This is a genomic window from Shewanella sp. MEBiC00475, from assembly GCF_005234075.1.
GTDB classification, from domain to species: Bacteria; Pseudomonadota; Gammaproteobacteria; order Enterobacterales; family Shewanellaceae; genus Shewanella; species Shewanella polaris.
The window spans coordinates 692,058-749,728 of record NZ_CP039928.1 but is presented as its reverse complement, the minus strand read 5'-3'; the positions used below and the strand labels follow the sequence as shown (position 1 = coordinate 749,728).

Below are 57,671 nucleotides of genomic sequence, written 5' to 3'. Positions count from 1 at the left end.
TAAGTCTACTGCTGGCACGTTAAGCTTATTATTACCTAGTTAAAATTACAGATAATCCATTACGGCAACCATTAGAGGAAAACTGTGAAATTATTCAATTTAATTCCATTGGCAATTTGCCTGTCATTTAGTGCCCATGCGGCTCCGGAACGTGCACTGTCTCTTGATGACATAATGCATTTTGAAACCTTACAACAGCCAGTTATTTCGGATAATGGCAAAGTGATTGCGGTACAGGCTACTCCAGATAGGGGAGATAGTCGTGCATTAATTCGTTTTAGTGATAATCGCAAGCAATATGAAATTATCAATGGCACCGATGTTAACGTCAGTGCTGATGGTAAATTTGTGTTGGCTACAATTGAAGCAACTTTATTTGATCGAGAAACCAAAAAGAAGGACGATTTACCTCATCAAATTGTGTTGCTCAATACCGAAAATGGAAAACAGCAACAATTTGACAAGGTCAATTCAGCTTCATTTAGCGATGACGGTCATTTTTTAGTCGTGAAGTTTGAAGCTAATAAACCAGAGCCTGCTGAGTCTGAGTTGGCAAATACTGAATCAAAAATTCCAGAACCAACTACTTCAGAGCCTATAGCGTTAAAGTCAACAGCTTCAGAAACGAAAAATACTAACAATGCAAAAGCTGATAGTGAGCCCCCAGAGATTGAAAAGGCTGATAAAGGCGCGGATATTCGCTTAATAAACCTAGCTACAGAACAGCAAACTCAGTTGTCTGATGTAACACGATTTGTTTTTGATAAAACAGGTAATTATTTTGTTGCTGCGGTTAATCAAGGCGAGAGTAAGCTGCACCAGGTTGTGTTAATCACGCTGGATAACCAAACACAGCACCAACTTTATACAAGTACAGATGAACATATTGAAGCATTAGCAATTAGTGACGATGGCCAATATGTTGCCGTGACAAAAGGCACTGCGAGTGCTATACGCTATGGTCGTGAGTACAATATGTTACTTATAGATGTGCAGCAGAATAAACAACAACAATTTGCTCAGTCAGAAGGTTGGACATATAACCAATACTCAAGCCTGCAGTTTTCAAAAGATGGTCAGCGTTTATTTGTCGGTCGAGTGCCAAAAGTAGAACAACAAGCTGAACTTGCTGATTACCAAAACCCAAATGATGTCTTTAATCCAGAGATTATTACGGCGAAAAAGCAGTTACGCATTTGGCATGGCGATGACGCCAAAATTAAGCCTCAAGAAGTTAAAGAATATGAGCAAGAATTAAAACGCACTTATTTAGCGGTTTTACACCTAGATTCAAATACGTTAGTCCAATTAGCCGATCAAATGGTGCCAGATGTCACTTACGGTGAACAAACTCGTTTTCTATTGGCTAGTTCAGATGTGCCATATCAAAAAATGATCACCTGGGCAGGTTTCTATCGTGATGTGTATTTGGTTGATGTAAGCAACGGTAATAAAATCCCGGTATTAACTCAGCAACCTAGTGGTGAAATGCCGACGCTATCGCCGCAGGCTAAATATTTAGCTTATTATCAGCAAGGTAATGTTTACCTTTATGATGTTGCTTCCCAGCGTAAGATTAATTTAACCGCGAATATTTCCACCCCCTTTGCTAATGAAGATCATGATTACCCAAGTGAAGCGCCTGGATACGGTTTTGGTCCTTGGTTAGCCGATGGGAGTGCAATAACGGTATATGATAAATACGATGTATGGCAGTTTAATAGTGCATCGAAGCAAGGTTTTATGCTGACTAACGGGGAGGGGCGAAAACAAAAAACTCAATTTAGAATAGTTGGTTTAGTCCAAGATAAGCCGTTACCCGCGGTAGTGAATAATGCTGAAACAGTGTTATTGCAAGGCTATAATCATCTATCAAAAGCAGATGGTTTTTTCAGCGTCAAAATTGGTGTAGCAGACGTGAACAGGTTAACCGAGAGTAACAGCAAATTAACCTTGCTTGCTCGAGCGGATAAAGCTGCGACTGTGGTGTTTTCAAAACAGCGCTATGATTTGTATCCAGACTTGTATATTGCGGATAATACTTCGCCACAGAAAGCTGTACAGCTTACAACCCTAGATAAACAACGTAAGCCATTTAAATGGGGCAATGCGGAATTAGTGCATTGGCGTGATGGTGATGGTATCAAAATGGATGGGGTACTCATTAAGCCCGCGAATTATCAAGCTGGCAAACAGTATCCAACTTTAGTGTATTTTTATCGCTTTATGAGCGATAGATTACATGCATTTCCTGATATGAAACTCAATCATAGGCCTAACTTTGCTTGGTACGCTGACAATGGCTACGCTATTTTTCTGCCAGATATCCGCTTTGAGATCGGTTATCCTGGCATTTCATCAGTAAAAGCATTGACCGCAGGTGTGCAAAAGCTAATAGAGATGGGCGTGAGCGATCCTAACGCAATTGGTATTCAAGGCCATTCTTGGGCAGGCTATCAAAGTGCTTATGCTGTGACACAAACTAATATCTTTAAAGCGGTTGTTACGGGGGCTCCAGTGTCGAATATGACCAGTGCATACAGTGGTATTCGTCATGGCTCGGGTTTAGCAAGGCAGTTTCAATATGAAACAGGCCAAAGCCGCATTGGCGAAAGTTTGTTTAAAGCCCCACAAAAGTATATTGAAAACTCGCCTATATTTTATGTTGATCGTATTCAAACCCCAATGATGATCATGTTTGGTGATAAAGATGATGCTGTACCTTGGGAGCAAGGTGTTGAGTTATATCTTGCGATGCGTCGTGCAGGTAAAGACGTGGTGTTTTTGCAATATGAAGATGAACCGCATCATTTGAAAAAGTACCCTAACAAACTTGATTACAGTATTAAGATGAAACAGTACTTTGACCATTATTTAAAAGGTGCGCCAGCCCCTGATTGGTTACGCCAAGGTGAAGCTTATCGGGAATATAAAAAAGCAGATTAAAGCTGATTGTTATTTTATAAGTACTAGTTTACATTGAATTTTCATGCCCTATACAGATATTGTTAGGGCGTTTTTATGTTGATGAACAGGGTGTGGAAACCGATCTATTGCGGGGCTTGATTGGTTATTGGCACGGCAAAGTATTGTTCTTGTGTGTCTTGTCCCCATGCAATCAGTAGATTATCCCTAAATAATAATGGCGTGCATTCTTCTTTAGTCGTTTCTCCGTCAGATTTCATATGGTGAGTTCGGTAATACATTACTTGGTATTGGCCATCAATGCCGGTTTTGGCTTCGACAAAATCAGCACTGCCTAATAATGTTCGTATCTCATCAAGGTTTTGCCCAAAACTGATTTCACTCATTTTTTGCAAATTAAATGCTTGACGGTCATCCCAAGCCCGGTCTTCTGGCTGGGGTTCATATACAAAAATGACTACGGCAACAAACAGTAAATAAGCTGTGAATATTCCACCGATAATATAAGTCACTTTAGCGTTCATAATTTGGATAATCCGTTATGGTATTGATATCCTATTATTGCATTAGTTTGTTATCGGTTTGGTTCTAAATTGTTTCAAATTAATATTTAGTGGAATATCGCATTGCAACTGCGCCAATTTATAGCTAATTCTTGCCATTTCTTTACCTTCTTCTAATTTAAGTGCTTGCTTGGCACCTAGATTGTCTAAAGAACGATACAAATTGGCTAGTGTTCTAAATTTATTAAGTAAGTCTGCAGCAGACTTTGGCCCTATGCCAGTGATACCGGGGATTTTATTGCCGCTATCACCTGCGAGAGCAATAAAATCAAGCATTTGATATTGCTCTATCCCAAGTTTTTTTTCATATTGTTGAACATCAAAAACCTGTTGGTTAAAGTGATCCCACAAGGTGAGGTTTTTACTCGGTAGTTGGCTAAACCCTTTATCCGTTGAAACTATGATCACCTCACCATCATTGCTGATCATTTTCATTGCGATGGTGGCGATAACATCATCGGCTTCAGATTGGGCATCGAATGAGTTGATGTCGTTTTCTGCCAGTGTGGCTTTAATGTTAACCAGACCATCACTTAATGCCGTTGGCATGGGTTTACGGCCTTTTTTATAATCGTTATACAGTGTTTTACGCCAAGATGTTTCATTGCCATCCCAAACGATAATGCAATGAGTGGGTTGATGCTGCAACAGCATTTTTTTTGATGCCGCTAACGTACGTTCTTGCACGCTGGTAATATCATTTTCATCTGGTAGTACCGCATGAATACGGCGTACAAGGTTGAGTCCATCAATTATAAGTAATTTATTCATCTGTTTTTATTATGTTGTAGCAGGGCACATAAGCGCTTCCTGGCAGTTTCATTCGCTGTTGTTTAACAAAAGCAGTTAATAGCTTATCCATCATCAGCATGAGTTTAGCATCTCCTTTAATTTTAAAGGGACCAAACTCTTGGATCAACTTGATGGTATCGCCTTTTACGTTACCCGCGACAATACCTGAAAACGCTTTACGTAAGTTGGCGGCAAGTTCAGCTTTGTTGTCTTGAAAGTAGAGGTTTAAATTTGCCATCACTTCATGGGTTGGAGCAAAGGGTAATTGAAATTCGGGTTCAATTTTTAATGACCATTGATATTGGTAAGCATCACATTTTTGTTTACGATAAATTTTTACTTGTTCCATACCTTGTTTCATTATTTGTCCGACTTTGACGGGATCGTTAATAATGATTTGATACTTACTTTGTGCTTCTGGGCCTAATGTTGCCCCAATAAATTCATCAATGACAGTAAAATATTCCACACTTTCTGCGGGGCCCGTTAACACCAGTGGAAAACAGGCATGACTATTGTCTTTATTTAATAAGATGCCAAGGAGATAAAGTAATTCTTCTGCTGTGCCAGCCCCTCCTGGGAAAATGACAATACCATGACCTAAACGGATAAACGCCTCTAGACGTTTTTCTATGTCAGGTAAAATGACTAATTCATTAACAATTTGATTTGGGGGTTCTGCGGCAATAATACTGGGTTCGGTTAAGCCAATATAACGGGCATTGTGTACCCGCTGTTTGGAATGCGCAATTGCAGCGCCTTTCATTGGCCCTTCCATTGCACCAGGGCCGCAACCGGTACAAATATCTAATTTACGTAAACCAAGTTGATACCCGACATCGCGAGTGTATTGATATTCAACCGCGTTGATACTGTGTCCTCCCCAGCAGACAATAACATTAGGGTCTTTCATGGGAGAAATGGCTTGGGCATTACGTAAAATATCAAATACAACATTGGTAATGTGAGTCGCATTACTTAAGTCTATGTGCTTTAAATTCTCATACTTGTTGCTGATGTAGATGATATCGCGGAGTACTGCGAATAAATGCTCTTGAATGCCAGCGATAATTTCACCATCAACGAAAGCTTGCGTAGGAGGATTGATCAGCTCTATCTGAATACCTCTTTCGTGTTGTAATATATTAATACTAAATGATTTATAGCGACTAAAGAGTGCTTCAGAACTGTCACTAACAAGACCTGAAGCTAATACCGCAAGTGAACAATTTCGATATAATTGATAAAGATCGCTTTTAGCCCCTTGTTTTAGTCGTTCAACCTCTAATTGTGACAGTTGATCTAGACTACCGCGTGGACTAATTTTTATGCTCATAAGCCATTCCTTTGGACGCGAGTGAGTGATACCTGAGTCCAAAGAAAATGGTCTTGGGATGGACTATATATCAATAACGACTCGGTCTCTGCCATTGTTTTTTGCCTGGTATAATGCTGCATCAGCTCTTTCAAAAGCATCTTCAAGTGATTCATTTTCCATTACTTGTGCAGCACCTATAGATAATGTAACTGTAATTCTCTGATTTTTAAATTTAAATGGAATATTTTTGATTTTCTCTCTCACGCGGTTCAATAATATTGAGATATGATCATTGTTAATGTCTGGCAACAATAATACAAACTCTTCACCACCATAACGAGCCACAAACTCACTATCGCGTAATGAATTTTTTAGAGCCATTGCAATGACTTGTAAAGTCTTATCTCCAGTACTGTGACCAAAATTATCATTAATAATTTTGAAGTGGTCAATGTCTGTTATCGCAATCCATAAAGGTGTTTTATAGCGAATGTGGTTTCGATATGCTTGTTCCATTCGGTCTTCTAACGCAGTACGATTTGCCAATTGAGTCAGTGGGTCAAGCAGGTTGAGCTTTTGATGTTCAAACAATTTTTCTTTGTAATTACTCGCTTCCAGGCTCATAGCGTTGAGCTCTTTACGCATTGACTCAATCGATTTACGCAAGATGGTTTGTTCGCGTTGCTCTAGTGCCTCTTTACGAGAAAGAGCATCTCGAATTGAAGATAATTGCGCCGTTAGCTGAGTTTTTAATTCGTTAAGGTTATCCGCACCTGTCACTAATTCACCTGTACTATTAACCCGTAAATTAATCTCTTGGTTTAATTGCCCTTTAAGCTGTTCATTGCGTTGGCTGTTATTATGGACATTATTGACTACATCATGAACAATAAGCAGGGCGTCATTAAGGGAGAATAAAAAATCTTGTGAAGCCGTTTTCTCGCGTGCAATGTTATCTAGCAGTAAACTGAGTATTGTTTGGTAAGAGTCCAACAAGTGACTTAAACTAATATCACCGAGTAAGACTTCTTTAATGACTAGAATTTGGTCGCGTTGATCTTTTCTAAATTCGATCTCAGAAATTTTAGCTGCTAGTTCTTTGGCTAACAGAATGTGTTGAGGCAAAATTTTATAGTTGTCGGCATCTGAAAATTGGTGTTTTAAAATTTCTTCGTAGAAAAAAATAAGTTTTTCAACTTTGGGGATATATTCCCATACGGTATGAAAAGGTTTATTTAGCTCTTGTTTAAAATAGGTTATTTCTTTTTTTAGTTTGTCTGGTGCAGTATCAATACGCTGGATCTGACGAATGACTCGATTGAGTCCATTACGGCTATCTTCTAGACGAGACATGGTATGACTATATTGAGATTTCAATAACCTTTCAATATCGACTAATTCTGGCAAGGCTTCATCAATTTGCTCAAAGTTGTGCATATGATGGCGTAATTTAGCCAACTTATTATCGAGCTCGATATTTTGCCCCTTACATGCGAGGCTGAGATGTGTAATAAACTGAATTAATACCTTCAATTTTTCATTGCGGTCAGTATTAATTTCTTCGAGTGCAAGCTTTGCTGCATTGAGCTTTTGCTTCATCAACGAAATTTGAGTTATCGTTGTATTTGACTCTTTCATTTTGCAGCGCCTACTCTAATTTGTCAGCTAAAAAGGTATCGATTGTCATCATTAGTATATTAATTCGACACCAATGTTAATGCATATTAATTAACATATCATGTTGTATCATTGTAGTGATGTTATCTCAAAAATGTTGTGCAGCAAATCCAATTAACTTACAAAACAATATAATTAATTAAAATGCGAGTTTATTAAGCAATTAATGTTTTGGCCATTCAAAATCTTGCATGTCAAGATTGCTTTCTGCACGAATTATACCTCGATTAAGTGCTTGAGTAAGGTTTAAAAACAGTGGAGGCATAAAAATAGCCGCTGGGGCAAAATTAAGTGGTCGTAATGAAACATAAGCGGGTTGCTCTGTTATTTTCATTGCAGCGGCAAGTGCATACTGCAATGTTTCGAATTGTAATGTAGCACTAATTTTCACATCAGGATTATCGAGTAATGGTAAACTAATGTGACCAATACTGACGTGCTGACCAGCGGATTGATGTATAAAGTTGGGGATAGTAAATTGGGTCAATTTTAATTGTTCTATGCAGGTTATTACCGCTTTTAAGATTGCATCAGCTTCATATTGTTTATCGAAATAACAGGCAATTAAGCCTGAACGTATGATGAATGCTTCGGTGTCTAATTGTTGGCTAAACTGAGTGATAAACTGCTGCATTAGTGTTACTGATTCAGTAAGCCCAAGTTGAATATCAATATTATTTAATTCATTGATATTAACAAGTGCCAATGTTTTAGGTTCAATATGCCTTATATTGTCTATTCGTTGAATAAAAGCTCTGTATCCTTGGATTTGTGTTATGGGATCAATGGAGTTTAAATATTGACTATTAAGATATAATTCGTTTTTTTGTTGTAGTTTTTTATAAATAAAAATCAATAATATAATTACAATGCTGAAACTAATTATTAACACTAAGATGATAAATTGATTATATTGATTTTTAGTTGTTTGTTTTACGAGTTTTTCTTGTAACAAACCTAATTCAAATTTGAGTTTCTGTTCAGTAAGTTCAGCATAATCATTAGTTGGTTGCGCTTTTTCTTGAGATTTATTGGTCAGTTGAATAATGCTATCAGTGGTTTCTATTGCGGCATTAAGGTCGTTAGTTTTACGGTATGCTATAGATAAATAACTCAGAGCTTCAATTTGTACTTCAATTAAGTTTTTCTTTTTAGCCAATTCAATTGCTTTATTGGCGTGGTCAATGGCTGAAAACCACATGCCTTGATTAGTGTCGATTTGGGCAAATAATAATTCATTATGCACTAAATAATGGTTTACCTTGCGTTCTCTAAAGATATTGTTTGCTTGTTGCAATGCCTTCAATGCCGCTTGGATATTATTTAATTTGAAATACGCTTCACCTAAATTGTGGAAAGTGATCCCCGTGGCTATTTCGTTACCACTACGCTCATTCACTTGTTGTGCATTTAAATAATAATCGACAGCTCTGTTCCATTTATCTTGTCCTGCGTAAATCATTGCAATGACAGTCAATGTGTCAGACAAGTATGCATCCTGACCTAAATCTTGAAGTATTTCTGCAGCATTATGAGCATATTTTAGTGCATCATCCCATTGTTCTAAATCACGGTATGTGCGGGCTAAATTGAGTTGTGTGTGTGCTTTAATACTTGGGTAATCTAGGTTGCTGGCGAGACGAAACGCTTCACTATAATGCTGTAATGATTTTGCTTGATCACCATTCAGATTGTAATAACGGCCTAATTCAGTCTCCGCATCTGATATAAAGTAATCATTGCGAAGTTGATAAGCGATTTCACGGTAACGATTTAAATGAGATAACGCAGGTGTAGGTTGAAGCAACATTGAGTGTAACATGCTCAATTGCTCATGTAGCGAAGATTTGAAAAGGGTACTTTCTAAGCTAACATCTGTGTTAACCATATTTAACGCATTGTTATATTGGACTATCACCTGATTATATTCTTGGTTTTGTCGTCCCTTAATCCGTGCTTTAAGCATTATTACGATGGCTTGCTCAAGGGGGTAGATGCGATGGCATCTAGTTGATTGATGAGTATTTCAGCATCTTGATATTTAGTAGGTGATTTAAGTTTTGCCTCTAAATTCAACCGGGCCAATAGTTCTAAATCTCGATGGAGTTCATCTGGTTGGTAACTTAATTCTTCAGCAGCTTGTGTAAACTCTGCGTTATTTGAAAACTTCAACGGAAACTCGGTGGCCCTAACTAACTTTGTATAAAGTTTTTGTGGGTTCTCTTTGAGCAATATCTCTTGTTGTTCAATGTCTCGTGCAGATACCACTGAACTGAATAGTATTGAGTAACATATGAATAGTATTGAACAACATTTGACTAGAGGAAAACATCGCAGCATAGCAAGAGATACCTTTATCGTTTTAGTTAGCATAAACCACATTGTAGACTTCATTAAGATAAGTCCATTTACTGTGGTTTGATGTCGTCATTTCAGTGTATTGACTGCCACGTTGTAAATTACCACTGTGTTAATGTGCCTAGATCGTTATAATTGTTCAGAATTTAAAACAAAAACTATAGAATCATACCAGAAGGAACCTAGAGTGAAACCTACTTCTCTTGTAATTTTAACCACTACTGCCATTTTTTCGATGAGTTGGGTAATACCTGCACTGGCAGATGTTGATTACCATATCGATATTAATCAACCAGCGCATCATTTAGCTCAAGTGAGTGTTTCATTTCCTCAAACTGACTCAGACAAATTGACCGTTAATTTACCGGTATGGCGAACGGGTCGCTATCAAGTATTACCTGTTGCTGATGGTGTAAGATTGTTTAATGCGACTGACAGTAAAGGACAGTCATTACCGTGGAAACGAACTGCAAGCGGTGAATGGCAAATAGCCTTAACCAAACCGACATCGGTTAAGGTGACTTATCAACTGCATGCCAATGAACTAGGCGACCGTTTGCGTCACATTGATAATAGCCATGCTTATTTAGATGCCAGTGGTGTATTTATGTATAGCCCGGCATTTCGTCAGCAACCCGTAACAATCAAAATGGCTGTGCCTGAAGGTTGGCAAAGTTATTCTGGTATGGATAAAGGCCCTAAGTCACATTCATTTAGTGCCCCAAATTATGATGTGCTAGTTGATTCGCCGATTGAAACAGGGATCAGTGAGCATGTTAGCTTTGAGGCTGATGGCCGCGATTATGACGTGGTATTTTGGGGGAAGGTAATTACGATACCCAAAAAATTGTCGCAGATTTAGCCAAAATAAGTGGCCAAGCATCTGCTATTTGGGATGGTTATCCCTTTAAACGTTATTTGTATATGGTTCATGCTACCAGTGGTGCTCGTGGTGCGACAGAGCATTTGAATTCGACTGTCATTCAAATTCCTCGATTTAATTTCCGTGAACGTGAAGACTATTTACGTTTTATTAGCACCGCATCTCATGAATTTATTCATACTTGGAATGTAAAAGCGTACCGACCACAAGGGTTGGTGCCATATGATTACCAATCAGAAAACTTAACTGATCTGTTGTGGATGGCTGAAGGTTCTACTAGCTATTTTCAAAATCAGTTGTTGCTACGAGCTGAAGTTATCACGGCAAAAGAATTTTTTGATGATTTAAGTAAACGAATAGTGCTCAACCAACACAATCCAGGTCGAGAGGTCCAATCTATTGCAGAAGCCAGTTTAGGCCAATGGAGCAGTACTTGGGGAGATTATGCACTTAATCATAGTGTGAATATTTACTCTGAAGGTTATTTGGCATCAATGGCGCTTGATTTTAGTTTGTTGAATGATACACAGCTTGAACATTCATACCGAGATGTTCATAAGGCGCTTTATCAAGAGTACAAAATCCCAATGGGGTATAACGTTGCCGATGTGCAATCTATTTTGAAGCAACTTTCAGGTAAGGACTATCAATCTTGGTGGCAAGAATTTGTCAATCAACCGTTCAGTCTACCGTTTGATGAGTTATTGGCGCACGCAGGCTTAACCACCACTTATGGTAAATCAGCTAAAACTGTTGTTGATGCTGGAATGACGTTATCAGGTCTGCATGATGATTTAATCCTTGCTACAGTGATTAAAAATGGACCTGCATGGAAAGCAGGGCTAACTGCCGGTGATGAGATTGTGGCTATTAATGGATTGAAGGTAACGGCGGACGGACTGACTAAACGCCTTAACGATTTTATTGTTGGCGATACCATCAAGCTAAGCATATTCAGTGATGATCGTTTAAAAGAGGTGAGTTTACGGCTGACTGAGCAGCCTAAAGGTGACTTAACTATTGCGCCTCTGGATGAGGCAACCGATGCTCAAAAAGCGTTTTATAAAGCGTGGTTAGGCGTTGATTGGCCATTTGATGATAAAGGTGAGTGGATTAGCACTGCTGACTAAATCAACTCGTGTCATTGTGCTCTGAGTACTGAGATGCCAGCATTGAAAAAAATGCCCTGATAACAGGGCATTTTTATGTCAAGTATTACGCTGGAGGAGCAGTTTCGATAAAAAATGGTTCTTTTTCTATTGCGGCTAAAAATAGTTTCAGTTTTGGATAATCGTCGATATTAATTCGCTGGCGAAAAACCGCCCAACTTAAATAACAACCTAAGCGCAATTGCACATCATTAAACGGTCCGTATAGCGGTAGTTCGAATTGCTCAAACTCAGCTAGTGTTGCGTTAATGCGTTGTGCTTGTCTGATGGTGTAATCAAAACGCGCTATATCAACGCCATCACGAGACAAGAAAAACAAGTTAATTGAACTGTCTAACGCCGTATTGACCATGCAAAACTGATCAAGTTCTATCACAGTTTCAAGGAATGGTTTTGATGATTTATGGCGGATGTAGCGCAAGATTGAACTAGAATCCGTTAACGATAACTCCTCATCTCGCAAAAAAGGTACCCGTTTTGTTGGGGATAATTTTGCGCTGCTTGCCTGATCGGTTTCAATAAATTGATAATCTAATGTAGATTCCAATAGGGCTATTCGGCAGTGCCGAACAAAAGGAGATGTGAAGCTACCGTATAGTTTCATAGTATGTCCTTGTTGAATTAGACGCTTTGTTCAAGAGGGCCAAATGCTTGATTTATGGCATTAATAAAGGCGACTAACTCGCTGCCCATTAAAGCAAAGTCGGCATCTAAACGCGCTAATGGATCTTCCGTTCCAACTTCATCATTGCCGGCTCTAAATTCTTCAGAAAATTTAAGACGCTTAATGCTGGCATCGGATTGCATTAAAAAAGCAATCGACTGGCCAAAATGCAATGCTAATTTGTGCACTTGTTTACCTGTTGCAATATGGGCAAGCACTTCATCTTCTTGAAGAACCTGTTGCTTAAAGCGAACGATACCGCCTTCATCCGAGTCTGACTTAAGTTCTGCTTCATCTTGCATTTCAAATGGTGCAGGTGCTTCGCCAGCTTGTAACCATTGAGTTAAAGTCGACTCAATTGGAGTTGCATAACTTAGCGGGATAACCGGTAAGCTGCCTAAAGCTTTACGAAGTAGCGCTAATAACTCTTCTGCTTTAGTCGCACTGGAGCTATCAACCAGAATCATCTCTAGTTCAGGCATAATGAGTGCGTGAGTTTGGCTACGACGAGAAAATGCACGCGGCAGTAAAGTCGTAGTGATTTCGTCTTTAATGGTGTCTTTTTCTTTTTTTGTGACTTTGCGGCTTTCTAACTCTTCAATTTCCGCCACTTTTTCATCTAAAGCTTCTTTGATCACTTGGCCAGGGAGAATTTTTTCTTCTTTAGTGACACAAATCAAATGACGATTTTCTGCGCTATGTACTAATGCTTGGCCTTTTTTACCTAGGGCATTTGAAAAACCAAATTTGCTGATATCTTGGCTTGAACAAGGCGAGAAAGTGAAATCGGCTAAGGCATTTTCTAATGTTTCTGTGTCGGTGGAGAAAGGTTTGTTGAAACGATATAAGGTGAGATTTTTAAACCACATAGAAGGCTCTCATTAATTAAGAAGAAAAAACACAATATGCTAAGTCTACGGTATAGAAGCGAAGTGGTAAACCTCCAAAAAACGCTACTGGTTAAGCAAAATCCAATCACTCAAAGTGGACTAGGTTAAATTATTACATTTGTTTTGATGTGCTTTAAACCATTACGATGGCTTGGTTTATGGTTAATTAATGGGGTTTGAACTGACTTATATAAGCACGTCGTTAAGGGCTAAAATAATTCTGAAACCTTAGCAAGGCTGAATCCCGTCGTTCCGATATCACTAACTATGATAAATTTAGTCTCTGTAGGATTGAATATTGATCATTTATAATGACTTATTTTTTACTCGAAATAAGACTGGGTGAAGTAGGGCAAACCAAAATAGTTTACTTACCAAATAACATATTTGTTAAGTCGTCTTTAACAGGGTTTACTTACTCATTAGTTGCCAGCAACTGTTGTGAAGGCGATAATATTAACGAGGAGATGTGTTGTTATTCGGTAGTTTATTATCCTAATTCGATTTACATTGTACTAACAGTAATGAATTTTTTATGACAAAACAGCATGATTAATGTCAAAGTTAGTCGTTAGATCATAAATCTGTAACAAAAGTGTCTAATAATAGCCTCGTGGCAAATCAACGTAGAAACCCAATATGACAGCTAGGATTTTAATAGTAGAAGATGAATCAGCAATCCGTGAAATGCTGACATTTGTGATGGATCAACATGGTTTTACGACAGCTGCTGCTGAAGATTTTGATTCAGCGATTGAGTTGCTTCAAGAGCCTTACCCAGACTTGATTTTATTGGATTGGATGTTCCCTGGCGGAAGTGGCATTCAATTAGCTAAACGCTTAAAGCAAGATGAATTTACGCGTCAGATCCCAATTATTATGCTCACAGCACGTGGTGAAGAAGAAGATAAAGTTAAAGGCCTAGAAGTTGGTGCTGATGATTATATTACTAAACCCTTTTCGCCTAAAGAGCTGGTGGCCAGAATAAAAGCGGTATTGCGCAGAAGTGCCCCGACTCGCCTAGAAGAAACCATTGATGTGCAAGGTTTACAACTTGATCCTGTGAGTCATCGAGTTACCGTCGGTGAAGCCGTGCTTGATATGGGCCCAACTGAGTTTCGCTTGTTGCATTTCTTTATGACTCATCCTGAGCGGGTATATAGCCGAGAGCAGTTACTCGATAATGTTTGGGGTACCAATGTGTATGTTGAAGACAGAACCGTTGACGTACATATTCGACGCTTACGAAAAGCGGTAGAAGAAGGTGGACATGATAAGTTGATCCAAACTGTTCGTGGTGCCGGTTATCGTTTTTCAACCAGAATGTAATTTTTATTAGCATTTTTAAAGGTTTTGTCATAATAGACATTACCTTTTTGGAAACTGTTTTGCTGTCTAGCCATATCAGTCTATTTAGGCTATCTTGTGGTTCCTCGTTAGCCCTCATTATCAGTTTCGATGCTGAATGTTTGGCAGCGTTATTTCGCATTTAGGTAGCCTATGTTTATCGCGTATTCTGGATATCGTTTATTTTTTCGGTTAGCTTTACTGCTTATTTTATTCATGCTTATTGGTGCCTTATTCGGGCATGTCATTATTGTAATGTTAGTTGGAACAATTGCATTACTCGTGTGGCATTATCGCCAAATTACCCGTTTAAATTTCTGGTTATGGAAAGATAAAAAACTCACTCCACCACAGGGGAGAGGAAGTTGGGAAGGCGTGTTTAATGGGATATATCGTCTGCAGGGAAAAAATCGTCGTCGGGTAGGTCAGTTAGCAATGTTATTAGGGCGTTTTCGCCAAGGTGCAGAAGCTTTGCCTGATGCTGCAGTGGTACTAGATGCCGAGCACAATATCTTGTGGTGCAACAAACTGGCTCAGTTAATTTTAGGGTTTGTTTGGCCTCAGGATAATGGCCAAAGGATCGACAACCTTATTCGCCACCCAGACTTTTCCATCTATCTTAAAAAAGCACAATATCAAGAACCGTTAGAAATTCCATCTCCAGTGTCCGATAAGCGTTTACTTGAAATTCGGGTTATGAGCTATGGCGATCGACAATTATTATTGATTGCGCGTGATATTACCCGTATTCAACAATTAGAAAGTATGCGCAAAGATTTTGTGGCTAACGTTTCCCATGAACTCAAAACCCCGTTAACGGTATTGCAAGGTTATTTGGAAATAATGCAAACCATGGAAGAGGCTGACTCTCCTAATCACAAACCACTCTCTTTAATGCAGCAACAAACAACTCGTATGCAATCTATGGTTGAACAGTTGTTAGCGTTGTCGCGTATTGAAGATGCAGCAGATATCGATTTATCGCAAACAGTCAATATGGCATTGATGATGGATATTCTTAAGGAAGAATCCAAAGCTCTGGCGGGCACAGAGTATACATTAGAGTTTAATTGCGAGCCGGGTCTGAATACCCATGGTAATGAATTACAATTACGCAGTGCTTGTTCTAATTTGATTTCAAATGCTATTCGTTATACCACTCCTGGTGGCACCATTTCGGTGACGTGGCGAAGCGTGGCAACTGGTGCATTGTTTTCGGTGAAAGATACTGGGGTGGGGATCGCGCCACAACACATTAACCGTTTAACAGAACGTTTTTATCGGGTCGATAATGCCCGCTCGAGCAAAACGGGTGGAAGTGGTTTAGGGTTAGCCATCGCAAAACATGCACTCAACCATCACCACAGTGAACTCAACGTAACCAGTGAGTACGGCAAAGGCAGTATCTTTAGCTTTATTATCCCGTCGCATTTGTTAATTCGACAATAAATAACATCAAGATGTTCAACCCTTAAAAACAGCATACGTGCTGTTTTTTATTATAAATTTTCAATTCAAATGACTAATGTTATTGACCTGAACAGTTCAAAACTGCTGGGGACTGTTAATGTATATAGACATAGTTGGGGGTGGCGTTAATCAATGGTTGAAAAGGCATAAGTATCTTCGATTATACCGGTATTACGAATGTCACAATTTAGTATTGTTGCTATAATTTTGAGCAGTTAATATCTCGTTTATAATGTGTTTAGTGATTGTTTATCTACTGGATAAAATAATATCTTGCTAATGTAATGTTGTAAGCTATTGATAGTAAATTGATTGTATTAGTTTTGTAGAAGTAAGACAGTTTTACTACTAGTGTCACACAACTGTCATATCAACGTCATAGACTTGTCATCAATGAGGTCGATACTGACTACGTTTTAAAAACTTAGTACGCTTAATTCTGGAGCATTAAAATGAAACTGAACAAACTTGTCGGCGCAATTACTCTTACAGCCGCTGGCGTATTCTCAGCAGCGTCTATGGCTGCTATTGATCCAACTTTACCAACATACGAAAAAACAAGCGGCGTATCTGGTAACTTGTCTTCTGTTGGTTCTGACACATTAGCAAACATGATGACGTTATGGGCTGAAGAGTTTAAACATATTTATCCTAACGTGAACATCCAAATTCAAGCTGCTGGTTCTTCTACTGCGCCACCAGCCTTAACTGAAGGTACTTCACAGTTCGGTCCAATGAGCCGTAAAATGAAGCCTAACGAAGTTGAAGCGTTTGAAAAGCATTATGGCTACCAGCCAACTGCAGTACGCGTTGCAATTGATGCGTTAGCCGTATTTGTACACAAAGATAACCCTATAACAGGCTTAAGTATTGAGCAAATTGATGCTATTTTTTCTTCTACACATAAGTGTGGTGGTAAAGAAATTAATCGTTGGGGTGATGCCGGTTTAGACGGTAATTGGGCAGCAAAAGATGTTCAACTTTACGGTCGTAACTCAGTGTCTGGTACATACGGTTACTTTAAAGAAAAAGCATTATGTAAAGGTGACTTCCGTCCAAATGTAAACGAGCAACCAGGTTCTGCTTCTGTTGTTCAATCAGTGTCACAGTCTCTAAATGCCATTGGTTATTCTGGTATTGGTTACAAGACTGCTGGTGTTAAAGCGGTCGCTATTTCTAAGAAAGGCGATAAGTTTATCGAAGCAACTGCAGCCAACGCAGCAAGTGGTACTTACCCGCTTTCACGTTACTTGTATGTTTATGTGAACAAGCATCCTAATAAAGAATTATCACCAATGGATCGTGAATTCTTACGCTTTGTATTGTCTAAGCAGGGTCAACAAATTGTTGAGAAAGATGGTTATGTTCCATTACCAACATCTGTGATTACTAAAGATTTAGAAAAAGTAGGTATCAAGCTTTAATTAGCGAACTTTTCGTAAACTTAAAAAGGCCTCTTTGAGGCCTTTTTTGTTTTTCGTTGTTGAAAAAATGATAAAAAAAAGCAACCTAACTAAGAGGTTGCTGCTATTGCTAAGGGCAATGCTGTAGATAGAGGTTACTACTATCAAATAGGAGAATGATGATGAACAAAAAAACACTACTCGCTATCAATAAATAAGTAATGCAAATTCGGTTCATATAATCAGACTGCTCTATGTGAAGTTAGTTCCCTTAAAGAGCAAAAAAATGCTCTTTTTTTATTAAAAATAAAATCAGATACAAGAATTGAGAGCCCTAAAACGGTTTTTATGTTATTTAATCATTAATTATTAATAGCTTATGTTTATTTGTGTGTCTATTAAATATATGCTCCACATTTTTTATGCTAATGAATTTAAAATTTTTCTTCTCTATTGATTAATAAGTTTATGCTAGATGTACATTGCAAACGCAAACGCAAACGCAAACGCAAACTAAGAACTTAATTCACTCAAAAAATGGATTTAATCAGCTTTTTTACAGCATATTATTAATCATGCGAGTGTTATTATCCTTGGCAGATTTAATCTTTTCCTGTCAGATAAGGATTTTTATGACTGCAAACTGGAATGTACAACACGATTACCATTCAAGTGCTAATACTGATGCTTTATGTGTGTATCATCTTGAGCTCGATCTTGTGGTTGATTTTGACTTACAACAACTTAGTGGTAGCGCTCAGCTGCAATTTACTCGGGAAATGCCTGCAACATCTTTAGTGGTAGATTGTCGAGATTTGATCATAGAAGATGTCACTGACAGTCATGCTAATAAACTGTCGTATGATGTGATTGATGTGAATGCCATATTAGGTCAAAAGCTGGTTATTGATGTTGGTAAACAAGTTAATGAGGTGGTCATTCATTATCTTACTTCAACAACAGCTCAAGGGCTTCAATGGCTTACGCCGGAGCAAACCTTAGGCAAAAAATTACCTTATCTGTTTAGCCAATCGCAACCTATTAATGCTCGTAGTTGGATCCCTTTGCAAGATACTCCAAAAGCGCGAATCACTTTTAATGCAACAGTCACTGCTCCACAAGGTTTACGTGCAGTAATGAGTGCAGAAAATACGCCTAAATTACCCCGTAATAGTGTGTTTACCTTTTGTATGAATAAACCCATTCCTACCCATTTATTAGCCATTGCTGTAGGTGAATTAAGTTTCCAAGCTACTGGGCCTCGAAGTGGAATTTATACTGAACCAGGTATGCTTGCTGCGGCAGCCAAAGAATTTGAAGATACCGAATCAATGATCCAAATGGCGGAGTCGATACTTGGACCTTATGCTTGGGGACGTTATGACATGATTGTATTGCCACCGAGCTTCCCTTTTGGTGGCATGGAAAATCCTATGCTAGCATTTATGACTCCCACGTTAATTGCTGGAGATAAGAGCCTAGTTTCAACGGTTGCTCATGAACTAGCACATTCATGGACTGGCAATTTAGTCAGTAATGCGACCTGGCGAGATTTATGGCTTAATGAAGGGTTTACCACTTATTTTACCAATCGAATTGTAGAAGCCGTTTATGGTAAAGAGCAGGCCGAGCTAGAATGGGTTATTGAGTTCGGACGGCTGCAAGAAGAGCTCGCTACGATGCCTTTAGCTAACCAAACTCTACCTGCTAATGTGCAAGATCGTGATCCTAACCTGGCGTTTAATCGGTTTACCTACGATAAAGCATCGATGTTTGTACATGAACTTGAAAGCCGATTAGGTCGGGCTGCATTCGATCGATTTCTTTTCCAGTATGTTGAGTATTTCTCGTTTAATGCTATTACTACCGAAATGTTTATTGATTATGCAAAACAGACATTGCTGGTGGAGCATAGCGATAAGTTAACCTTATCAGAGCTTAATGAATGGGTGTATGGCCAAGGGTTGCCGCAATGGTTTATTGGCCCAACGTCAAACAGCCTAAATAAAGTGGATCAGGCTGTAGAGGCTATTATGGAAGGAACTCCTGCAAGTGAGTTACAGGTAGATGAATGGCGAGTTCACCACTGGCAGTATTTTCTCACTCAATTACCGTTAGTTGTTAGCCAAACCACATTATTAGATTTAGATGAAACCTTTAATTTAACTGACAGTCTCAATGCCGAAATAGCATGTGATTGGTTTCGAGTCGCGATCCGCAATCATTTTGCTTCCGTGTTACCTGCGCTAAGTGATTATTTATGTAGTATAGGGCGTGCTAAGTTTGTTAGGCCATTGTTTGTTGAATTACAACTAGCGGGTTATCAGCAAGAATTAAAAGATATCTATATAAAAGCACGTGCTGGTTATCATCCTTCTTTGCAAGTCCAGCTAGATAATTTATTGAATTTTTAACAAGTTAATTTTTTTACTTAAAAATAGATAAAAAAATGGCAGCCATATTGGCTGCCAAAATAACTCTTTGCGGGTTGTCATTAACGATGCGCTAGCGTGTTAACACTTCCCAATGGGGATGATGATGAACAATAAACATAAAACGGTATAGCAATAACTTAAACCTAACAAAAGCTCGAGGTAAGTAGGGGATTCACTTGGCAATTTAATAAATTAACTTCGGGGGAGAAGGTTAATTATCATATTGCACTTACTTCAAACTATTTCTAAACCGTACAATTAATAAGACCGGGGTTTATCTAGAAAGTTCACCGAAAAAATTAGTTTTTTTAATTAATTTACATGGAATTAGATTTATTGAGTTGTGACCCTAAGTTTGGAGACACCAGTTTTTTGAACTTAAACAAATACTAACAATTAAAAATAATGACAGCTAACACTAAGTTGTTGATTAATGATAAGTTGTTTGTCTATTCAAGCATGGCTCATGCATTTTAGTTATTAATGTTATTTGTCTTACTGAGAACAAACGATGTTCATTATAGGTTAGGTAGAACGCGATGATGATGACTTGGAAGCTAAGCTTGTGCCAATAAACAAGCATAATTCATAAAATGAAGATAAAAAAACGGCAACCAATTTGGTTGCCTAAGACGTTCTTTGTAGGGTGTTATTAACGGTGCGCTAGCGTGTTAATACTCCCCAATAGGGATGATGATGAACAATAAACATAAAACGGTGTAGCAGTAACTCAATTCTAACTAAAGCTTGAGGTAAGTAGAATAAATCACTAAGCAGTTTAATCAATTAACTCCGGGGGAGAGGCTAACTCATTATGATGCACTTACTTCAAACTAAATTTTAATCATTACATACTTGTTCGTACAATAAATAAGACCGAGGGTTATCCGGAAAGTTCACAGAAAAGTTTATTTTTTTTGAATTTATTTTATATGAGGACAATTTATAGAATTATTAGCTCCATTTTTGACGCTAATGATGCATTTTTTGAACGAGAAATAGCAGGCATAAATTTAAATCATAATGATTAACAGCAAGTTATTCATATCTATAATATATAAAAAATGATTTTTATCGAAAATGTCGAGAAAACCCACTGATCGACACGAAGTGGCGTCGGTGGGATGAATCGTTAAACTAACCTTGATCTTGAATGTATTTCCGAATTGTTTATGCCGAAGCATTTCCAACAGGGCAAACAAAATATCCATCTGACCAAAATGTCTTTTCACGCCAGAACTGATTTGTAAGCCACTCGTACCTAGCCCAAAGACTCTGTGTTATTTGTTTAGTTCTACGTGCTGGTGTTGTTGATAGTGAGTTCAAATGGAACATTCCGGTGTTTTTCAAGATAGTTGTCGCAAAATGGATGATGATTGCTTGGGCTTGTCACAAGACACAAATATCATTCATAAAATGAAGATAAAAAAAGGGCAACCAATTTGGTTGCCTAAGACGTTCTTTGCGGGGTGTGATTAACGGTGCGCTAGCGTGTTAATACTCCCCAATAGGGATGATGATGAACAATAAACATAAAATGGTAGCAACAAGTAAATAAAAGTGATTACGCTAACTTTTAGGCAAAAACTAAAACGCTGATGAAGGACGCTTACCGAATTTGCTTTCTTACTTGCTACATATATTAAGACTGGGGTTATTTAGAAAAGTTCATTAAATGATGCAATAAATTTATAAATAAATTCTTATTAGCACTGTCTCTATTATTTTTTATGAGTAAATTCAAGGTAACTTATTGATAAGTATTATATAAAAATGTTGTTGAGTGTTCTTAAATAAATGCTAAAAATGTATATTCCAACAAGCTTGGCTGAGCATGACTGTATATACGGTCATGCGACGGCATGATTATCATTGCCTAATTGTTAAGTGAATACTGTCGATGATAAACAATTCATACATTGCAGCGATTGAGTTCTTATTGAAAGCGAAAAATAGGGATTAAACAGACATAAAAAAAGGCAATCAAATGATTGCCTATCGATCGACTTAGCGATCAAGGGGACCGCGCTAGAAGTCCCAGGGAGATGATGAGCAAAAGTGAATATCACTGTTACTAAGTTTGAGTACCTGATGGTATAAAAGTTCAATATAAACGTATTATTTTTATTAAAATATCGATGTTAATTTTAAAATGGATATTTATCATTAACTTAGGTTTTGATGTTTTTTATGATATTTTTATGACTTGAGCATTTCCAATAAATGAACATTTTGCTGTGCAAGATATTTATCTGTTAGGTGCCACTTATCTATGACTAGTTGGCAAAGATAAGGTGATTAACATAATATCAATCACCTAAAGCAAGCTCACATTTATTGCCGGGATTTGATTATGGGTAAACGTGACGGTTATCCAAGTAGCTTTTCAATGATAGCGTTAAGCTCTTCAGGCTTAGTTGTTGGTGCATAACGTTCAATTACGTTACCTTGCTTATCGACTAAAAATTTAGTGAAATTCCATTTAATTGACTCGCTACCTAAAAGGCCTTTGGCGGATTTTTTAAGAAAGTGATACAAGGGATGGGTATTAGTACCATTCACTTCAATTTTGCTAAAGAGTGGGAAGGTCACACCAAAGTTAAGTTCGCAGAACTGGCTGATCTCTTCTTCACTGCCTTGTTCTTGCTTGCCGAACTGATTACATGGGAAGCCTAAAATAACTAAACCACGGTCTTTATATTGCAGATATAAGGCTTCTAGTGCTTTATATTGAGGCGTGAAACCACACTTACTTGCCGTGTTTACGATAAGCAAAACCTTATCTTTAAAGTGCTCCATGACAACGTCATTGCCTTTAATGTCTTTTACGATTATTGGGTAAATAGCTGCGGTCATGTGAAGCTCCTTATATATGAAAGTTGACATCCTCCCCACCTCAAAATCCCCAAAAGGATTTTGCCGCTACGCGGAATGGAAGGGGATTCCTACGGCGCTAAGCAGTTTTCAGCTTAGTCGCTTCGATGGGTTCCTGCTTCACAGAGCGGCCTAAAGCTGCCGTTTCTCCACAGGCTAACAAGCGCTGCCCGCGCTCTAATATATTGATAGCGCCGACAACATCGGCGTTATTTTCGTAGTTACAATCTACACACAAAAATTGCGCTTGGGTTTTGCGATTATCCTTTGATACATGGCCACAGCAAGGGCAAGTTTGGCTGGTGTATTGCGCAGGCACCGCGAGCAAAACGCCGCCATTCCAAGCGGTTTTGTATTCCAGTTGTCGCCTAAACTCACCCCAGCCTTGGTCGAGAATGGCGCGGTTTAAGCCCGATTTTTGCGCTACTTTCTTGCCATGCTTTTCCGCCGTACCTTTTGATGATTTCGACATATTCTTAATCTGCAAGTCTTCTACACATACCAGCGCGTGGTTTTTGCTGAGGGTATGTGTGTGCTTATGCAGAAAATCCTTACGAACATTGCCGATATCGACGTGTATTTGTGTGACCTTGGCCTTGGCCTTTTTCCAATTGGCACTGAACTTCACTTTCTTGCTCATGCGCCGCTGATATTTAGCCAGCCGCTGCATCTGCGTTTTGAAGCTGTTTTTCGGCTCAATATAGCTACCGTCATTCATTGCCGCAAAACGCGCAATGCCCACATCAATACCTATGGCGCTTGTAGCCACTGGCACAATCTCAACATCGCGCCGTGTTTGAATCGACACAAACCACTTGCCACCTGATTGACTTACCGTGGCGTTACGCACTTCGCCCAATACATCTCTGCTTTTACGGTATTTTAGCCACCCCAGCTTGGGCAGGAAAATACGGTCATTGGCTTGGTCTAATTTGATTTGCTTGGGTTCTGGATAGCGAAAACTATCGCCACTGCCTTTCTTTTTGAAACGCGGAAAATCCGTGCGCTTTTCAAAAAATCCCTTGAAGGCTTTTTCTAAATCCTTGAGCGCATGTTGCAGCGCTTGCGAGGGGGAATTCTTAATCCAGTCGAAGCCCGCTTCGCGCTTCCACTTCGGCAGATCCGCCGCCATTGGCACATAGCCTATGAACTTATTTCCCGTTTCGTGGTTATCTTTCTGCAACGCCAACGCCTTGTTATAGACGAACCGACACGTACCTGCAAAGCGACGCATATTGCGCACTTGCTCGCCGTTGGGCTGTAGCTCGAATTTGAAGGCTTGTAGTCGTTCCATAGCCAAAGTATAGTTTGGCCTATGCAAACAAACAACGATATTCGACACGGTAGACATTGTGTATTCAATATGCACGTTCACTTGGTCTTTGTGACTAAGTATCGGCGCGAAGTATTCACCAAGGAAATACTCGATGAGCTTAAACCCATCTTTGCAGCTGTATGCGCGGATTTTGGGGCTGAATTGATTGAATTCGATGGCGAAGACGACCACGTTCACTTACTCGTTAATTACCCACCGAAAATAGCGGTATCGGCACTCGTGAATAGTCTAAAGGGCGTTTCCAGCCGCATGATTCGCAAGAAAAAATATCCGTCCATCACGAAAAAATTGTGGGGCGGCGCACTGTGGTCTCCCAGCTATTTTGCGGGCAGTTGCGGTGGCGCACCTATCGACGTGATTCGCCGATACATTGAGCAGCAACAAACGCCGCACTAAAGTCAAAACCGTGCCAGCTACGCTGCCAGTGCCTTACATCCCCGACCTGAAGGACGGGGTTTTACGACGCGTCTGATAAACTATAAAGTAAAAATTATTAGCTAGCAATTTAGTTGTGCGCTATTTAATTTATCTGTTTGCTTATAAATACTAATTTCAATATAGTTTGCGCATAATTTACTATCAAGAATTAAGGACGGGCTAATGAGTGAATTGAAGAACGAACTTAGTTCTGAAGATGAAGTCGATACTAGTTCGCAACCCCAAGCCGATGTTAGCCAAGTGGTGCATCTGTTAACGGAAGCTGAAGGTGATGAGCAGGCAGAAGTGTTCAGTGATATTTTAACTGAAGCTGAACCTGGCACCATTGCGTTATTATTAGAATCATTACCGCTTGATGAACGTTATGATCGCTGGCAGCAAGTCAATGTTGCAGAACGTGTTGATGTTCTAAACTTAATGCGTGCCGATCCTCGTTTAGGCATTGTTAAGAAAATGCCCGATGAGGAATTGGACTTACTTTTTTCGCAATTAAGTCCAGAAGATCTTATTGAATGGAGTGATTCGTTACCTGACGATATAACCGATCGTGCACTTGCACAGATGGGGGAACGTCAACGTAAACACTTCGAGCTGTATGACCAATATTCTGAAAATGAAATTGGTCGTTATGCTGATCACCAGATGTTGGCATTAAGTCTTACGTCCACAGTCGCTCAAGGGCAACGTTTTTTTCGTCGAATAGATTTAGATTGTAATGATCATATTTTTTTAGTGGATAACGTTGATAAATATTTAGGTACGGTGCGTCGTTATGACGTTTTTAAAACGGCCGATCTTGATACTCAGTTACAAACATTAATTTGGGAAGATAATCGTGTTATCTCTGCTGATTCATCACTCATAGAAGCGGCTGAAGCTATTGAGCATAGTAGTGAGCTTGAGTTACCCGTTGTTGATGAAGAAGGTATTTTGATTGGGCGAATGACACTGCGAACGGCTACAGCCCTAGTGCGTGAACATTACGAAGCTCAATTAATGGCTACCGCAGGTATGGATGAACACGACGATTTATTCGCACCTATTGTAGTGGGTGCAAAGCGTCGTGCTGTGTGGCTTGGGATTAACTTACTGACTGCATTTTTAGCGTCTGCTACCATCGGATTATTTGAAAATGTGTTGTCGCAAGTGGTTGCATTAGCGGTATTGATGCCTATCGTTGCTTCAATGGGCGGTATTGCGGGCAGCCAGTCGTTAACGCTAATGATCCGCGGTATGGCAATGGGTCAGATTTCTGCTGGTAACGTGATGTCGTTGATGAAAAACGAACTCGGAATTGGTGCGCTTAATGGCCTGTTGTGGTCGATTGTTATTGGTATTATCGCCGGTTGGTGGTTTAACGATACGATAATGGGTGTGGTTATTGCCTGCGCTATTTTAATTAATATGGCTGTTGCTGCCATTGCGGGAGTAATGGTGCCAATGATCCTACAGCGTTTTAAGCAAGATGCGGCTTTATCAGGATCAGTTATTCTGACAACAGTGACAGATGTGGTTGGTTTTTTTACTTTTTTAGGGCTGGCAACGATATTGTATCTTTAAGAAGACTGCACTTTGTCGGTAAAAATTGATTAAGTCAGTATGAGGTGGGATATCGACATCAACAGTTATCAGTTATTTAAGGGTCAATGTTATTCATTAAATGGTCTTGAGTTTATCAAGGCTATTTTTCAATAAAAAAGCAAGCTGCAGGCAACTTGCTTTTTAAACTTGATGAGAAAATCCTGTTAAATTATTTCCACTTAGCAGGCGCTAACTCCATTCCAACATTATCGTCAAAGTAACGTCGCTTAGTATCTCGACGGCGTTGTTTTACTTTTTTCGATTTTGGTTTTCCCTTGATGCTATCGCCCCATGGCGTATCATCTTCATCAAATTCAAATGAGTGTGACATTTTCAACATTCCAGATAGCTGTACCGCTGTTGGTACTAGTTCTTTTTACCTAAAGTTAATAATAAGCTAAAGCGAAATATTTCATCATTGATGGTAAAAATTATTGCATGTGGAAATGATACCGCTAAGAGAATGCTATCTTTGATAACGAACAAGCCATCTTTAGTCATTATGATGTCATCTAAGCATGGTTGTGATTGAATATTAAGTCGTAGTCGAGATATCAAAAAATTGTTTTATTTCATCAATTCTATCCATCGCATCTTGATAACCCAAATCCATCAAGGTAGTGGTATAGCTTTTTTCGAATAATAAATACGATACGATACTCGAGTCTGATTGGCGATTAACTCCAATGAACTTTAATAATGTCTTTATCGCAAAAGGCATGTCTTCATAATAACGTGCTGCTATGCGGCTTAAATCTTGACTAGGCTTAATCACTAACGTTTCAATATGACGTAAATTTAACGCCTCTCGCTCTTGAAGTGAAATTTTTGATACTGTGTTGTTAACTCGTTGCAAGCGCTCTAAATCACTGTTTAAGGTATCCGAGAATATTGTATCTAATAAGTGCCCGGCTATTGTTGCTGTTTTAGGGTGATATTCAAACTCGATTGGGAAATGTTTATGAGGGCTGTCTAAATTAATCACAAATATTTTATTCGCACCAAGATGAATAGGGCTTGATAATGGTGATAACTGATGTACAGACCCATCGCCATAATAGGCTTGATTAAGTTTAATTGATGGAAATACCATTGGAATAGCAGAGCTTGCCAATAAATGTTCGGTATTTAATAAGCTACGAATACCAATTCGTCTCGCGCGCTGCCAATCGTCAATATGTTCATTACCCTGATAAAAGCTGTACGATCGTGAGTTGTTATAGCAGGAGGCGTCGATACTGATTGCTTTGAGGGCATTATTGCTGATATTACGGTCAATTCTTTTAAAATCAATTAGATTGTTCAGCAATTCACGTAATGGTTGATTATCGAGTAAGCTGCTTGCATCAGTGCTCACCTTGTCACCTTGTAAGCCTTTAATGGCCATTCGACCCAAGTGTCTTAATACTTGGGGGATGGAAGCTCGATATACTTTATCTGTTTCAAAATGACGCCAGACCCAATCGAGTTTTTTTATCGCTAGATGAAAACAAGATGCATGGGTTGCCAGTGACGTTGCGTTAATCGCGCCTGCGGATGTCCCGCAAATAATATCGAATGGGACATTGTGATTGCGTGGATAACATTGCACTAGGGCTTTCAATACGCCTATTTGATACGCTGCTCTAGCGCCACCACCACCTAACACCAATGCTATTGATACTGACAATCTTGATCCTTTATACTTTTAATATTTTGAATGCTAGTATGAGTTGTTTTTACGTCATACACCAGTTACCAATAAGTCGACTATGTTGTTTTTCATTTGTACGAGTTCAGACTTTCGTTTTGTCGTTGTTCTAGTTGTCGTGGATATTAAGCTCTTAATAGTCACTGCTGTTGATAAACATAAGCATCAATTATCTTCTAACAGAAATAAAAAAACGCACCGTAAAGTGCGTTCTTAAAATACCATCTCGTTAACTATTAACTATTAGCCTTTGGCTGCATTCGTTAAAAATGCCACGATTTCATCAAATGGAATATCTTGCTTCTCACCGGTGCGGCGGTTTTTATATTCAAATACTCCCGCATCGATATTTCGGTCGCCTATAACGACCACATGAGGCAAACCAATTAATTCCATGTCTGCAAACATTACGCCTGGACGTTCTTTACGATCATCCATTAAGACTTCAACACCTGCATTGGTTAAGTCTTGGTAAAGTTTTTCGGCAATGTCAGCAACGCGATGCGATTTATGCATATTCATTGGTAAAATACCCACAGTGAAAGGAGCAATCGACTCTGGCCAAATAATACCGCGGTCATCGTTATTTTGCTCAATGGCTGCAGCCACAATACGGCTGACACCGACACCATAACACCCCATCAATAGTACTTGTGCTTTACCATTTTCGTCCAACACAGTGGCATTCATTGATGTGGAGTAGCTTGTACCTAGTTGGAAAATATGACCAACTTCAATACCTCGCGCCATTGCATAAGTACCAAGACCGTCTGGTGTTGGCTCTCCTTCAACGACATTACGAATATCCGCGGCAGTAGCTAACGGTAAATCACGTTCCCAGTTGATGCCGAAATAGTGTTTATCATCAGTATTTGCACCAGCAGCAAAATCGCTCATCACAGTGACGCTATGATCAACAATAATTGGCATGGCCAATCCAACAGGTCCTATAGAACCAGGACCTGCACCCACGGCATCTCGAATTTCAGCTTCTGATGCAAATTCAAATGGTGATGCCACTAATTCAAGTTTGTCAGATTTGATTTCGTTAAGTTCGTGATCGCCACGAATCACTAATGCGACTAATGGTGCTTCTTCTGTTGCACCCTTAACAATTAGCGTTTTAACCGTTTGGGCGATGTCTAGGTCAAATTGTTCAACTAATTCTGCAATCGTTTTTGCGTTAGGGGTATCCACTAACGTCATTGCTTGCGTTGCCTGTGCACGTGTTTGGCTTGGCATTGGTGATTCAGCTTTTTCAATGTTAGCTGCATAGTCGCTACCGGTTGAGTAAGCGATCAAATCTTCACCACTGCTAGCCAGCACATGGAATTCATGCGACAAACTACCGCCAATAGAGCCTGTATCTGCTAGCACAGGGCGGAATGATAAGCCCATTCGCGTCAGAATATTACTGTATGCGGTGTGCATTGCGTGGTAAGTGCTGTCCATGGTTTCTTGATCTAAATGGAAAGAATAGGCATCTTTCATCAAGAATTCGCGTGCACGCATTACGCCAAAACGAGGGCGTACTTCATCACGAAATTTGGTCTGTACTTGGTAAAGTGTAATTGGCAGTTGTTTGTATGAACTTAATTCTTTACGGACTAAATCCGTGATGACTTCTTCATGGGTTGGTCCCAATACAAAGTCTCGATTATTACGGTCTTGGAAACGCAGTAATTCAGGGCCAAACTTATCCCAGCGGCCTGTTTCAACCCATAGATCAGCTGGTTGCACTAACGGCATTAATATTTCGATAGCACCCGTTTTATTCATTTCTTCACGAACAATGGCTTCAACTTTACGTAATACACGTAAACCTGACGGTAACCAGCTGTAAAGACCTGACGCATTACGGCGGATCATGCCCGCGCGTAACATTAACTGATGGCTAATCACCTCTGCGTTTGCAGGAGTTTCTTTTTGTGTTGAAAGCAGGTACTTACTAACTCGCATTACCAATGTCCAAAATAGTTGCTATTAATGAGCGCCATTTTAGCACCTGCATTAATGATGTCACCTGCTAATTCAATTCAACAGTAGGCTTTGTGATGCTTAAATGGCAAGTTTGATATTGCAGACGAGAAATAAACTGGTTTTTATCAATTTATCTAATCTGTCGAGAAAACCCCGTGATCCGAGCGTAGCGAAAGTCGCGGGGATGAATCGATAAACTAACCTCGCTCTTGAATATATTGACGGTTCATATCAACGGAAGTGCTGCACAATGAGATGCTTGCACTGTGAATTAGTTTGGTATTCCACTTGACAACATCAGGTCGTACAGTAGTCTATACAGTATATGAAAAAGACGCTCAGATACAATTTTAGGATAAAACCAACGCCAGAGCAGGAAGCCAAACTTATTGAGTTTGGCTCGTATGCTCGTGGGTTGTGGAACTTATTATTGTCAGAAAATCTGCGTCGTTATAGGTACGACAAAACGTTTTTGTTCTATCCAGAAATGGCAAATTAATTAAAGAGTTAAAGGTATTCGAAGAGTTCTCTTGGTTAAAATCTTTTGATTCTGCGGCTGCACAGCAAGTGGCAAGAGATCTGGATATGGCTTTGAAAAACTCTTTTTCTAAGAGTCGGTTGCAAAAATTCCCGACGTTTAAAGTCAGTTTCAAACAGAAAAAACTGCACAATGACAGCTTTAGGTGTGTGAATAACTCGAACTGTATCCGCATCGAAAATGGGGCGGTCAGCATTCCGAAAATTGGCAAAGTACCGATTGTTTTACACCGTAAATTAGTCAGTGAAATCAAGACTGTTACTGTCCAACTATCACATGGTAAATGGAATGTATCGCTTACCCAAGAGGTTGAATGCAAGACCGCGAAGCGGATCTTGTCATCAATAGTAGGCTACGACATTAACAGTCAGCATACGGTTGTAGGTTCGAACGGTTGGTACGTTAAAAACCCAAAAGCACTTAAACGTTCATCAACAAAGCTAAAGCAAATTCAAGTCCAGTTGAGCCGAAGGAAAAAAGGCTCTCGTCGCTGGTATAAAACAAAATCACGCTTAAATACACTTCACGGAAAAATCTCACGCCAACGCCTAGCGTTCGCTCACGAAGTATCATGTTCGATAGCCAAGACCAGTGATATCATAGTGTTTGAGGATTTAAACGTGAAAGGTATGCAGCAATTTAACGGCCATATGGTGAACGATAATGTGATGGGTATGATCACTTCGCTGACTCAATACAAAGTTGAATTGAATGGCGGTATTTACCATGAAATAGGTCGTTATGTGAAATCGTCAGGCATTTGTTATGAATGTAAACACACGCACAAGTTTGGCCTTCGCGTGCGAGAATTTGCCTGCAAAAGCTGCGGTTTAGTCCAGTGCAGAGATTTAGCGGCAGCTAAGTCTATCGAGAACACAGGCGAAAATGATTTAATGGCGGCTGGGATAGTCGCCAGGGTAATCCCCAAATCTCAGAAGAAATCATCTACTAAAACGAAAGTCTTTGAACTATCAAAGTTTGGTGTGGGAACTGATAAAAAAGAAGCAGCTTAGCCGTTAAAAGCTAGATTGCAGAAGCCCCGTGATCAGAGCGAAGCGAAGTCGCGGGGTAATTCACGTATTTCTTATTTCATATGTCAATATTAATAGAGGTTACTTATCTCGTCTATCGCCAATGATTCGCGCAGGATTACCGGCAATGATGGCGTAGGCTGGAACATCTTTGGTCACAATGCAGCCCATGCCAACGACAACACTATCTCCAATGGTCACACCGTCAACAATACCCGCTTGAGCGCCAATCCATACATCTTGGCCAATCACTACCCCTTTGGATGTTGCAGGTTGTTTATAGATAGGTGTGTCGACTGACATTCCATGGTTAAAGGCATAAACAGTGACGTTGTTAGCAATACGAGTTTGACTACCAATTTTGATACCTTTACGGCCACCATCTAAACTACAACCATGATTAATGGCCACTTCATTACCTAGTGTAATAGGGCCATGCATAAACACATCGGCGGCAATCATGCATTGGTTACCAATAGAGATATCACGACCCGGTTCAGCAAACAGTTGTGCTTGTGGGGCAATAAAACATTGCTCACCAATATGAATAGTTTCTAGTTGGCAAAGTTGCTGTTGAATTTCATCTTGCCAAGGTTTAGCCCAAAGGAGATGTTTGGGTCTAAGCGAAAAGTATAACCATGGCATCCATGATAAGCGTTTTTTGTGTTGAGCTTGATAATCAATGTCCGGCATAAGCTTAATCCTTTAATAATGTCACTTTAGTCGGTTTAAGTTCTAATACTTCAATGCCTTGCTCCATGACATGCCAAAAAATATCTAAATCATACAGCGCCACTTGATAGAGTTTGGGATCATCTTTGGCTTTTTTGTAGGCTGGGCGAGGGTCTTGGGATAATACACCATTAATTAATTCGGCTAAGCCTTGGTATTGTTGTTGATTGGTATATTGGCTAATTTGAGTTGCTGCAACAGGGGTATAAGTTACTGGAATAAGCACGGGAGCATCTTGGGCAATTCCACTTTTAGCATCAGTTATCGCATCGGAGAATGGAATATAGGGTTTAATATCGATAATCGGTGTGCCGTCTAATAAATCCATACCAGATATCATTAAACACACTTTCCCTTTACGTTGAACAACACCATGGAGTTTGACCACAGATTGACCAATTCCATTGGGTCTAAATGTCGAACGTGTAGCAAACACTCCTAATTTCTCATTACCGCCAAGACGGGGAGGGCGTACTGTGGTTTTCCAGCCTTGCGCTAGATTTTCATGAAAACAAAACAATAACCATAGGTGAGAGTATTGTTCTATTCCTCTTACTGCATCAAGGTGATTAAAAGCGGGCTCAAACTCAATGTAACCAATAGCATTAACTAATCCGGGCTGACGCGGAATACCAAACTTTTGTTTATAAGGTGTTCTGCATATTGCGACAGCATTTAATTGACTGCTAAACGGAACGCTAGATTTATTATTCATGAGATCTGTTTGACTGTGTTGATCGTTGCTTTGTGTCATGCGATACCTGAATTAAGCAAACAAAGGGAGTTATAAATCAAATATAGAAAATGTTGATGAGTGTTATATAAGCACTCATCATTTATGGGCAGTCAATATATTATATTGAGTTGTTATTTTTCTGTAGGGGTTTTAATGGCTTGGCCTACACAAAGTGCACGACTATAACAACTATTGTCCGCTTCAGTAATCATAAAACAGCTTTTAACCACAAAACCATTAGCACCGATGTCTGCCGCTGCTCTTCTGGCATTTGAACGTGCAATTGCCATTTGTGGCGGAGCATCTCTAAGGGTTTCCTGGCAGGCTTCGCCTTCAACCAAACCTAATACCTCAAACTTTCCTCTAGGTTGATTAGCTCCCTCATATAACGTTACATCACCGACTTTAAAGTAATCATTGATCGCTTTTTTGTCTAAATTACTGTTGAACGCATAATCACTTGCGCATGCACTTAATAATAGTGTTATAGAAGAGGCAATAAATGCATATTTAAGGGGGGAAGTCATAACCGTCACCTTCAATTAATAAGAGTGGTTCAATAAGATGTAGTTTACCTTGTCTCATGGTGATGATAAAGCAATCTAATGTCATAAAAAAAAGAGCTTACCGTAAGTAAGCCCTTTTTAATCTAAAAAAGTAATCGTGTTGTTAATCGCTGGTTAGAATAATTATTCCATGCCAGGAATTAAAAATTCAGTCATATTTTTTCCGCTATCAACTTGTTGTTTGAATACGGTTGGCATGCGACCTTGACCTGTCCATTGAATTAATTCGCCATCAACAGTGATTTGATATTTTGCTGGACGTGGCGCACGCTTTTTAGTTGCTGTTTTAACTGAAGACGTGACTTCACCTAAATCTTCAATAGATAAACCGCTGTTTTCAATTTGAGCAAGAATTTCTGCAATCCGAGCATTACGTTCAGCATTCGCTTCAAGTTCTAATTTTTCTTCTTCTTCACGTTCGGTAATAATTTTTTCTAATTTGGCAGCTGTTTCACGTAAATCCTCAAGAGATAATTCTTTTATTGCAGCTTTAAAACGACGGCCATGGGTTAATATGTCTAAAAAGTCACTCATGTTGTAAATTCCCTAAATGATTTATTAATAAATGTAAAAGCGATAATAGAAAAAATTATCAATCTTTCTGGTTAATTTAAGTATTGATGTTGTTTTTTATAGTCTTATTATTAATACAAGTAAATTTAACGTTCTAATAATTACCCATAAAATTTAATAAGGAATGAATATGGATACAATAATAGAAACTATTGGGTTTTGAATCAAATTAAATTACCTTATTATGAAATAAAATTTATATAAATGTATAAATTAAGCAAATAATTAACGAGGTTTTGTTCTGTTTGATTGCCGTTATCACAACAAAACATGTAAACAAGCGTTTGACTTTTGTTGACGTTAACGTTAGCAGGACGTAGAGTAAACACATATTGCATTGGCTGAAGTCAATGTGTTGTCCACGTTCATTGAAGTTGTAGGAAGGAAACCCTATGAAAGTATTGGTGCCTGTTAAACGTGTAGTCGATGCCAATGTGAAAGTCAGGGTAAAAGCTGATAACACAAGTGTAGAGACTACTAACCTTAAAATGGCGTTAAATCCATTTTGTGAAATTGCGGTAGAAGAAGCTGTGCGCTTGAAAGAAGCTGGCATTGCCACCGAAGTTGTCGTAGTGAGTGTGGGCGCAAAAGTAGTGCAGGAACAATTACGAACGGCTATGGCTCTGGGGGCCGATAGAGCAATTCATATTGAAACTGATGAAGATCTAGTACCATTGTCAATTGCTAAACTGTTAAAAGCCGTGCAAGAAAAAGAACAAGCGCAATTAATATTATTCGGTAAGCAATCGATTGACGGTGACAACAACCAAACTGGACAAATGTTAGCGGCATTAACTGATATGCCCCAAGCGACATTTGCATCAGAGGTCAAAGTTGATGGTGATACTGTCACGGTGACTCGTGAGATAGATGGCGGATTACAAACTTTAAAAATGCCTTTACCGGCGATTGTTACGGTCGACCTTCGCTTAAACGAGCCTCGTTATGCATCATTGCCTAATATTATGAAGGCCAAGCGTAAACCGCTAGAAACGCTGACGATTTCTGATTTAGGTGTTAGCTTAAAAGCACATCAAACTGTACTTAAGGTCACTCCTCCTGTTGATCGTAAAGCGGGTATTATGGTGTCTTCTGTAGAAGAGTTGGTTGAGAAGTTAAAAAATGAAGCGAAGGTGATCTAACATGGCCATTTTAGTATTAGCAGAACATGATAATGTTAGTTTAAAAACCGATACGGCCAAAGTGGTCAGCGCGGCAACCGCAATTGGTGGTGATATCCATGTGTTAGTTGCTGGTGTTGATTGTAGCGCTGCAGTAAGTGCAGCACAAAGTTTGGCCGGTGTGAGTAAAGTGTTAGTTGCTGATGCTGCTCAATATGGTGCTCAACTAGCTGAAAATGTATCAAAATTAGTTGTAGAGATTGCGGGCGACTATGAGCATATTCTAGCGGCAGCAACCAGTATTGGTAAAGATACGTTACCGCGTGTGGCAGCATTATTAGATGTGTCACAACTTTCTGAAGTGATTGAAGTTGTCAGTAGTGACACTTTTGTTCGCCCTATTTATGCGGGTAATGCTTTAGCAACCGTGCAAAGTTTAGATGATAAAAAAGTCATGACAGTGCGTTCAAGTGCATTTGATGCCGTCGCATCAACAGGCAGTGCTGAAGTGGTTAATCTTAGTCAAGCTATTGAGGCGCGTACTGAGTTTATCTCTCAATCGTTAACAGAATCAGCGCGTCCTGAACTCGGTAATGCTGGCATTATTGTGTCTGGTGGTCGTGGTATGGGTAGCGGTGAAAACTTTGCTATTTTGGAACAACTTGCCGATAAAATGGGCGCGGCTGTGGGTGCTTCTCGTGCTGCGGTTGATGCTGGCTTTGTTCCAAACGACTTACAAGTGGGTCAAACGGGTAAAATCGTCGCGCCAGATTTGTATATCGCAGTGGGTATTTCTGGTGCAATCCAGCATCTTGCTGGTATGAAAGACTCTAAGGTGATTGTTGCTATTAACAAAGACCCTGAAGCCCCTATTTTTCAAGTGGCGGATTATGGTTTGGTTGCCGACTTATTTGAAGCAGTACCAGCATTGAACAATCTAATTTAATCTGACGTTAAGTCGTTAGATGGGAGCGTTGATTAAGTTAGTGTTTTCAGCCGACTTTGAAGGGCGATTAAACGTCCGTTGTTCTATTCAAAAGGTTTCTACTCATAAAGTAGAAACCTTTTTTATTGGGCTAGTGTTAGATTAGTTTTGAATTAGTATTAGTTTTTATGTTGAGTTTTAAAAATGTCAGTTCAAAAATCAATAGTTTGATGCAGTTGCTGTTTTTGTGCCCATTACGCTAGTGTGCATTTGACTTAAAAACGTTAGACTAATGCTATGCAATTGTGGTTTTTGTTGGCAATATTGTTATTTGTACTGCGATTTAGTGTTTTTTTCTGGCATAGAATAAGTCGTTTATGATTGTATGTTCGCGCTGTTTGTAATGCATTTTAAATGCAAATGGCCAAAGTAGAGGTGCATTGCGTAAAAGTCGTATTGAATTGGGTGATGCCAATAATTCAGTATTAAAGGATGCAATGCCGAAACAAATGAGTCTATCAAACACATTTGTTGGTGCAGTACTCGAAAGGGGCTGCACTGTCATAGAGTTTTTATCTATATGATAAAAGAATGATATTCATATTAAGTGGGTATTACTGTGGAGCGCTACTAGTTAAGTTAATGCATACTCTTTCGGCGTATGTTTAGCCTTATTTCTAGTTTTCTCTATTCGTATCCAACGAAGAAATAATTAAATTATGATAATAAGTTATGCCGATTCGGCACTTTCCGTTTTGCCACCACTTGTGGCTATTTTACTCGCCATTTTAACCCGTAAGGTGCTACTTTCGCTAGGGTTAGGCATTTTTATTGGTGCTTTGTTACTGAGCGACTTTTCAGTTATTGCTACCAGTGAATATATATTACACACAGCAGGTCAACTCGTTTGGAAAGACGGTGGATTGAACAATTGGAATGTGTATATTTTAGGTTTTTTGGTTGTACTAGGCATGATAACCGCGTTAATTACCGTGAGTGGTTCTGCTCGGGCATTCGCTGATTGGGCTAAACAACATATACGCAGTAAACGTGATGCCAAGCTGATGACCATGTTTTTGGGTTGTGTGGTATTTATTGATGATTATTTTAATAGTTTAGTGGTAGGTTCTATTTCTCGGCCTATTACTGATCGTTATCATATCTCGCGGGCCAAATTAGCTTATATTCTCGATTCTACTGCTGCACCTATATGTGTTATTTCACCAGTGTCTAGCTGGGGGGCATATATCATCGCGTTAATTGGCGGTATTTTAACGGCGCATGGATTTACTGACTCTGGTTATTTAAGTGTTTTTATGCAAATGATCCCAATGAACTTTTATGCGGTGTTTTCGTTGTTGTTACTGCTATTTGTCGCGGCATTTGGCTTAGATGTTGGCCCTATGCGTCAACATGAATTAAATGCATTACGCGGTAATTTGTTCGATGAATCAAAAGGGCAACCACCAGGCGCGGTATCCGATTTACCCGAAGCGGATACTGGTAAGGTGATGGGCTTATTTTTGCCTATCGCCATATTAGTGTTTGCCACAATATATTTTATGGTTTCAAGCGGTGCTGATGCATTAGTAGCTAAAGATTTACCCTTTAATGTGTTGGGTGCATTTGAAAATACTGATGTAAGTTCATCTTTATTTTTTGGATCGATTATTGGTCTCATTGCCACGGTGATTTTAGGCATTCAACAAAAAGTTGAGTTGCCTATGTTGCTATCTGGGATGCTGGTTGGTGCGCGTTCTATGTTGCCAGCAATATATATTTTACTGTTTGCTTGGACTATTGCTAGCGTAATAGGTGAGTTAGAAACAGGCAAGTACATGGCCAGTTTAGCCACCGATAATATTCCGTTTGCCATGCTGCCTGCCGTGTTGTTTTTATTAGCGGGTATTACGGCATTTTCAACCGGAACTAGTTGGGGTACCTTTGGGATTATGTTACCTATTGCCGCAGATATGGCCATGGGCAGTGACAGTACTATGATGTTACCTATGTTAGCTGCTGTGTTATCTGGTGCGGTATTTGGCGATCATTGCTCGCCTATCTCTGATACCACTATTTTGTCGTCAACAGGGGCGAGTTGTCACCATATTGACCATGTAGTAACGCAGTTACCTTATGCACTGATTGCAGCATTGATAAGTTTCGTGGGATATATCGTACTTGGTTTTACGGGTTCCTTAATCGCCGGATTGCTTTGCTGTTCGGTAATGTTTGCTATTAGTATTGTTGTACTGCACTTTGTTGCTAAAAAGTAATGCTTGATCATTATTTCGTGCACGCAAATTAATCTGCTAATGTAAATTAATAAACAGATTACTACCGCATAAAAATGCCGTATTCATAACGAATATGGCATTTTTGTTTGTTGTTGCGATGTTAATAAAGGTAAAATGAGCGACATTATCTGACTAACTATTGGGACGCTTCATTTTGGCGCAACTGTATTTTTATTATTCGGCAATGAACGCCGGTAAATCAACATCATTACTGCAGTCTTCTTATAATTATCGCGAACGTGGTATGCACACCTTAGTGATGACGGCATCGATAGACAATCGTTATGGTGTCGGCAAAGTGTCATCACGTATTGGCATTGAAACCGATGCGCAGGTATTCGGTAGCACTGATAATTTAATTGAGCTAATTTCGACGGCCAATAATGAGCAAAAAATTCATTGCGTATTGATTGATGAAAGTCAGTTTTTAAGTAAAGAGCAAGTCAGGCAGATAACGCATGTAGTCGATAATATGGATATTCCAGTGTTATGTTATGGTTTACGTAATGACTTTCAAGGTGAGTTGTTTACTGGCAGCCATTATTTATTAGCGTGGGCTGATAAGTTAGTCGAATTGAAAACTATTTGTCATTGTGGCCGCAAAGCTAACATGGTTGTCCGTCTTGATCATGACGGTAAGCCTATGAGTGAAGGTGAGCAAGTTGCCATTGGTGGTAATGAAAGTTATGAGTCGGTTTGTCGAAAGCATTTTCGTGAGTTTTTGTGGGATTAAGTTAACTCTAACATGACTGAATAAAAAAGCCGCTTCAAGTCAATTGAGGCGGCTTTTAATTATCATATTAACGATTAAAAGTCAGCTTCGGAAAACTCAACAATATCAGCACTGCTAGACTCAATTTGCTTGCGTAAACTACGGGTTTGGCTACCCCAATAAGTCATAAAGAACTTAGCAGTATTAAGTTTTGCTTGGTAAAATTGACTTTCTTCAGTGCCCATTTCTAATGCCGCTATTGATGTTGCTGCAATTCGAGTCCACATCCAAGCTAATGCTGTAATACCAAATAATTGCATATAGGCCATGGATGCAGCGCCAATGATGTCTGGATTTTTACTGGCTGATTGCACAATAAATCCGGTGGCTTTTTCGAGATCGCCAGCCGCATCTATTAACCCTGCAAGATAAGGCTTCATATCTTCATTAGTTGAGTGTTGCTCAATCAACTCTCTAACCATGCCTGACCATATTTTTAATGCGGCGCCTTTATCAGAAAGCAGTTTACGACCGACTAAATCAAGTGCTTGCACTCCATTTGTACCTTCGTAAATCATTGCAATACGGCTATCTCTCACAAACTGTTCCATACCCCACTCAGTAATATAACCATGACCACCGTACACTTGTTGTGCATCCACACAGGCTTTAAAACCTTGGTCGGTGACAAAGCCTTTAACGATAGGCGTAAATAGCGCTGCTAGTGCAGAGGCTTGTTTTGCTTGAGCAGGGGCTGTGTGACGTTCTGCTTGGTCAAGCCATAACGCTTGCTGGCCCATTAATGCACGCGTACCTTCGTTAAATGACTTTTGCGATAACAGCATACGACGAATATCACCATGGACTAATAATGAGTCTGCGGCTTGTTCAGGTTGTTTAATACCACTTAATGCACGGCCTTGAATACGTTCTTTGGCATAGACGAGGGCATTTTGATAAGCAATATCTGATACGCCTAAACCTTGAAGACCGACCCCTAAACGTGCTTGGTTCATCATGGTGAACATGGCTTTTAAGCCTTGATGCGCTGCACCTACTAATTCACCTATTGCGCTGTCAAAATGCATCACACAAGTCGAGTTTCCGTGGATGCCCATTTTATGCTCTAAACTTGTCGCACTTAGGGTGTTAGTTTTGCCTAAGCTACCGTCATCATTCACTAAAAATTTAGGTACGGCAAATAACGAAATCCCTTTAACGCCTGCTGGCGCATCTGGTAAGCGAGCTAATACTAAATGAACGATATTTTCGGCTAGGTCGTGATCGCCAGATGAGATAAATATTTTCTCCCCACTAATAGTAAATAAGCCATCAACTGCAGGAATGGCTTTAGTGCGCAGCAAGGCTAAATCTGTACCAGCATGCGACTCTGTTAAGTTCATGGTCCCGGTCCACTCGCCACTGACCAATTTGGCTAAATACTTTTGTTTTAATGCATCGCTACCGTGAACATGAATAGCTGAATACGCACCATGGGTTAATCCTGGATACATAGCAAATGCCATGTTGGTAGCCGATTTCATTTCAGTGGCAAAGGTGCCAATGACTTCAGGCAGGCCTTGGCCTCCAAACTCAGGATCACAGGTTAATGTTGCCCAGCCGTCTTCTACATATTGTTTATAAGCTTGCTTAAAGCCTTTTGGAGTAATGACCTTACCGCCTACCAGTTTACAGCCTTCTCTGTCACCACTAGCATTGAGTGGTAGCATGACCTTGGTGGCGAAGTCGGCAACGCCCTGTAGAATCGCATCGGTGAGATCTTCATCTAATTCATCAAAACCGCGTAAATCAGTTTGTTGATAGACATTGAGCAGTTCAGACAGAATAAATTGATAATCTCGAAGAGGAGCTTGATAAATAGGCATAAGATCATTCCTTGGTTACTGTGTGTTTCAGCTTGGCGTGGGTAGCAAATCTGAAACTGGCTACAGGTCCAATCTGATTAAGTCTGTCTATTTAATCTACGCCAATTTGATTAAAAACTCAGCAAAATTTTACTGACAGGCGGACCTTATTTTGTTGGTATATAAAACCCGATCCACTTGTCGTTTTATCCATGAGTTGGTTAGCGATTGCTTAATATTATCTTTATTATTGGGCAATAATGTTGATGTTAACTGATTAATGAATACATAAAGGTCTTTGTCCGGTCTATATCTGTTGTCTATCAAAAAATACTCATTAAAGGGGTTGGTTATGAAATCGATTTATTCAAGCTTGAGTGCATTTGGCTTATTATTGTTGTCTTTTGTACCATTAGGTATAGCTGATGCCGCCGCGAAAGTGGATGACTCCGTGGCACCTAATTTCGAATTATTCACGGCTGACGGTAAGGCATTCAATTTACATGATTATGCTGGCAAACCGGTGATTTTGCATTTTTGGGCCACATGGTGCCCTTATTGTAAAAAGCTTCAACCCGGTTTAGAGAAACTTCGACTTAACTATCAAGATACTGATTTGAAGATGATTGGTATTAGTTTTAATGAGGACGCTGATGCCAAACCCGGACAAAGTTTACGTGAACGCGGCGTAGAGATGAAGACGCTGGTATTGGGGGATGAGGTTGCTAACTTGTATGGCGTTAGGGGAACGCCAACAACAGTATTCATTGACCGTAGCGGTCATATTGCGTGGGTAACCAATACTGCTAATCCTGATGATCCTAACTTAGATAAAGCGGTGCAGTTTTTGATAAAATAGCTAAAGCAACAATCGGGCTATTTTTGTTCATTGTTCTCATTTGCTAGCGAGAACAGTATCGTGGACATAGATAGCCATTAGATTTTGTTCCTCAGTGCATATTTTAATATCAGCGGTCCAATTAGGGTGGTTAAAGCAATAATCATGACTAATATGGCAAACTCTTTAGCTTCAATGACGCCAAGCTGGCGGCCCATTTCAGCAAACACTAATCCTACCTCGCCCCTTGGCACCATTGCCGAACCGACAATGAACCTTTCTTGCCAGTTTGAGCTGGCCAATAGCCCTACGATAAATTTACTCGCAACAGCGATTACGGTCAGCCAAGCCAGTATTAATAAGCCTGTATAACTCATATCAAGCTGACTTAGATCTAAGCTAATACCGACATAAACGAAAAAGACTGGACTGAGTAGTTGAACTAACGGCTTTGCTGCTTTTTCTAGTTTCAAGGTATAAGCAAAGGGGTTTTTAAGGTATTTATTAAAAGGCGAAGTGAATTGCCGTGACAAGCCCATACCGACAGCAAATCCACCTAAAATTGCTGGGGTACCAAACCAGTGTGCTAACCAAGCAAATAAACAAATAATCGACATCACCACAAAAATGTCATAACCGGGTACGTGCGCTTTAATGTGTAGCCCGCGAGTTAAATAGATAATAACCCTGACCAGTGGCGGACTGAGAATAATGAAGCAAGCTATCATGATAAATAATATTAATATTGAGCTTATATCTAACTCACCAGATGAGGCAAAATTAAACAACACACTCAGTAATATTACACCAACGATATCATCAATGACTGCAGCACCCAGAATAATTTGTCCAGCCGTAGTTTGGGTTTGATTGTTTAATGCTAATACGCACATTGAAATGCTAATGCTGGTGGCCGATAGAGCACAACCAAAAAATAATGCAGTAAAGGGCGGTATAGAAAGCCAATAAAAGCTAGCCAACCCAATAACGATGAATGGCGTTAAAATACCTAACGCCGCGACTTTGACAGCTTTGCTGCCTGAATAAGCCAGTTTTTTGATGGAGGTTTCACAGCCAATATCAAATAACAACAAAATGACACCAAGCTCCGCGATGACAGCTAAAGTGCTATTAGGTGTGACCCAATTTAGTAATGAGGGACCAATTAGAATGCCAGCAATGACTTCGCCCACGACAATTGGAAACCCTATCCTGTCAATTAGTTCACCTAATATTCTACCCGCAACCAGAATGAGAAATAGTGACATAACAAAATTGTCTATTGCCATGGTTCCCCCTTAAGTTGAGCAATATGCAATTGATCTATATTGCTTAAAAAAATTGATTTTGATCAACTTTTTTACTGATTATTAAGCACAAACTTACGCTATTGGCTAATCTAAAGATAGTTACTTGCTCACGTTTTGCTCAGTTATATAACCTCATTTTCGCCATTGGAATTTAAGAGTGATAATTAGGTGGGACCAGCCTGTCGGTTTTATTAAGCTTATCTATAAATGTTTACTTATTGACCTCAATGGTGCTGTTCCTAGGCGCTTGTCGCAGTGAAAAGTCAGCTGATATAAGGAGATTTAAATGAACAAAGTGTTTATTATTGCTCAAATGGAACAAGCGCATACTGATGCCGTTGCTATTGGATTAACATTAACAAAACAGATGAATAAGCGAGCAGAGGTCTTTGCTTACATTTATGCATATTTAGGTGCCGAAGACACTGATCAACCACGACTTGCTGGGCTGGTGCAGAAGACGTTAATGGAGCAACGAGAATATCAACTGTTAGCTCAATTAGACTCCCTTGACGCTAAAGATGTTCCGTTACATCTAATATGGAGTAAGTATCTTTTTGAACATGCTTGCCATCATTCTGCACGACATAGTTTCGATCTTATGATTAAAGCCGTCCATCATGCTGATCATTATCTACCCACAGATTGGCAGTTAATTCGTCATACTAAAATCCCATTATTATTACTTACAAACAATCCACTCAATAAAGGTGGAACCACGCTTATTTCTATTGATTTAGACACTAAAAATTCAACCAAACAACGCCTCAATGACGCTGTTATTGTGCATGGGAAGCAACTAGCAGAGGCTACCGGAACTCAGTTGCATGCTGCTTATGTGCTAAGAATCCCTCAAATTATTCGCGATATGGATTTGCTCGACATTAACGCTTTAGTTAAAAAAGCCTATGCAGATCATAAACAGCAAATTGCAGATATCGGTATAGATTCCGATTGTATGCACATTATATCTGGGGAACCAGATTTGTGTTTGTTTGAGCTGGCATGTCGATTAAATAGTGAATATTTTGTGATTGGTGCAAGGCAACGACAAGGATTGTTAGGTCGCATTATTGGTAATACTGCGGAAGCCATTTTAGGCCGTATGCGCAGTAATGTATTGGTTATTCCCGCAGAGGAATAACCATGTTCATTAATAAGCAGATAATATAAAGCCCAGCGGGGAAACTGGGCTTTATTGATGATGGTGTATTTTACATTAAAAGGTCATTTCAGGCACATGCTCTGGCACCACTAACTTACCAGCGGTTTTTGTGACAATCTCTTCAACAGATACACCTGGTGCGCGTTCTAACAGATGGAATGCGCCATCTTTAATTTCCATAAAGGCCAAATCTGTCATTACACGTTTAATGCAACCATAACCGGTTAATGGCAGTTCACATTTTGATAATAATTTTGAATTACCGTGTTTGTCTGCATGCATCATGGTGACAATGATATTGTCAGCACCTGCGACTAAATCCATTGCGCCGCCCATGCCCTTAATCAGTTTTCCTGGGATCATCCATGAGGCGATAGAGCCGTTAACATCGACTTCAAATGCGCCTAATACGGTTAAGTCTACGTGGCCGCCACGGATCATCGCAAAGCTTTCTGCTGATGAAAAGAATGACGATCCAGCAACTGCGGTGACTGTTTGTTTGCCAGCGTTGATGAGATCGGCGTCTATGGTTTCTTCGGTTGGAAACTCGCCCATGCCGAGTAAACCATTTTCAGATTGCAGCATCACTTGCATACCTTGTGGAATATAGTTAGCCACAAGGGTAGGGATACCAATACCTAAATTAACGTAAAAACCGTCTTGCAATTCTTTTGCTACGCGCTGGGCGAGTTGTTCTCTGGTCAGTGCCATGGTGTTATCTCCCTTATTTCGCAGCTTTGACGGTACGTTGTTCAATACGTTTTTCAAAGCTGGCTTTGATAACGCGATCAACATAGATACCTGGTGTATGAATGTGGTCTGGGTCGAGCTCGCCTGGTTCAACAATTTCTTCAGCCTCAACCACGGTAATTTTACCTGCGGTAGCCATCATTGGATTGAAGTTAGCGGCGGTTTTACGAAACACCAAATTACCCATAGTGTCGGCTTTCCATGCACGAACTAAGGCAAAGTCTGCCGTCAATGATTCTTCTAATACGTAGTGACGACCTTTAATTTCGCGGGTTTCTTTACCGTCAGCAATCGGCGTGCCGTAACCTGTAGCGGTGAAAAATGCTGGAATACCAGCGCCGCCAGCACGAATTTTTTCAGCCAATGTGCCTTGTGGCGTGAGTATTACATTAAGCTCACCAGACAACATTTGTTGTTCAAAGGTGGCATTTTCGCCAACATAAGAGGCAATCATGGTCGAAATTTGATGTTGTTTAAGCAATAAGCCTAAACCAAAATCATCAACACCAGCATTGTTTGAAATGGCGGTTAAGCCTTTTACACCTAATTTAACCATGTGGTTAATTAAGCCTTCAGGGATACCACACAAACCAAACCCGCCGACCATAATGGTCATGTTGTCATTTAGTCCTGCTAGTGCTTCGTCATAGCTGTGGACGACTTTATTGAATCCTGCCATCTTGTTGTCCTTATTGTTATGTTCACAACGGTGAGTATTTTTCTGCTAACCAGTGTGAGTATATGTGATTATGTTCTGATTGCATTTGCCACTTTAGACCCATTAGCGCGCCCCAAAATACGGCTAATATTGTCGCCAGCCAGTGCAAGCTTAGCGAGGTCAATACCGGTATCTATTCCCATGCCATGGAACATATAAACCAGATCTTCAGTGGCGAGATTGCCAGACGCCCCTTTCGCGTATGGACAACCACCGAGACCGGCAACCGATGCATCAAACACGCTGACACCAGTGTCGAGACAAGCCAGAATATTGGCTAACGCTTGGCCGTATGTGTCGTGGAAATGCAAAGCTAACTTATCAACCGGAACCACTTTGGCGACCGCCTCAACCATCTGCAGTGCTTTATTGGGAGTACCAACGCCGATGGTGTCGCCTAATGAGATTTCGTAGCAACCCATCTGGAAAAGGATCTCAGACACTCTAGCGACTTCATTAACATCAATATCGCCTTCGTATGGGCAACCAAGCACACAAGACACGTACCCGCGCACTGCTATATTGTGTTTTTTGGCCGCTTCCATTAACGGAATAAAGCGTTCGATTGACTCATCGATAGAGCAATTAATATTTTTTTGACTGAAACTTTCTGATGCAGCGCCAAAAATAGCCACTTCATCCGCGCCTGCAGTAAGGGCTAGTTCAAACCCTTTTAGGTTAGGTGTTAATGCACTGTAAACCACACCAGCTTGTCGTTTGAGTTGGTGCAATACGGCATCGGAATCAGCCATTTGTGGCACCCACTTAGGTGACACAAAGCTGCCCGCTTCAATGCGCTTAACACCTGCATCGGCAAGTTGTGTTATTAGCGTGAGTTTGTCTGCAGTGGTCACTGGCACTTCATTTTGTAAACCGTCACGCGCACCGACTTCAAAAATGCTGACTTTAGTGGATAACATTTACGCTTCCTCGACGTTTGCTTCAATGGCTAATGGTTCAACATTTAATAGTTGTGCACCGTCACTCACAAGCTCACCGCTTTGGAAATAAAACTCGCTCACCACACCATCAAACGGTGCTTCGATAGTGTATTCCATTTTCATGGCTTCCATTACCAATAAGCCTTGGCCTGCTTTGACTTGCTCGCCCACTTCCACTAAATGGGTCACAACAGTGCCATTCATTGGTGCTTTAAGCTTATCTGCATGGTTAATCACTTCTTCAATGACTTGAGCCAATATGGCTTTAAAGTGATAACTGCCAGAAGGTAGAAATAGCGTAAAGTCATCGCCTTGATGGCTAACAGGGATTTTGCTCTTATGGCCATTAATCTCAGCTAAGAGTAAGTCGGCTTTCAATTCACCCGCTAACGTCAACACTTGGTCGTGTAAACACAATTGATATTGCTCGCCAACGGCGGTCAGTAGCAAGTCATGCTGTTGCACTTCGGCTGATGTGTCAGTTAATAACGACACATGATGCACGCTTGAACTGTTGAGTCTAAAACCGCTCACGAGGCCCCAAGGTGAATACGGATCAGCACTGTTAATGGCCAATGCTTTGGCTGCTTTCTTGCGCGATAAGACTTGAAAAAGTCCTGCTAGTGCTAACGCTGTGTCGGCTTCAATAGCAGCATCACCAATTAAGGTGTCGCCATAACGCTCAATAAAGTCGGTGCAGAAGTCTGCCGCAGCAAAGGCTGGGTGTTCAGCAATATTGGCTAAAAACTCGATGTTATGTTTAAGGCCACTGATTTGGTATGACTCAAGTGCGTGTACTAAACGTTGTAGTGCGCGAGGGCGTGACTCGTCCCACACAATTAATTTGGCGATCATCGGGTCATAAAAGTTACTGATGACATCGTTTTCACGAATACCTGAATCGATACGCACGTGACGATTTTGTTCTGGTTCGCGTAAAAAGTTTAGCTTACCGCTGGCAGGTAAAAATTCGTTTTGCGGATCTTCAGCGTAAATTCGCACTTCAAATGAGTGACCATGGATACGCACTTCATCTTGGCGCAGCGGTAATTCACCACCACTGGCGACAACTAACTGCCATTTTACTAGGTCTTGGCCAGTCACCATTTCGGTAACTGGGTGCTCCACTTGCAAACGGGTGTTCATTTCCATGAAGTAGAAGCTGTTGTCGGTATCCAGTAAAAACTCAACGGTGCCCGCGCCAACATAATCAATGGCTTTGGCGGCTGCAACGGCGGCGTTACCCATTTGTGCTCGTAGTTCGTCAGACAAACCGGGGGCTGGCGCTTCTTCAACCACTTTTTGATGGCGACGTTGAATAGAACAGTCACGATCAGATAAGTAAATAGTGTTCCCTTGAGTGTCGGCAAACACTTGCACTTCAACATGACGTGGTTGACGTAAGTAGCGTTCCATTAACAGTTTGTCATTGCCAAATGACGAGCTGGCTTCACGGCGTGCGGATTTAATAGCTTCAAGAATTTCACCGTCGTTTTCAACGATGCGCATTCCTTTACCACCACCACCGTAGGCTGCTTTAATCAGTAACGGGAAGCCAACTGCTTTGGCTTCGGCTATTAACGTGGCATCCGTTTGGTCGTCGCCATGATAACCCGGCACTAAAGGGACATTGGCTTTTGACATGATATCTTTGGCGGCACTTTTGCTGCCCATAGCATCAATCGCATCGCTACCAGGCCCGACAAAGGCGATACCATTTTGCTCACATTTACGAGCAAACTCGGCATTTTCAGATAAAAAACCATATCCAGGATGAATCGCTTCTGCGCCCGATTTTTTGGCGATGTCGATGATTAAGTCGGCTTTTAGATATGAGTCGGCAGGGGCGCTGCCACCTAAGTAAAACGATTCATCCGCCATGGCCACATGACGTGCATCTTTGTCGGCATCGGAATAAAGGGCGATGGTGCGAACACCCATGGTTTGAGCCGTTTTAATAATACGGCAAGCAATTTCACCACGGTTAGCGATCAGTAATTTGGTAAACATTATTAGGCTCCTTGTGGATCAGATTTAGCGGCTTGCCATGTAGGCGTACGTTTTTCAAAGAAAGCATTAAGGCCTTCTTGACCTTCATCTGATACACGAATACGGGCAATTTGCTCGCTGGTAAAATTGAGCGTAGCGTCGTCAATCACGCCGTTTTCTAAATGCGATACGAGATTTTTTGCCCATGCCATGCCCTGAGGACTGTTGGCATTAAATGCTGCGATAAAAGGTGCAGCAGCAGCATCTAAGTCGTCGTTAACTTCGTGAATGACTTGATGAGTTAAGGCAACATCAGCACTAAAGCGTTCAGCGGTCAGCATAAAGCGGCGTGATTGGCGATTACCCATGGCACGAATCACATACGGACTTATCACAGCAGGGATAAGCCCTAACTTCACTTCGCTTAAACAAAAACTGGCGCGAGTGTTGGCAATGGCAATATCGCAGCAGCAAATCAGCCCTAATGCACCACCAAAGGCTGCGCCTTGTACTAAGGCAATAGTTGGTTTTGGGAACTTGTCTAACACATGCATCAGCTTGGCAAGCTGGTGGGCATCAGTCAGGTTTTGGTCAAAGTCCATTAGTGCTTGTTTACGCATCCAATTAAGATCGGCGCCAGCACTGAAGTTTTTGCCATTAGCACGTAATATCAACATATTGCATTGACTGTCTTTGGCAAAATGTTCGATAGCCTGGATCATCTCGCTGATCATCACTTCATCAAAGGCATTATGCACTTCAACTCGGTTTAAAATGAGCTCTGCCACGCCTTGGTATAGACGGCATTCAATGAATTTGTATTGGTTTGATAGCATTATTTTTTACTCCTTATTTATCTGAATTAACCACATGAATTACATGCGGAACACCCCAAAGCGGGTGTCTTCAATAGGAGCATTTAATGCTGCCGATAAGGCTAAGCCGACCACGTCACGTGTTTGCGCCGGATCAATAATGCCATCATCCCAAAGTCGGGCACTGGCATGATATGGATGACCTTCTTTTTCGTATTGCTCAACAATTGGTTTACGGAAGGCTTGCTCATCTTCTGCAGACCATTCAACGCCTTTACGAGCTAAACCATCGCGGCGCACTGTGGCTAATACGCCTGCAGCTTGTTCGCCGCCCATTACCGAAATACGCGCGTTAGGCCACATCCACATCATGGTTGGTTCGAATGCGCGACCACACATACCGTAATTACCCGCGCCATAACTGCCACCGATAATGACGGTAAATTTAGGCACATTGGCACAAGATACTGCGGTTACCATTTTGGCACCATGTTTAGCAATGCCTTCGTGTTCGTACTTTTTACCCACCATAAAGCCGGTAATGTTTTGCAGGAATAACAGCGGAATTTTACGTTGGCAACACAGTTCAATGAAGTGAGCGCCTTTTTGCGCCGACTCCGAAAACAAAATGCCGTTATTGGCCACAATACCGACAGGATAACCGTGAATACGCGCAAAACCACACACTAAGGTTGCACCGTAGTTGGCTTTAAATTCGTCAAAATCAGAGTCATCAACCACACGGGCAATGACTTCTTTTACATCAAACGGCTTTTTAAGATCCGTACCGACAATGCCGTACAATTCATGGATATCGAACTTAGGAGGTTTGGCTGGACTTAATAAGCTTTTGATTTCTTTTTGATGATTAAGACGCAATACTGCACGGCGAGCAAGCTCAAGCGCGTGGTCGTCATTTTGTGCTAAATGATCGGCAACACCCGATATTTTAGTGTGAACTTCTGCACCGCCAAGTTCTTCTGCACTGACTTCTTCACCGGTTGCTGCTTTCACTAATGGAGGGCCGGCTAAAAAGATGGTGCCTTGATCTTTGACAATAATAGATTCATCGGCCATTGCAGGAACGTAGGCGCCGCCTGCGGTACACAAACCCATAACGACAGCAATTTGCGGAATACCTTTGGCTGACATTTTTGCTTGATTATAAAAAATTCTGCCGAAATGATCGCGGTCTGGAAATACTTCATCTTGGCGGGGTAAATTCGCGCCGCCTGAATCGACTAAGTAGATACACGGTAAGTGACAACGGCTAGCGATGTCTTGCGCACGTAAATGTTTTTTCACGGTAATTGGGTAGTATGTGCCACCTTTGACCGTGGCATCGTTGGCGATGATCATGCACTCAACACCACTGACACGACCGATACCAGCAATAACGCCTGCCGCTGGGACTTCTTCGTCATAGACTTCGTAAGCGGCAAATTGCGATATTTCTAAAAAGGGTGAACCCGGGTCGAGCAGCTTTTCAACGCGCTGGCGCGGCAATAATTTACCACGAGATAAATGGCGTTCTAAGGCAACAGGGCCACCACCTTGTTCGATTTTTTTGAGTTTTTGTTGAAGATCATCGACCAATAACGCCATGCTGTCTGACTTGGCTTTAAATTCGTCACTGCGAGGATTGATACGGCTGCTCAGTTGCGTCATTTCTATATCCTTAATGAAGCAAAAAATAGGGGGCTTGATTAAGGCGACATGGCACGCTTGATATGTCGCCTTCGTACTGTAAAGGCTGGCTATTTTGACTCGTTAAACAATTCGCGACCAATTAACATGCGGCGAATTTCAGAGGTTCCTGCACCAATTTCGTAAAGCTTGGCATCACGCAATAAACGCCCTGTTGCGTATTCGTTTACATAGCCATTGCCGCCCAATAATTGAATAGCATCTAAAGCCATTTTAGTGGCAAGTTCTGCACTGTATAAAATGGCGCCAGCGGCATCTTTTCGGGTTGTTTCACCACGGTCACATGACTTGGCAACACTGTAAACATAAGCGCGTGCAGCGTTCATACCTGTGTACATATCGGCTAACTTGCCTTGTACTAGTTGGAATTGACCAATCGACTTACCAAACTGTTCGCGTTCATGAATGTACGGGATTACGATGTCCATACAAGCAGACATAATGCCCAATGGCCCACCAGACAACACCACTCGTTCGTAATCAAGGCCGCTCATTAGCACTTTTACGCCATTGTTGAGGCCGCCTAAGATGTTTTCTTCTGGTACTTCGCAATCTTCAAATACCAATTCACAAGTGTTCGAACCGCGCATACCGAGCTTGTCGAGTTTCTGAGCTTGGCTAAAACCTTTCGATTCACGCTCGACGATAAAAGCGCTAATGCCATGTGCGCCTTTTTCTAAGTCGGTTTTTGCGTAAATCACATAGGTATGGGCATCAGGACCGTTAGTGATCCACATTTTATTGCCATTTAAGATGTAGCGATCGCCTTCTTTGCGAGCATGCAGTTTCATTGAAACCACATCAGAACCCGCATTGGGTTCGCTCATGGCAAGTGCACCAATGTGATCGCCGCTGACGAGCTTAGGTAAGTATTTGGCTTTTTGAGCGTCATTACCATTACGGTTAATTTGGTTCACACATAAGTTTGAATGAGCGCCATAACTTAATCCAATAGATGCTGATGCGCGGGAGATTTCTTCCATTGCCACCACGTGAGCCAGATAGCCCATGTTAGCGCCGCCATATTGCTCATCAACAGTGACACCTAATAAACCCATATCGCCAAGTACTGGCCATAATTGATTTGGAAACGCATTGTCGATATCGACTTGGGCGGCCATGGGGGCAATTTCGTTGGCGGCAAAACCACGAACGGCGTCACGTAACATATCTACATCTTCACCTAAACCGAAGTTTAGGCTGGTATATAAGTTGCTCATTTGCTTGTGTCCTGTTGAATTTTTATTATCGTCTGGCAATAAATGTGCTGCCAACGCTTTATGGTTGCGTTTTTGGCAGTGGGGCAAAGCTATTGGCTGAATTGAGTCAGCCATTTGTATTTTGTTGTTATTTGGTTTTGTTAACTGAGTTATCCACTAATGCCGCTTTACATTGTTGTTCGGCGGAATTGAGTTCCATGAGCACGACTTTAATGTCGTCCATTTGTTGTTGTAATGCTGATTTTTTGTCGTTAACCAAGTCAAGCATGGTGTTGAGCTGAGTAGAGCTACTTTTATCTGCATCGTAAAGCTCAAATAGACGGCGGGTTTCAGCTAACGAAAAGCCAAGGCGTTTACCGCGTAATATGAGTTTTAAACGGACTCGGTCTTTTAGGCTGTATATGCGTGTTTGTCCACGACGCTTAGGTTTAATCAAACCTTGATCTTCGTAAAAACGAATACTGCGGGTGGTGATATCAAATTCTTTTGATAAGTCACTGATAGAATATGTCGATTGTGGGTTATGGATTGTGCTCATCATGTCACCAAAAGTGTTCCTTTTGATGCAAGATATATGAAGTTTACGTAAAGGTAAAGTTTGCAAGGGTGGGTTTCAAATTATATTTGGCTAAGTGTGTGTTAATTTTGCTTGCCACTTATGGGGGTATTATACCTTAACCTATTGTTATTTTGTGGATATTTTATTAGTGGTTATTGGGTTGCTTGCAATTAAACACTCGATTGAAACTATAGGCTTTTTTGTCAATGTTGATGGATGTTATCCCTTTGTCTAATTGGGCTATTCGATGAGTTCTGCTCATAATCATTACAATATAAGTTGATGAATGGAGAGCAACATGGCTGATTTGGGACTATCAATGCACGCACAATCGATAGCCGAGCCCGAAGTCTTTTGGCAACAAGCAGCAAAGGCCATTAGTTGGGACCTTGCGCCAAAAATGGTCTTAGATGATAGCAACAAACCTTTTTATCGTTGGTTTGCTGATGGAAAAATGAATACTTGTTTTAATGCTTTAGATCGCCATGTATTGGCAGGAAGAGGAGAGCAAACTGCGATTCATTATATTAGCCCTGTCACTCAAAATGAATACTCAATCAGTTATCAATCTGTATTGGCGCAGGTAAAACGATTGGCTGGATTGATGGTGTCTCTAGGTGTTGAAAAAGGTGACCGAGTGGTTATTTACATGCCAATGGTGCCAGAAACTGCCTATGCCATGCTGGCATGTGCTCGAATTGGCGCTATCCACTCAGTGGTATTTGGTGGTTTTGCAGCGAATGAGTTGTCGACCCGCATTAATGATGCCAAACCTAAACTAATATTATCAGCTTCTTGCGGTATTGAGCCTTCTGGTGTTGTACCGTATAAGCCTCTACTTGATGACGCATTATCTCAAGCAAGTCATAAAGTTGACCATTGTATTATTTTAAATCGTACTGAATTCCAAGCTGAGCTTATCTCGCCCCGAGATGTTAATTGGTACGAAGCGCTAGTAGATGCGCCAGACGCTGAGTGTGTATCGCTCGATGCAACCGATCCTTTGTATGTGTTATATACCTCAGGCACAACAGGGCAACCTAAAGGTGTTGTGCGTGATAATGGCGGCCATGCTGTTGCATTAGCGTGGTCGATGAAACACATTTATGACATTGGTGTAGGCGATGTTTTTTGGGCTGCATCCGATGTGGGTTGGGTGGTGGGGCACTCGTACATTGTATATGGGCCATTACTGGTTGGCGCAACAACCATAATGTATGAAGGTAAGCCTATTGGTACTCCTGATGCTGGCGCATTTTGGCGTATTATCGAACAAAAACAAGTGCGGAGCTTTTTTACTGCACCAACGGCTATTCGTGCCATTAAGCGGGAAGATCCAGAAGGCGACTTCATCAAACAATTTGATTTATCCTGTCTGAAGCAAATGTATTTAGCGGGTGAGCGTTGCGATCCTGAAACCCTAAACTGGAGTCAGCGACACTTAGGTAAACCTGTGGTTGATCACTGGTGGCAAACTGAAACTGGTTGGCCTGTGGCGGCAAATTTAATGGGAACTGACCCTATTGAAATTAAAGCGGGTTCGCCAGCAAGAGCTGTGCCTGGTTATCAAGTTGAAATTTTAGATGCCATGGGCGAACAAGTGGCCACGAATGAAAGTGGAAATGTAGTAATTAAACAGCCCTTACCACCGGGTACGTTGACGACTTTATGGCAAAACGATAAACGCTATATCGACAGTTACTTGTCTATGTATCCAGGTTATTACTTAACCGGAGATGCGGGTTATATTGATGAGGATGGTTATTTATACATTATGAGCCGGATTGACGACATCATAAATGTTGCTGGACACCGTTTGTCCACAGGTCGATTTGAAGAGGTGTTATGCCAACACGAGGCTGTCGCAGAGGCTGCGGTAATTGGTGTGCAAGATAAACTTAAAGGCCAGGTGCCACTTGGGTTAGTGGTGCTTAAAAATGGCGTCACTTTGTCAGATGAGGTTTTATACAAAGAGCTACTTGCATTAGTGCGCCATGAAATCGGCCCCGTTGCAGCATTTAGATTAGTGAGTGCGGTACAAAAATTACCCAAAACCCGTTCGGGTAAAATATTGCGCGCTACAATGCGCAAAATTGCCGATAATAATGAATATACGGTTCCGGCAACGATTGAAGACCCGATGACCTTGGACATCATTCGTAGTGCATTGACTAAGATGGGTTATGCCGATGCATTGGCTAAAGAGTTAACCGTTTAATGGTGTGATTGGCTGAATTAAATATATTGAGGCGTGTATGTTGTTATGAGCTGAAAATAGGTTAATTGAAATAGGTTAATTGACGTGAAGATTAGGATTCGAATAATTAAAAAAGTGCCAAGTATTAACTTGGCACTTTTTAATATCGTTTATATTATTGGGTTATGCAGAATATTCAAAAGGATCTACATTACCCAAAACCGATGCGTACTTGATTGTTATAAATTTAGTTGAAAAAAATTGCTCAACTCCGTCGTTAGATGTTTGCATACCGATATCATCAAAGCCTTCTGCAGCTTGGAATTTACCTAATAATTCACCTAACTCTGCCTTCTCCAAATTATAGGGAGGATGAGTGAAGTTACTTGCAGGAATAACTTCACCTAGTTCTGAATAGCGTCTAACTTCGTTAGCTATTGTGTCAAGTAAATCACCATTGTGAACACCAATCCATTGCACCGCGTAACTTTTTACTATGTACTTTTTAGAGTAAAAGTAAAAATCATCTTTTGCTTCGATAATAACAATATCTGCATATTGTTCATCTTCAATTAATGTTTGATATGCGGCATTGATATCCTCTATTTCTAACTCTAGACCTGCTACTGCAATAATTTGATCTGCAGTAACAAGGCGACCATCTCGACTTAATAAACGGATGTAATCAACTAATTCAATCATAATTTCACCATCGAATTAAGCAGGTAATAAACCTAAGCCTTCAAGTCTATCTGCTGCGTAGCCAAGATTAAATTTCTCAAGGGTGGCACGTGTAGGAACACCGGTTGCTTGATCCCAGCCCATTTCTTCATAGAACAAGTCTAATCCAAGTTGAATGTCGTCACGATCCATTTTTATGGTACCTTCATCGCCAAATGCAGCTTCTGGATCCATGTCATAAACCCACTCACATAACGCATCGTGCTTGTTACGTTGGTCTGGTTCTTTCATTTGCAGTACTGATAATGCACGGTGAAGTTGTAACACGCCTTCTGCTTTATCATCAAGTTCTTGCTCAGATGTTTTAATCCCTGTAACAAGAGAGAACATTTGTGATTCGATTGAGCTATCACCAAGATAGTCTTTGTTAACATCAGGAGAAACAAGCAGTGGGAACATCCAGTTACATACAGTAAGAGAATCATGCAGAACGTTTTTAACTAAACACCATTTGGCAAACTTCGCTTTAGCAACATTCATCGCTGAGTAGTGTTTTACTGGGTCGAAAGCATTTTCGCCCCACATTGATTCTGCTACTTCAGCAATCTTCGCATAAGGTAGGCCACAATTAATTAAATTAATGTGTGAGTGACATTGTGGGTCACGGTTAAACACTGTTGCTAATAATGCACCTACTTGCCCAGCGGCTTCACTCGCATGGTGTAGACCACCCACCATTGAACGGTTAAAGACATGTACACCTTCATCAAGGAACACACTGTAGGTTTGACCTAATAAATTCTCTTCAGCATCAGATTCAAGGGCAAATGTTAATCCTGCCATTCTTGGTGATTCAACATCATCAAGCACATCTTGAATGTTATACAATTCACCTTCATCATTAATAAAATTGTGTAATCCGGTACCGAGAAAACGTCCAAAATAATTCGAGCCATTATAAGTTTTTGCTAAACCAATACGAGTATAATAATCTTGCATAAAGTGGGCATCTAGATTTGCATACTGTTCCCAATTTATTGCTGCAAATTCTTCAGCAGGTAATAAAATTTCCCAAAATGAACGTTTAGTGAATTCACGCATTATGTGTGACAATTGACCATAGGCACTCCAAATCGCGAGGTTATCCATGTAATAACCACCAATAGTCATGATATCAGTCTTTTTTTCACCATTCCCAGGTTTTCCCATGGAATACCAAGGATCTAGAAATCCCATACACGTGTTGGTGATGTATTCTGTTGGTAAATTATACTCAGTTTTCATTTTAGGGTTTTTGAGTTCACAAAAACACCGGATAGGACATGAATGACAACCGCCAGGGCGTTTAAATATTTTATTGGCTTCTTCACGGCCAAAATACATCTCGGCCATTGATGTGCGCATACCGACTTTTTGACGGTCATCCCATGGTGTTTCTTCCAGAATAACTGGGTCATCTGCTGCACCCCAAGTCACCCCAGGACCTCCACGCCAACGACTAATACCAGCATTAAATTCTGCCCAAGACTGAGGGTCATGAGGGACTACCCCATTATTGTTTGCACCGATAATACCTAGAATGTGATCATCAAGTGCACGTAGTTGTTCATTGGTTGTACTTTCAGCAATTTCAACACGACCCGTACCGATAATACCAATGCCTTTAAATTTTTTAGAACCTAATACCGAGCCATGTCCACCGGCAGAGTGACCGCCTTGGGTTTGAAAAGTCGATTGTGCAACTAAGTTTTCCCCAGCAGGACCAATTGCTGCTATTTGTGCTTGTTGTCCCATCATTTTACTAATGGCGGCAAATGTATCAAATATACCGAGGCCCCATAATGAATCAGCAGGCTCAATTGTAACTTTGTCATCAAGAATCTTTAACCACA

Annotated in this window: 45 protein-coding genes, 2 pseudogenes and 1 riboswitch (1 of these 48 only partly in view); of the genes and pseudogenes, 17 read left to right on the top strand and 30 right to left on the bottom strand. The window is 40.5% G+C overall.

The annotated features are described in order from the left end of the window. The first annotated feature begins 84 nt into the window (after positions 1–84). Positions 85–2,946: a prolyl oligopeptidase family serine peptidase gene (locus FCN25_RS03285; RefSeq protein ID WP_137221923.1), complete on the top strand. Its 2,862-nt coding sequence runs from the start codon at positions 85–87 to the stop codon at positions 2,944–2,946. Positions 2,947–3,050: 104 nt separating this feature from the next. On the opposite strand, the gene FCN25_RS03280 is transcribed toward FCN25_RS03285, so the two are convergent. The 6 genes from FCN25_RS03280 to FCN25_RS03255 form a co-directional block, all read right to left on the bottom strand. Then, the gene (locus tag FCN25_RS03280; RefSeq protein ID WP_137221921.1) at positions 3,051–3,449 is read right to left on the bottom strand and encodes a DUF3192 domain-containing protein; all 399 of its coding nucleotides are present in this window, start codon (positions 3,447–3,449) and stop codon (positions 3,051–3,053) included. Positions 3,450–3,491: 42 nt separating this feature from the next. After that, the gene (gene xni, locus FCN25_RS03275; RefSeq protein ID WP_137221919.1) at positions 3,492–4,259 is read right to left on the bottom strand and encodes a flap endonuclease Xni; all 768 of its coding nucleotides are present in this window, start codon (positions 4,257–4,259) and stop codon (positions 3,492–3,494) included. Then, on the bottom strand, positions 4,252–5,616 hold the full coding sequence (gene ppnN / locus FCN25_RS03270; RefSeq protein WP_137221918.1) for a nucleotide 5'-monophosphate nucleosidase PpnN: 1,365 nt from the start codon (positions 5,614–5,616) through the stop codon (positions 4,252–4,254). The genes xni and ppnN overlap by 8 nt, the downstream gene beginning before the upstream one ends. A gap of 63 nt (positions 5,617–5,679) precedes the next feature. Then, entirely contained in the window at positions 5,680–7,236 is a 1,557-nt protein-coding gene (locus FCN25_RS03265; protein WP_137221916.1) for a GGDEF domain-containing protein, read from the bottom strand. A 202-nt stretch (positions 7,237–7,438) separates the two neighbouring features. Next, positions 7,439–9,163 (bottom strand): lipopolysaccharide assembly protein LapB, encoded by a 1,725-nt coding sequence (locus FCN25_RS03260; protein ID WP_175405819.1) that lies wholly within the window; start codon positions 9,161–9,163, stop codon positions 7,439–7,441. 80 nt (positions 9,164–9,243) lie between these two features. Then, positions 9,244–9,447 (bottom strand): hypothetical protein, encoded by a 204-nt coding sequence (locus FCN25_RS03255; RefSeq protein ID WP_137221912.1) that lies wholly within the window; start codon positions 9,445–9,447, stop codon positions 9,244–9,246. A gap of 373 nt (positions 9,448–9,820) precedes the next feature. Between FCN25_RS03255 and FCN25_RS03250 the strand changes: the two are divergent. Beyond that, positions 9,821–11,646: pseudogene (locus tag FCN25_RS03250) on the top strand (M61 family metallopeptidase). An 85-nt stretch (positions 11,647–11,731) separates the two neighbouring features. On the opposite strand, the gene FCN25_RS03245 reads toward FCN25_RS03250, so the two are convergent. Both FCN25_RS03245 and rdgC read right to left on the bottom strand, forming a co-directional pair. Continuing rightward, a complete protein-coding gene (locus FCN25_RS03245; protein WP_137221910.1) occupies positions 11,732–12,289 on the bottom strand; it encodes a glutathione S-transferase family protein in 558 nt (185 codons plus the stop codon). A gap of 17 nt (positions 12,290–12,306) precedes the next feature. Then, a complete protein-coding gene (gene rdgC, locus FCN25_RS03240; protein ID WP_137221908.1) occupies positions 12,307–13,218 on the bottom strand; it encodes a recombination-associated protein RdgC in 912 nt (303 codons plus the stop codon). Positions 13,219–13,878: 660 nt separating this feature from the next. Here rdgC and phoB point away from each other — a divergent pair. From phoB to FCN25_RS03220, 4 genes are all read left to right on the top strand, one after another. Continuing rightward, positions 13,879–14,568, top strand: a complete 690-nt coding sequence (gene phoB / locus FCN25_RS03235; RefSeq protein WP_137221905.1) for a phosphate regulon transcriptional regulator PhoB — start codon at positions 13,879–13,881, stop codon at positions 14,566–14,568. A gap of 171 nt (positions 14,569–14,739) precedes the next feature. Next, positions 14,740–16,035 (top strand): phosphate regulon sensor histidine kinase PhoR, encoded by a 1,296-nt coding sequence (gene phoR / locus FCN25_RS03230; RefSeq protein ID WP_137221903.1) that lies wholly within the window; start codon positions 14,740–14,742, stop codon positions 16,033–16,035. A gap of 473 nt (positions 16,036–16,508) precedes the next feature. Beyond that, positions 16,509–17,480, top strand: coding sequence for a PstS family phosphate ABC transporter substrate-binding protein (locus FCN25_RS03225; RefSeq protein WP_137221901.1), 972 nt, complete (start codon positions 16,509–16,511; stop codon positions 17,478–17,480). Positions 17,481–18,091: 611 nt separating this feature from the next. After that, positions 18,092–19,873, top strand: coding sequence for a M1 family metallopeptidase (locus tag FCN25_RS03220; protein WP_137221899.1), 1,782 nt, complete (start codon positions 18,092–18,094; stop codon positions 19,871–19,873). Between the two features lie 1,191 nt (positions 19,874–21,064). Here FCN25_RS03220 and FCN25_RS21295 read toward each other — a convergent pair. The 3 genes and pseudogenes from FCN25_RS21295 to FCN25_RS03205 all read right to left on the bottom strand — a co-directional run. Further along, a pseudogene (locus FCN25_RS21295) lies at positions 21,065–21,133 on the bottom strand (IS200/IS605 family transposase); the annotation flags it as partial. Between the two features lie 1,131 nt (positions 21,134–22,264). Beyond that, positions 22,265–22,750: a glutathione peroxidase gene (locus tag FCN25_RS03210; protein ID WP_137221896.1), complete on the bottom strand. Its 486-nt coding sequence runs from the start codon at positions 22,748–22,750 to the stop codon at positions 22,265–22,267. Between the two features lie 97 nt (positions 22,751–22,847). Next, the gene (locus FCN25_RS03205) at positions 22,848–24,062 is read right to left on the bottom strand and encodes an RNA-guided endonuclease TnpB family protein (RefSeq protein ID WP_137221894.1); all 1,215 of its coding nucleotides are present in this window, start codon (positions 24,060–24,062) and stop codon (positions 22,848–22,850) included. A 21-nt stretch (positions 24,063–24,083) separates the two neighbouring features. On the opposite strand from FCN25_RS03205, the gene tnpA reads away from it, so the two are divergent. Both tnpA and FCN25_RS03195 read left to right on the top strand, forming a co-directional pair. Further along, positions 24,084–24,500: an IS200/IS605 family transposase gene (tnpA, locus tag FCN25_RS03200; protein WP_137221893.1), complete on the top strand. Its 417-nt coding sequence runs from the start codon at positions 24,084–24,086 to the stop codon at positions 24,498–24,500. Positions 24,501–24,704: 204 nt separating this feature from the next. Continuing rightward, positions 24,705–26,102 carry a magnesium transporter gene (locus tag FCN25_RS03195; RefSeq protein ID WP_137221891.1) on the top strand — a complete coding sequence of 466 codons (1,398 nt, stop codon included), beginning with the start codon at positions 24,705–24,707 and terminating at the stop codon, positions 26,100–26,102. Between the two features lie 190 nt (positions 26,103–26,292). Here FCN25_RS03195 and FCN25_RS03190 read toward each other — a convergent pair whose 3' ends face one another. From FCN25_RS03190 to FCN25_RS03180, 3 genes are all read right to left on the bottom strand, one after another. Continuing rightward, complete coding sequence (locus tag FCN25_RS03190) at positions 26,293–26,454, bottom strand: small highly charged protein (protein ID WP_137221889.1); 162 nt, start codon at positions 26,452–26,454, stop codon at positions 26,293–26,295. A 204-nt stretch (positions 26,455–26,658) separates the two neighbouring features. Next, entirely contained in the window at positions 26,659–27,792 is a 1,134-nt protein-coding gene (locus tag FCN25_RS03185; protein ID WP_137221888.1) for a patatin-like phospholipase family protein, read from the bottom strand. Between the two features lie 264 nt (positions 27,793–28,056). Continuing rightward, the gene (locus FCN25_RS03180; protein ID WP_137221886.1) at positions 28,057–29,772 is read right to left on the bottom strand and encodes a proline--tRNA ligase; all 1,716 of its coding nucleotides are present in this window, start codon (positions 29,770–29,772) and stop codon (positions 28,057–28,059) included. 346 nt (positions 29,773–30,118) lie between these two features. Between FCN25_RS03180 and FCN25_RS21055 the strand changes: the two genes are divergently transcribed. Beyond that, a complete protein-coding gene (locus FCN25_RS21055; protein ID WP_254693716.1) occupies positions 30,119–30,292 on the top strand; it encodes a helix-turn-helix domain-containing protein in 174 nt (57 codons plus the stop codon). Further along, on the top strand, positions 30,292–31,344 hold the full coding sequence (locus FCN25_RS03175; RefSeq protein WP_254693757.1) for a transposase: 1,053 nt from the start codon (positions 30,292–30,294) through the stop codon (positions 31,342–31,344). Before FCN25_RS21055 ends, FCN25_RS03175 begins: the two co-directional genes overlap by 1 nt. A 99-nt stretch (positions 31,345–31,443) precedes the next feature. Here the strand turns inward: FCN25_RS03175 and FCN25_RS03170 are convergent, their stop codons facing one another. The 4 genes from FCN25_RS03170 to FCN25_RS03155 form a co-directional block, all read right to left on the bottom strand. After that, positions 31,444–32,055: a DapH/DapD/GlmU-related protein gene (locus FCN25_RS03170; RefSeq protein ID WP_137221885.1), complete on the bottom strand. Its 612-nt coding sequence runs from the start codon at positions 32,053–32,055 to the stop codon at positions 31,444–31,446. A gap of 4 nt (positions 32,056–32,059) precedes the next feature. Then, positions 32,060–32,848, bottom strand: coding sequence for a tRNA (N6-threonylcarbamoyladenosine(37)-N6)-methyltransferase TrmO (gene tsaA, locus FCN25_RS03165; protein ID WP_175405818.1), 789 nt, complete (start codon positions 32,846–32,848; stop codon positions 32,060–32,062). A gap of 113 nt (positions 32,849–32,961) precedes the next feature. Further along, on the bottom strand, positions 32,962–33,357 hold the full coding sequence (gene rcsF / locus FCN25_RS03160) for an Rcs stress response system protein RcsF (RefSeq protein WP_137221884.1): 396 nt from the start codon (positions 33,355–33,357) through the stop codon (positions 32,962–32,964). A gap of 162 nt (positions 33,358–33,519) precedes the next feature. Next, a complete protein-coding gene (locus tag FCN25_RS03155; RefSeq protein WP_137221883.1) occupies positions 33,520–33,930 on the bottom strand; it encodes an H-NS family nucleoid-associated regulatory protein in 411 nt (136 codons plus the stop codon). A gap of 431 nt (positions 33,931–34,361) precedes the next feature. On the opposite strand from FCN25_RS03155, the gene FCN25_RS03150 reads away from it, so the two are divergent. The 4 genes from FCN25_RS03150 (at position 34,362) to FCN25_RS03135 (ending at position 39,045) form a co-directional block, all read left to right on the top strand. Beyond that, complete coding sequence (locus FCN25_RS03150) at positions 34,362–35,111, top strand: electron transfer flavoprotein subunit beta/FixA family protein (RefSeq protein WP_137221879.1); 750 nt, start codon at positions 34,362–34,364, stop codon at positions 35,109–35,111. Position 35,112: 1 nt separating this feature from the next. After that, the gene (locus FCN25_RS03145) at positions 35,113–36,036 is read left to right on the top strand and encodes an electron transfer flavoprotein subunit alpha/FixB family protein (protein ID WP_137221877.1); all 924 of its coding nucleotides are present in this window, start codon (positions 35,113–35,115) and stop codon (positions 36,034–36,036) included. A gap of 401 nt (positions 36,037–36,437) precedes the next feature. Further along, positions 36,438–36,653, top strand: a riboswitch (Lysine riboswitch). 78 nt (positions 36,654–36,731) lie between these two features. Next, complete coding sequence (locus tag FCN25_RS03140; protein ID WP_137221875.1) at positions 36,732–38,291, top strand: Na+/H+ antiporter NhaC family protein; 1,560 nt, start codon at positions 36,732–36,734, stop codon at positions 38,289–38,291. Between the two features lie 175 nt (positions 38,292–38,466). Next, positions 38,467–39,045, top strand: coding sequence for a thymidine kinase (locus FCN25_RS03135; RefSeq protein WP_137221873.1), 579 nt, complete (start codon positions 38,467–38,469; stop codon positions 39,043–39,045). A 74-nt stretch (positions 39,046–39,119) separates the two neighbouring features. Here the strand turns inward: FCN25_RS03135 and FCN25_RS03130 are convergent, their stop codons facing one another. Next, on the bottom strand, positions 39,120–40,910 hold the full coding sequence (locus FCN25_RS03130) for an acyl-CoA dehydrogenase C-terminal domain-containing protein (protein WP_137221871.1): 1,791 nt from the start codon (positions 40,908–40,910) through the stop codon (positions 39,120–39,122). A gap of 331 nt (positions 40,911–41,241) precedes the next feature. On the opposite strand from FCN25_RS03130, the gene FCN25_RS03125 reads away from it, so the two are divergent. After that, positions 41,242–41,748 carry a peroxiredoxin gene (locus tag FCN25_RS03125; protein WP_240778448.1) on the top strand — a complete coding sequence of 169 codons (507 nt, stop codon included), beginning with the start codon at positions 41,242–41,244 and terminating at the stop codon, positions 41,746–41,748. A 77-nt stretch (positions 41,749–41,825) separates the two neighbouring features. Here the strand turns inward: FCN25_RS03125 and FCN25_RS03120 are convergent, their stop codons facing one another. Further along, positions 41,826–43,016, bottom strand: a complete 1,191-nt coding sequence (locus tag FCN25_RS03120; RefSeq protein WP_137221869.1) for a cation:proton antiporter — start codon at positions 43,014–43,016, stop codon at positions 41,826–41,828. Between the two features lie 307 nt (positions 43,017–43,323). Here FCN25_RS03120 and FCN25_RS03115 point away from each other — a divergent pair, with 307 nt between their 5' ends. Beyond that, complete coding sequence (locus tag FCN25_RS03115) at positions 43,324–44,181, top strand: universal stress protein (protein ID WP_137221867.1); 858 nt, start codon at positions 43,324–43,326, stop codon at positions 44,179–44,181. 75 nt (positions 44,182–44,256) lie between these two features. Here FCN25_RS03115 and FCN25_RS03110 read toward each other — a convergent pair whose 3' ends face one another. The 8 genes from FCN25_RS03110 to FCN25_RS03075 form a co-directional block, all read right to left on the bottom strand. Then, complete coding sequence (locus tag FCN25_RS03110) at positions 44,257–44,913, bottom strand: 3-oxoacid CoA-transferase subunit B (RefSeq protein WP_137221865.1); 657 nt, start codon at positions 44,911–44,913, stop codon at positions 44,257–44,259. A 13-nt stretch (positions 44,914–44,926) separates the two neighbouring features. Then, the gene (locus FCN25_RS03105) at positions 44,927–45,631 is read right to left on the bottom strand and encodes a CoA transferase subunit A (RefSeq protein ID WP_137221863.1); all 705 of its coding nucleotides are present in this window, start codon (positions 45,629–45,631) and stop codon (positions 44,927–44,929) included. A gap of 68 nt (positions 45,632–45,699) precedes the next feature. Beyond that, positions 45,700–46,590 (bottom strand): hydroxymethylglutaryl-CoA lyase, encoded by an 891-nt coding sequence (locus FCN25_RS03100; RefSeq protein WP_137221861.1) that lies wholly within the window; start codon positions 46,588–46,590, stop codon positions 45,700–45,702. Continuing rightward, positions 46,591–48,621, bottom strand: coding sequence for an acetyl/propionyl/methylcrotonyl-CoA carboxylase subunit alpha (locus FCN25_RS03095; RefSeq protein WP_137221859.1), 2,031 nt, complete (start codon positions 48,619–48,621; stop codon positions 46,591–46,593). A gap of 2 nt (positions 48,622–48,623) precedes the next feature. After that, positions 48,624–49,436 carry an enoyl-CoA hydratase-related protein gene (locus tag FCN25_RS03090; protein ID WP_137221858.1) on the bottom strand — a complete coding sequence of 271 codons (813 nt, stop codon included), beginning with the start codon at positions 49,434–49,436 and terminating at the stop codon, positions 48,624–48,626. Between the two features lie 39 nt (positions 49,437–49,475). Next, positions 49,476–51,083, bottom strand: coding sequence for a carboxyl transferase domain-containing protein (locus FCN25_RS03085; RefSeq protein ID WP_137221856.1), 1,608 nt, complete (start codon positions 51,081–51,083; stop codon positions 49,476–49,478). Between the two features lie 89 nt (positions 51,084–51,172). Continuing rightward, positions 51,173–52,342 (bottom strand): isovaleryl-CoA dehydrogenase, encoded by a 1,170-nt coding sequence (locus tag FCN25_RS03080; protein WP_137227313.1) that lies wholly within the window; start codon positions 52,340–52,342, stop codon positions 51,173–51,175. A gap of 127 nt (positions 52,343–52,469) precedes the next feature. Then, complete coding sequence (locus FCN25_RS03075) at positions 52,470–52,880, bottom strand: MerR family DNA-binding transcriptional regulator (RefSeq protein ID WP_137227312.1); 411 nt, start codon at positions 52,878–52,880, stop codon at positions 52,470–52,472. 319 nt (positions 52,881–53,199) lie between these two features. Between FCN25_RS03075 and FCN25_RS03070 the strand changes: the two genes are divergently transcribed. Further along, positions 53,200–55,119, top strand: coding sequence for a propionyl-CoA synthetase (locus FCN25_RS03070; protein ID WP_137221854.1), 1,920 nt, complete (start codon positions 53,200–53,202; stop codon positions 55,117–55,119). A 162-nt stretch (positions 55,120–55,281) separates the two neighbouring features. Here the strand turns inward: FCN25_RS03070 and FCN25_RS03065 are convergent, their stop codons facing one another. Together FCN25_RS03065 and FCN25_RS03060 are read right to left on the bottom strand one after the other, a co-directional pair. Continuing rightward, positions 55,282–55,800, bottom strand: a complete 519-nt coding sequence (locus FCN25_RS03065) for a hypothetical protein (RefSeq protein WP_137221852.1) — start codon at positions 55,798–55,800, stop codon at positions 55,282–55,284. A gap of 15 nt (positions 55,801–55,815) precedes the next feature. Continuing rightward, positions 55,816–57,671, bottom strand: partial view of an aldehyde ferredoxin oxidoreductase gene (locus FCN25_RS03060; RefSeq protein ID WP_137221850.1) — the 3' portion only. Its footprint extends 370 nt past the window's final position; only the last 1,856 of its 2,226 coding nucleotides appear in the window; its start codon lies beyond the right edge, outside the window; the stop codon is at positions 55,816–55,818.

Excerpts from the sequence above, each read along its gene's own strand:
- FCN25_RS03150 (WP_137221879.1), top strand. The coding sequence starts at position 34,362 with ATGAAAGTATTGGTGCCTGTTAAACGTGTAGTCGATGCCAATGTGAAA.
- FCN25_RS03130 (WP_137221871.1), bottom strand. The coding sequence starts at position 40,910 with ATGCCTATTTATCAAGCTCCTCTTCGAGATTATCAATTTATTCTGTCT.
- xni (WP_137221919.1), bottom strand. The coding sequence starts at position 4,259 with ATGAATAAATTACTTATAATTGATGGACTCAACCTTGTACGCCGTATT.
- FCN25_RS03095 (WP_137221859.1), bottom strand. The coding sequence starts at position 48,621 with ATGTTTACCAAATTACTGATCGCTAACCGTGGTGAAATTGCTTGCCGT.
- FCN25_RS03085 (WP_137221856.1), bottom strand. The coding sequence starts at position 51,083 with ATGACGCAACTGAGCAGCCGTATCAATCCTCGCAGTGACGAATTTAAA.
- phoB (WP_137221905.1), top strand. The coding sequence starts at position 13,879 with ATGACAGCTAGGATTTTAATAGTAGAAGATGAATCAGCAATCCGTGAA.
- FCN25_RS03115 (WP_137221867.1), top strand. The coding sequence starts at position 43,324 with ATGAACAAAGTGTTTATTATTGCTCAAATGGAACAAGCGCATACTGAT.
- FCN25_RS03120 (WP_137221869.1), bottom strand. The coding sequence starts at position 43,016 with ATGGCAATAGACAATTTTGTTATGTCACTATTTCTCATTCTGGTTGCG.
- FCN25_RS03155 (WP_137221883.1), bottom strand. The coding sequence starts at position 33,930 with ATGAGTGACTTTTTAGACATATTAACCCATGGCCGTCGTTTTAAAGCT.
- FCN25_RS03190 (WP_137221889.1), bottom strand. The coding sequence starts at position 26,454 with ATGTCACACTCATTTGAATTTGATGAAGATGATACGCCATGGGGCGAT.
- FCN25_RS03195 (WP_137221891.1), top strand. The coding sequence starts at position 24,705 with ATGAGTGAATTGAAGAACGAACTTAGTTCTGAAGATGAAGTCGATACT.
- FCN25_RS03075 (WP_137227312.1), bottom strand. The coding sequence starts at position 52,880 with ATGAGCACAATCCATAACCCACAATCGACATATTCTATCAGTGACTTA.
- FCN25_RS03225 (WP_137221901.1), top strand. The coding sequence starts at position 16,509 with ATGAAACTGAACAAACTTGTCGGCGCAATTACTCTTACAGCCGCTGGC.
- phoR (WP_137221903.1), top strand. The coding sequence starts at position 14,740 with ATGTTTATCGCGTATTCTGGATATCGTTTATTTTTTCGGTTAGCTTTA.
- FCN25_RS03205 (WP_137221894.1), bottom strand. The coding sequence starts at position 24,062 with ATGGAACGACTACAAGCCTTCAAATTCGAGCTACAGCCCAACGGCGAG.
- tsaA (WP_175405818.1), bottom strand. The coding sequence starts at position 32,848 with ATGACACAAAGCAACGATCAACACAGTCAAACAGATCTCATGAATAAT.
- FCN25_RS03145 (WP_137221877.1), top strand. The coding sequence starts at position 35,113 with ATGGCCATTTTAGTATTAGCAGAACATGATAATGTTAGTTTAAAAACC.
- FCN25_RS03210 (WP_137221896.1), bottom strand. The coding sequence starts at position 22,750 with ATGACCGCAGCTATTTACCCAATAATCGTAAAAGACATTAAAGGCAAT.
- FCN25_RS03070 (WP_137221854.1), top strand. The coding sequence starts at position 53,200 with ATGGCTGATTTGGGACTATCAATGCACGCACAATCGATAGCCGAGCCC.
- rcsF (WP_137221884.1), bottom strand. The coding sequence starts at position 33,357 with ATGACTTCCCCCCTTAAATATGCATTTATTGCCTCTTCTATAACACTA.
- FCN25_RS03065 (WP_137221852.1), bottom strand. The coding sequence starts at position 55,800 with ATGATTGAATTAGTTGATTACATCCGTTTATTAAGTCGAGATGGTCGC.
- FCN25_RS03280 (WP_137221921.1), bottom strand. The coding sequence starts at position 3,449 with ATGAACGCTAAAGTGACTTATATTATCGGTGGAATATTCACAGCTTAT.
- FCN25_RS03170 (WP_137221885.1), bottom strand. The coding sequence starts at position 32,055 with ATGCCGGACATTGATTATCAAGCTCAACACAAAAAACGCTTATCATGG.
- FCN25_RS03180 (WP_137221886.1), bottom strand. The coding sequence starts at position 29,772 with ATGCGAGTTAGTAAGTACCTGCTTTCAACACAAAAAGAAACTCCTGCA.
- FCN25_RS03080 (WP_137227313.1), bottom strand. The coding sequence starts at position 52,342 with ATGAGCAACTTATATACCAGCCTAAACTTCGGTTTAGGTGAAGATGTA.
- FCN25_RS03110 (WP_137221865.1), bottom strand. The coding sequence starts at position 44,913 with ATGGCACTGACCAGAGAACAACTCGCCCAGCGCGTAGCAAAAGAATTG.
- FCN25_RS03090 (WP_137221858.1), bottom strand. The coding sequence starts at position 49,436 with ATGCTATCAAACCAATACAAATTCATTGAATGCCGTCTATACCAAGGC.
- FCN25_RS03105 (WP_137221863.1), bottom strand. The coding sequence starts at position 45,631 with ATGGCAGGATTCAATAAAGTCGTCCACAGCTATGACGAAGCACTAGCA.
- rdgC (WP_137221908.1), bottom strand. The coding sequence starts at position 13,218 with ATGTGGTTTAAAAATCTCACCTTATATCGTTTCAACAAACCTTTCTCC.
- FCN25_RS03260 (WP_175405819.1), bottom strand. The coding sequence starts at position 9,163 with ATGGTTAACACAGATGTTAGCTTAGAAAGTACCCTTTTCAAATCTTCG.
- FCN25_RS21055 (WP_254693716.1), top strand. The coding sequence starts at position 30,119 with ATGAAAAAGACGCTCAGATACAATTTTAGGATAAAACCAACGCCAGAG.
- tnpA (WP_137221893.1), top strand. The coding sequence starts at position 24,084 with ATGCAAACAAACAACGATATTCGACACGGTAGACATTGTGTATTCAAT.
- ppnN (WP_137221918.1), bottom strand. The coding sequence starts at position 5,616 with ATGAGCATAAAAATTAGTCCACGCGGTAGTCTAGATCAACTGTCACAA.
- FCN25_RS03245 (WP_137221910.1), bottom strand. The coding sequence starts at position 12,289 with ATGAAACTATACGGTAGCTTCACATCTCCTTTTGTTCGGCACTGCCGA.
- FCN25_RS03265 (WP_137221916.1), bottom strand. The coding sequence starts at position 7,236 with ATGAAAGAGTCAAATACAACGATAACTCAAATTTCGTTGATGAAGCAA.
- FCN25_RS03125 (WP_240778448.1), top strand. The coding sequence starts at position 41,242 with ATGAAATCGATTTATTCAAGCTTGAGTGCATTTGGCTTATTATTGTTG.
- FCN25_RS03100 (WP_137221861.1), bottom strand. The coding sequence starts at position 46,590 with ATGTTATCCACTAAAGTCAGCATTTTTGAAGTCGGTGCGCGTGACGGT.
- FCN25_RS03220 (WP_137221899.1), top strand. The coding sequence starts at position 18,092 with ATGACTGCAAACTGGAATGTACAACACGATTACCATTCAAGTGCTAAT.